The organism is Flavobacterium sp. 28YEA47A, assembly GCF_041262125.1.
Lineage (GTDB): Bacteria > Bacteroidota > Bacteroidia > Flavobacteriales > Flavobacteriaceae > Flavobacterium.
This window is the reverse complement of sequence record NZ_JBGCCI010000003.1, coordinates 230,687-288,357: the sequence shown is the minus strand read 5'-3', so window position 1 is coordinate 288,357 and position 57,671 is coordinate 230,687. Positions and strand designations below refer to the sequence as shown.

General features: G+C 37.9%; 40 protein-coding genes (2 of these 40 running past the window's edge). 24 read left to right on the top strand and 16 right to left on the bottom strand.

Annotation, left to right across the window (positions count from 1 at the left end; translation table 11 throughout):
- The 6 genes from rplA to ABH942_RS05655 all read left to right on the top strand — a co-directional run.
- Positions 1–117, top strand: the end of a protein-coding gene (rplA, locus tag ABH942_RS05680; protein WP_140002268.1) for a 50S ribosomal protein L1. The gene continues 573 nt to the left of window position 1, outside the view; only the last 117 of its 690 coding nucleotides appear in the window; its start codon lies beyond the left edge, outside the window; the stop codon is at positions 115–117.
- A 22-nt stretch (positions 118–139) separates the two neighbouring features.
- The gene (gene rplJ, locus ABH942_RS05675; protein ID WP_140002270.1) at positions 140–640 is read left to right on the top strand and encodes a 50S ribosomal protein L10; all 501 of its coding nucleotides are present in this window, start codon (positions 140–142) and stop codon (positions 638–640) included.
- A gap of 52 nt (positions 641–692) precedes the next feature.
- On the top strand, positions 693–1,064 hold the full coding sequence (gene rplL, locus ABH942_RS05670; protein ID WP_140002273.1) for a 50S ribosomal protein L7/L12: 372 nt from the start codon (positions 693–695) through the stop codon (positions 1,062–1,064).
- Positions 1,065–1,330: 266 nt separating this feature from the next.
- Complete coding sequence (rpoB, locus tag ABH942_RS05665; protein ID WP_370030017.1) at positions 1,331–5,143, top strand: DNA-directed RNA polymerase subunit beta; 3,813 nt, start codon at positions 1,331–1,333, stop codon at positions 5,141–5,143.
- 92 nt (positions 5,144–5,235) lie between these two features.
- The gene (gene rpoC / locus ABH942_RS05660) at positions 5,236–9,537 is read left to right on the top strand and encodes a DNA-directed RNA polymerase subunit beta' (protein WP_370030014.1); all 4,302 of its coding nucleotides are present in this window, start codon (positions 5,236–5,238) and stop codon (positions 9,535–9,537) included.
- Between the two features lie 3 nt (positions 9,538–9,540).
- Positions 9,541–9,852, top strand: coding sequence for a DUF3467 domain-containing protein (locus ABH942_RS05655; protein WP_056069326.1), 312 nt, complete (start codon positions 9,541–9,543; stop codon positions 9,850–9,852).
- A gap of 395 nt (positions 9,853–10,247) precedes the next feature.
- On the opposite strand, the gene ABH942_RS05650 is transcribed toward ABH942_RS05655, so the two are convergent.
- Complete coding sequence (locus ABH942_RS05650; RefSeq protein WP_370030012.1) at positions 10,248–11,063, bottom strand: bacteriocin class II family protein; 816 nt, start codon at positions 11,061–11,063, stop codon at positions 10,248–10,250.
- A gap of 1,016 nt (positions 11,064–12,079) precedes the next feature.
- Between ABH942_RS05650 and ABH942_RS05645 the strand changes: the two genes are divergently transcribed.
- From ABH942_RS05645 to ABH942_RS05635, 3 genes are all read left to right on the top strand, one after another.
- A complete protein-coding gene (locus ABH942_RS05645) occupies positions 12,080–19,186 on the top strand; it encodes a T9SS type A sorting domain-containing protein (protein ID WP_370030010.1) in 7,107 nt (2,368 codons plus the stop codon).
- 243 nt (positions 19,187–19,429) lie between these two features.
- Positions 19,430–21,691 carry a T9SS sorting signal type C domain-containing protein gene (locus tag ABH942_RS05640; protein WP_370030008.1) on the top strand — a complete coding sequence of 754 codons (2,262 nt, stop codon included), beginning with the start codon at positions 19,430–19,432 and terminating at the stop codon, positions 21,689–21,691.
- 14 nt (positions 21,692–21,705) lie between these two features.
- Positions 21,706–21,909: a hypothetical protein gene (locus ABH942_RS05635; RefSeq protein WP_370030006.1), complete on the top strand. Its 204-nt coding sequence runs from the start codon at positions 21,706–21,708 to the stop codon at positions 21,907–21,909.
- 66 nt (positions 21,910–21,975) lie between these two features.
- Here the strand turns inward: ABH942_RS05635 and ABH942_RS05630 are convergent, their stop codons facing one another.
- On the bottom strand, positions 21,976–23,565 hold the full coding sequence (locus tag ABH942_RS05630; RefSeq protein WP_370030004.1) for a peptide chain release factor 3: 1,590 nt from the start codon (positions 23,563–23,565) through the stop codon (positions 21,976–21,978).
- Between the two features lie 247 nt (positions 23,566–23,812).
- Here ABH942_RS05630 and ABH942_RS05625 point away from each other — a divergent pair, with 247 nt between their 5' ends.
- The 6 genes from ABH942_RS05625 (at position 23,813) to ABH942_RS05600 (ending at position 32,814) form a co-directional block, all read left to right on the top strand.
- Positions 23,813–25,783, top strand: coding sequence for a peptidylprolyl isomerase (locus tag ABH942_RS05625; RefSeq protein ID WP_370030002.1), 1,971 nt, complete (start codon positions 23,813–23,815; stop codon positions 25,781–25,783).
- Positions 25,784–26,632, top strand: coding sequence for a hypothetical protein (locus ABH942_RS05620; protein ID WP_370030001.1), 849 nt, complete (start codon positions 25,784–25,786; stop codon positions 26,630–26,632).
- Positions 26,595–28,025: a peptidylprolyl isomerase gene (locus tag ABH942_RS05615; protein ID WP_370030272.1), complete on the top strand. Its 1,431-nt coding sequence runs from the start codon at positions 26,595–26,597 to the stop codon at positions 28,023–28,025. Before ABH942_RS05620 ends, ABH942_RS05615 begins: the two co-directional genes overlap by 38 nt.
- A gap of 50 nt (positions 28,026–28,075) precedes the next feature.
- A complete protein-coding gene (locus tag ABH942_RS05610) occupies positions 28,076–29,029 on the top strand; it encodes an AAA family ATPase (protein ID WP_370030000.1) in 954 nt (317 codons plus the stop codon).
- Between the two features lie 73 nt (positions 29,030–29,102).
- A complete protein-coding gene (locus tag ABH942_RS05605) occupies positions 29,103–30,230 on the top strand; it encodes an acyltransferase family protein (protein ID WP_370029999.1) in 1,128 nt (375 codons plus the stop codon).
- A 316-nt stretch (positions 30,231–30,546) separates the two neighbouring features.
- Positions 30,547–32,814: an aconitate hydratase gene (locus tag ABH942_RS05600; protein ID WP_370029998.1), complete on the top strand. Its 2,268-nt coding sequence runs from the start codon at positions 30,547–30,549 to the stop codon at positions 32,812–32,814.
- 48 nt (positions 32,815–32,862) lie between these two features.
- On the opposite strand, the gene ABH942_RS05595 is transcribed toward ABH942_RS05600, so the two are convergent.
- The 6 genes from ABH942_RS05595 to ABH942_RS05570 all read right to left on the bottom strand — a co-directional run bounded on the left by ABH942_RS05595 (position 32,863) and on the right by ABH942_RS05570 (position 39,008).
- Positions 32,863–33,276: a DUF1801 domain-containing protein gene (locus ABH942_RS05595; protein ID WP_370029997.1), complete on the bottom strand. Its 414-nt coding sequence runs from the start codon at positions 33,274–33,276 to the stop codon at positions 32,863–32,865.
- A 9-nt stretch (positions 33,277–33,285) separates the two neighbouring features.
- Positions 33,286–34,569 carry a DUF6624 domain-containing protein gene (locus ABH942_RS05590; protein WP_370029996.1) on the bottom strand — a complete coding sequence of 428 codons (1,284 nt, stop codon included), beginning with the start codon at positions 34,567–34,569 and terminating at the stop codon, positions 33,286–33,288.
- A 7-nt stretch (positions 34,570–34,576) separates the two neighbouring features.
- Positions 34,577–35,044 (bottom strand): OsmC family protein, encoded by a 468-nt coding sequence (locus ABH942_RS05585; protein WP_370029995.1) that lies wholly within the window; start codon positions 35,042–35,044, stop codon positions 34,577–34,579.
- A gap of 77 nt (positions 35,045–35,121) precedes the next feature.
- Positions 35,122–35,799, bottom strand: a complete 678-nt coding sequence (locus ABH942_RS05580) for a hypothetical protein (protein ID WP_370029994.1) — start codon at positions 35,797–35,799, stop codon at positions 35,122–35,124.
- Positions 35,800–35,963: 164 nt separating this feature from the next.
- The gene (locus ABH942_RS05575; RefSeq protein ID WP_370029993.1) at positions 35,964–37,412 is read right to left on the bottom strand and encodes a glyceraldehyde-3-phosphate dehydrogenase; all 1,449 of its coding nucleotides are present in this window, start codon (positions 37,410–37,412) and stop codon (positions 35,964–35,966) included.
- Between the two features lie 183 nt (positions 37,413–37,595).
- The gene (locus tag ABH942_RS05570) at positions 37,596–39,008 is read right to left on the bottom strand and encodes a S1C family serine protease (protein ID WP_370029992.1); all 1,413 of its coding nucleotides are present in this window, start codon (positions 39,006–39,008) and stop codon (positions 37,596–37,598) included.
- A gap of 182 nt (positions 39,009–39,190) precedes the next feature.
- Between ABH942_RS05570 and dapF the strand changes: the two genes are divergently transcribed.
- From dapF to ABH942_RS05545, 5 genes are all read left to right on the top strand, one after another.
- Positions 39,191–39,973: a diaminopimelate epimerase gene (dapF, locus tag ABH942_RS05565; protein WP_370029991.1), complete on the top strand. Its 783-nt coding sequence runs from the start codon at positions 39,191–39,193 to the stop codon at positions 39,971–39,973.
- Positions 39,974–39,985: 12 nt separating this feature from the next.
- Entirely contained in the window at positions 39,986–40,519 is a 534-nt protein-coding gene (locus ABH942_RS05560) for a GNAT family N-acetyltransferase (protein WP_370029990.1), read from the top strand.
- A gap of 13 nt (positions 40,520–40,532) precedes the next feature.
- Positions 40,533–41,573 (top strand): endolytic transglycosylase MltG, encoded by a 1,041-nt coding sequence (mltG, locus tag ABH942_RS05555; protein WP_370029989.1) that lies wholly within the window; start codon positions 40,533–40,535, stop codon positions 41,571–41,573.
- Between the two features lie 2 nt (positions 41,574–41,575).
- A complete protein-coding gene (locus ABH942_RS05550; RefSeq protein WP_370029988.1) occupies positions 41,576–42,490 on the top strand; it encodes a DUF2279 domain-containing protein in 915 nt (304 codons plus the stop codon).
- A gap of 97 nt (positions 42,491–42,587) precedes the next feature.
- Complete coding sequence (locus ABH942_RS05545) at positions 42,588–43,229, top strand: peptidoglycan-binding protein LysM (RefSeq protein WP_370029986.1); 642 nt, start codon at positions 42,588–42,590, stop codon at positions 43,227–43,229.
- Positions 43,230–43,295: 66 nt separating this feature from the next.
- Here the strand turns inward: ABH942_RS05545 and ABH942_RS05540 are convergent, their stop codons facing one another.
- The 3 genes from ABH942_RS05540 to dnaA are packed head-to-tail and all read right to left on the bottom strand — an operon-like array spanning position 43,296 to position 45,955.
- Complete coding sequence (locus ABH942_RS05540) at positions 43,296–44,012, bottom strand: SAM-dependent methyltransferase (RefSeq protein WP_370029985.1); 717 nt, start codon at positions 44,010–44,012, stop codon at positions 43,296–43,298.
- Positions 44,009–44,476 carry a low molecular weight protein-tyrosine-phosphatase gene (locus tag ABH942_RS05535; RefSeq protein ID WP_370029984.1) on the bottom strand — a complete coding sequence of 156 codons (468 nt, stop codon included), beginning with the start codon at positions 44,474–44,476 and terminating at the stop codon, positions 44,009–44,011. Before ABH942_RS05535 ends, ABH942_RS05540 begins: the two co-directional genes overlap by 4 nt.
- 51 nt (positions 44,477–44,527) lie before the next feature.
- Positions 44,528–45,955: a chromosomal replication initiator protein DnaA gene (gene dnaA / locus ABH942_RS05530; protein ID WP_140002313.1), complete on the bottom strand. Its 1,428-nt coding sequence runs from the start codon at positions 45,953–45,955 to the stop codon at positions 44,528–44,530.
- A gap of 200 nt (positions 45,956–46,155) precedes the next feature.
- Between dnaA and ABH942_RS05525 the strand changes: the two genes are divergently transcribed.
- A complete protein-coding gene (locus ABH942_RS05525) occupies positions 46,156–46,560 on the top strand; it encodes an acyl-CoA thioesterase (RefSeq protein ID WP_370029983.1) in 405 nt (134 codons plus the stop codon).
- Positions 46,561–46,580: 20 nt separating this feature from the next.
- Here the strand turns inward: ABH942_RS05525 and ABH942_RS05520 are convergent, their stop codons facing one another.
- The 3 genes from ABH942_RS05520 to ribD are packed head-to-tail and all read right to left on the bottom strand — an operon-like array spanning position 46,581 to position 48,840.
- Positions 46,581–47,192: a YigZ family protein gene (locus ABH942_RS05520; protein ID WP_370029982.1), complete on the bottom strand. Its 612-nt coding sequence runs from the start codon at positions 47,190–47,192 to the stop codon at positions 46,581–46,583.
- A 3-nt stretch (positions 47,193–47,195) separates the two neighbouring features.
- The gene (locus ABH942_RS05515; protein ID WP_370029981.1) at positions 47,196–47,804 is read right to left on the bottom strand and encodes an HAD family hydrolase; all 609 of its coding nucleotides are present in this window, start codon (positions 47,802–47,804) and stop codon (positions 47,196–47,198) included.
- Positions 47,797–48,840: a bifunctional diaminohydroxyphosphoribosylaminopyrimidine deaminase/5-amino-6-(5-phosphoribosylamino)uracil reductase RibD gene (ribD, locus tag ABH942_RS05510; protein WP_370029980.1), complete on the bottom strand. Its 1,044-nt coding sequence runs from the start codon at positions 48,838–48,840 to the stop codon at positions 47,797–47,799. The genes ABH942_RS05515 and ribD overlap by 8 nt, the downstream gene beginning before the upstream one ends.
- Positions 48,841–48,891: 51 nt before the next feature.
- Between ribD and ABH942_RS05505 the strand changes: the two genes are divergently transcribed.
- Positions 48,892–49,704 carry a hypothetical protein gene (locus tag ABH942_RS05505; RefSeq protein WP_370029979.1) on the top strand — a complete coding sequence of 271 codons (813 nt, stop codon included), beginning with the start codon at positions 48,892–48,894 and terminating at the stop codon, positions 49,702–49,704.
- A 20-nt stretch (positions 49,705–49,724) separates the two neighbouring features.
- A complete protein-coding gene (gene prmC / locus ABH942_RS05500; RefSeq protein WP_370029978.1) occupies positions 49,725–50,570 on the top strand; it encodes a peptide chain release factor N(5)-glutamine methyltransferase in 846 nt (281 codons plus the stop codon).
- A 4-nt stretch (positions 50,571–50,574) separates the two neighbouring features.
- Here the strand turns inward: prmC and ABH942_RS05495 are convergent, their stop codons facing one another.
- Entirely contained in the window at positions 50,575–51,816 is a 1,242-nt protein-coding gene (locus tag ABH942_RS05495) for an ABC transporter permease (RefSeq protein ID WP_370029977.1), read from the bottom strand.
- Between the two features lie 171 nt (positions 51,817–51,987).
- Here ABH942_RS05495 and hisS point away from each other — a divergent pair, with 171 nt between their 5' ends.
- On the top strand, positions 51,988–53,355 hold the full coding sequence (gene hisS / locus ABH942_RS05490; protein WP_370030270.1) for a histidine--tRNA ligase: 1,368 nt from the start codon (positions 51,988–51,990) through the stop codon (positions 53,353–53,355).
- Positions 53,356–53,445: 90 nt separating this feature from the next.
- Here the strand turns inward: hisS and ABH942_RS05485 are convergent, their stop codons facing one another.
- Positions 53,446–57,671, bottom strand: partial view of a LamG-like jellyroll fold domain-containing protein gene (locus tag ABH942_RS05485; RefSeq protein ID WP_370029976.1) — the 3' portion only. Its footprint extends 418 nt past the window's final position; only the last 4,226 of its 4,644 coding nucleotides appear in the window; the start codon falls outside the window, past its right edge; its stop codon occupies positions 53,446–53,448.

Below are 57,671 nucleotides of genomic sequence, written 5' to 3'. Positions count from 1 at the left end.
ATTATTCAAACATTAATCAAAATGAAACCAACTGCAGCGAAAGGTACTTACATTAAGAGTATCCACATCTCAGCAACAATGAGTCCTGCTATTGCTTTAGATCCTAAAGCGGTATAATTGGTAGTTAAAAATTTTTAGTATGACTAGAGAAGAAAAATCAATCGCGATTGGAGATTTAACTGCACAGTTAGCTGGTACAAATATTGTTTATGTAGCAGATATTTCTGGACTAAATGCAGAAACTACTTCAAACTTAAGAAGAGCTTGTTTCAAAGCTGGTATTAAATTGGAAGTTGTTAAGAACACATTGCTTGAAAAAGCTATGGAAGCTTCTGAAAACAACTACGGTGAACTACCTGGAGTTTTGAAAGGAAACACTTCTATATTCATTGCAGACGTAGCTAATGCTCCTGCAAAAATCATCAAAGAATTCCGTAAAAAATCTGATAAGCCAGTTTTTAAAGGGGCATTCATCAACAATGAAATCTACATTGGAGATAACCTTTTAGATTCTCTTGCTTCACTTAAATCTAAGGAAGAAGTTATCGGAGAAATCATCGGATTACTTCAGTCTCCGGCTCAAAGAGTTATTTCTGCTCTTAAGAACCAATTCGCTAACGAAGAAGGAGCTGAATCTTAATCAGTACGCACAAATAAATTATATTAAAAAAATCATTTAAACGATAGAAAAAATGGCAGATTTGAAACAATTCGCAGAACAATTGGTTAACTTAACTGTAAAAGAAGTTAACGATTTAGCAACAATATTAAAAGATGAGTACGGTATCGAACCAGCTGCAGCTGCTGTTGTAGTTTCTGGTGGTGGTGATGCTGGTGCAGCTGCTGAAGAGCAAACAGAATTCACTGTAGTATTGAAAGATGCTGGTGCTTCTAAATTAGCTGTAGTTAAAGCTGTAAAAGAACTTACAGGTTTAGGTCTTAAAGAAGCTAAAGACTTAGTTGACGCTGCTCCTGCAAACGTTAAAGAAGGCGTTTCTAAAGACGAGGCTGAAGGTCTTAAAAAATCTTTAGAAGAAGCTGGAGCTGTAGTTGAGCTTAAGTAAGCTTACTAAGTTGAAATATCTAGGTTTAGGCCTTGGACAGAGACGTCCAAAGGCCTAAACCATTTTTCGTATAATAAAATTATATCAAGTTTTATTATAATAATAGTTTAAAATACGAAAAAGTTTTTGATCAATACGAAGACAAAAAATAGAACTGAATTTTTCTCATTGTATTTTTAAAGATGTATTGATTACAAAAAGAAAGTATAATTAAACTGTGTGTCTACACAAAAACTACTTTTTTTTAATCAAAATTTTGTCCATTGATGATAACAAATCAGACTGAAAGATTGAATTTTGCCTCGACAAAAAATATTCCTCAGTATCCGGATTTCTTGGATATTCAGGTAAAATCTTTTAAGGATTTTTTCCAACTGGAAACTAAATCTGACGAAAGAGGCAACGAAGGGCTTTACAATACCTTCATGGAGAACTTTCCAATTACAGATACAAGAAATCAATTTGTATTGGAATTCCTAGATTACTTTGTTGATCCACCACGTTATACTATTCAAGAATGTATAGAAAGAGGACTTACCTATAGCGTTCCTTTAAAAGCGAGACTTAAGCTATATTGTACAGATCCAGAGCACGAAGATTTTGAAACTATTGTACAAGATGTATATCTTGGAACAATTCCTTATATGACGCCTAGTGGCACATTTGTTATCAATGGTGCTGAACGTGTTGTTGTTTCCCAATTACACAGATCACCAGGTGTTTTCTTTGGACAATCGTTTCACGCAAATGGAACCAAATTATATTCTGCCAGAGTAATTCCTTTCAAAGGTTCTTGGATAGAATTCGCTACCGATATCAACAGCGTTATGTATGCTTATATCGATAGAAAGAAAAAATTACCAGTTACGACTCTGTTCAGAGCGATTGGTTTCGAAAGAGATAAAGATATTCTTGAAATTTTTGACCTTGCAGAAGAAATCAAGGTATCAAAAACAGGACTTAAAAAATACATTGGCCGAAGATTGGCTGCGCGTGTTTTGAATACATGGCATGAAGATTTCGTAGATGAGGATACTGGAGAAGTTGTATCTATCGAACGTAACGAAATTATCCTTGATCGTGATACAATTATCGATAAAGATAATGTTGAAGAAATCATCGATGCTAATGTAAAAACAATCTTATTGCATAAGGAAGATGCGAATCAGGGAGATTATGCTATCATCCACAACACATTGCAAAAAGATCCAACAAACTCTGAAAAAGAAGCTGTTGAGCATATCTACCGTCAGTTGCGTAATGCAGAACCGCCTGATGAAGAAACTGCTCGTGGTATCATTGATAAATTGTTCTTCTCAGACCAACGTTACAACTTAGGTGAAGTAGGTCGTTACAGAATGAACAAGAAATTAGATCTTGATATCCCAATGGACAAACAAGTTTTGACCAAAGAAGATATCATTACTATCGTTAAGTACCTAATCGAATTGATCAACTCTAAAGCAGAGATTGATGATATCGATCACTTGTCAAACCGTCGTGTTAGAACTGTAGGTGAGCAGCTTTCAGCTCAATTCGGTGTTGGTTTGGCTCGTATGGCGAGAACCATTCGCGAGAGAATGAACGTTAGAGATAACGAGGTGTTTACACCAATTGACTTGATTAATGCTAAAACATTGTCGTCAGTTATCAACTCTTTCTTTGGAACAAACCAGTTATCTCAGTTCATGGACCAAACAAACCCATTGGCAGAGATTACGCACAAAAGAAGATTGTCTGCCCTTGGACCTGGTGGTCTTTCGAGAGAAAGAGCAGGTTTCGAGGTACGTGACGTTCACTATACGCACTACGGACGTTTATGTCCGATTGAAACACCGGAAGGACCAAACATCGGTTTGATTTCTTCTCTTGGAGTGTATGCAAAAGTAAACGGAATGGGATTCATCGAAACTCCTTACCGTAAGGTAACTAACGGAAAAGTAGATTTAGTATCGGAACCGGTTTACTTGAGCGCTGAAGAAGAAGAAGGCAAGATGATTGCTCAGGCCAACATCGATATGAATGATGATGGATTGATTACTGCCGATAAGGTAATTGCCCGTGAAGAAGGTGATTTCCCGGTTGTAGAACCAAACGTTGTTCACTATACTGACGTTGCGCCAAACCAGATCGCTTCGATTTCTGCATCTTTGATTCCTTTCTTGGAGCATGATGATGCGAACCGTGCGTTGATGGGATCAAACATGATGCGTCAGGCGGTTCCTCTATTAAGACCAGATGCTCCAATCGTGGGTACAGGTCTTGAAAGACAGGTTGCGTCTGATTCCAGAGTTTTGATTAATGCAGAAGGTGATGGAACTGTTGAATATGTTGATGCTAATATCATCACTATTAAATATGACAGAACTGATGAAGAAAGAATGGTAAGTTTTGACCCAGATGAAAAAACTTATAATTTGATCAAATTCAGAAAAACCAACCAGAGTACTTCAATCAACTTGAAGCCTATCGTTAGAAAAGGAGATAGAGTTGTTAAAGGACAAGTACTTTCAGAAGGTTATGCAACTCAAAACGGAGAGCTTGCTTTAGGTAGAAACCTTAAAGTAGCGTTCATGCCTTGGAAAGGGTACAACTTCGAGGATGCAATCGTAATCTCTGAAAAAGTGGTTCGTGATGACATTTTCACATCTATCCATATCGATGATTATTCATTGGAGGTTAGAGATACTAAACTAGGTAACGAAGAATTGACGAACGATATTCCAAACGTTTCTGAAGAAGCTACCAAAGATTTAGATGAGAATGGTATGATCAGAATTGGAGCCGAAGTAAAACCTGGCGACATCCTGATTGGAAAAATCACTCCAAAAGGAGAATCAGATCCAACACCAGAAGAAAAACTTTTAAGAGCAATCTTTGGTGATAAGGCTGGTGATGTGAAAGATGCTTCATTGAAAGCTTCTCCTTCATTGCACGGTGTGGTTCTTGATAAAAAATTATTCGCTAGAGCGGTAAAAGATAAACGCAAGAGAGGCAAAGACAAAGATGATTTGGCTGCTCTTGAAATGGAATTTGAAACCAAATTTGTTGAATTAAAAGACAAGCTTGTTGACAAACTTTTCAATATCGTAAACGGAAAAACTTCGCAAGGAGTTATGAATGACTTGGGTGAAGAAGTATTGCCAAAAGGTAAGAAATACACTCAAAAAATGCTAAATGCTGTTGAAGATTTCGCACACTTAAGCAAAGGTCAGTGGGTTGCTGATGACGAAACCAATAAAATGGTTAACGACTTGATCCACAACTATAAGATTAAGCTAAACGACCTTCAAGGTGCATTGCGTAGAGAGAAATTCACGATTACTGTTGGAGACGAGTTACCAGCTGGAATCTTGAAATTGGCAAAAGTGTACATTGCTAAAAAACGTAAGCTAAAAGTAGGGGATAAGATGGCAGGACGTCACGGTAACAAAGGTATTGTTGCTAGAATCGTTCGTCACGAAGATATGCCTTTCTTGGAAGACGGAACGCCGGTTGATATCGTGTTGAACCCACTTGGTGTACCTTCACGTATGAACATCGGTCAGATTTATGAAACGGTTCTTGGATGGGCTGGACAGAAATTGGGTAGAAAATTCGCTACTCCAATCTTTGACGGTGCTTCTTTAGATCAAATCAACAAACTGACTGACGAGGCTGAAATCCCAAGATTCGGACATACGTACCTTTATGATGGAGGAACAGGAGAGCGTTTCCACCAACCTGCAACTGTCGGAGTTATCTATATGTTGAAACTTGGACACATGGTTGATGACAAGATGCACGCACGTTCTATCGGTCCATACTCGTTGATCACTCAGCAGCCTCTTGGAGGTAAAGCACAGTTCGGAGGTCAGCGTTTCGGAGAGATGGAGGTTTGGGCTCTTGAAGCTTACGGTGCATCAAGCACGCTTAGAGAAATTTTGACTGTTAAATCAGATGACGTTATTGGTAGAGCTAAAACTTACGAAGCTATCGTTAAGGGTGAAACTATGCCAGAACCAGGATTACCAGAATCGTTCAACGTATTGATGCACGAATTGAAAGGTCTTGGATTAGACATCAGATTAGAGGAATAGTTTTTAGTTCCAGAGTTTAGGATATCCATCCTAAACTCTGGGCTTTAAGCAAATAAAAGGTTTTCAATATCACAATATCAATAGTAAAGACTATGATGAACAGAAATAAAGATAAAAACCAAATTAAAAGGTTTGACAAAATTTCGATAGGATTAGCTTCTCCAGAATCTATCTTGGCTGAGTCAAGAGGTGAGGTTTTGAAGCCGGAAACTATCAACTATAGAACCCACAAACCAGAGCGTGACGGTCTTTTCTGCGAACGAATTTTCGGTCCTGTAAAAGATTTCGAATGTGCTTGTGGTAAATATAAAAGAATTCGCTACAAAGGTATCGTTTGTGACCGTTGTGGTGTGGAAGTTACCGAAAAGAAAGTACGTAGAGATAGAGTAGGTCACATCAATTTAGTTGTGCCAATTGCTCACATCTGGTATTTCCGTTCGCTTCCAAACAAAATTGGTTATATCCTTGGACTTCCGTCTAAAAAACTGGATATGATCATTTACTACGAAAGATATGTAGTTATCCAACCAGGTATCGCAAAAGGTCCTGATGGAGACTCATTACGTAGATTGGACTTTTTGACAGAAGAAGAATATCTGAATATTTTAGATACGCTTCCAATGGAAAACCAATATCTAGATGATAACGATCCAAACAAATTCATCGCCAAAATGGGTGCTGAATGTATCATGGACTTGTTGGCAAGAATTGATTTGGATGAATTGTCATACGAATTAAGACACTCTGCAAACAACGAAACATCTAAACAACGTAAGACTGAAGCCTTGAAAAGACTTCAAGTTGTTGAATCATTCCGTGAATCTAACGAAAATCGTGAGAACCGTCCGGAATGGATGATTATGAAAGTAGTTCCGGTTATCCCGCCAGAATTGCGTCCGTTGGTGCCGCTTGATGGTGGTCGTTTTGCAACGTCAGATTTGAACGATTTGTACAGAAGAGTAATCATCCGTAACAACCGTTTGAAGCGATTGATGGAGATTAAAGCTCCTGAAGTAATCCTTCGTAACGAAAAACGTATGTTGCAGGAATCTGTTGACTCGTTGTTCGATAACACAAGAAAAGCTTCTGCTGTAAAAACAGAATCTAACAGACCATTAAAATCACTTTCTGATTCCTTGAAAGGTAAGCAAGGACGTTTCCGTCAAAACCTTTTAGGTAAACGTGTGGATTATTCTGCTCGTTCGGTAATTGTCGTTGGACCTGAATTGAAATTATTCGAATGTGGTCTTCCAAAAGATATGGCAGCTGAACTTTACAAGCCTTTCGTAATCCGTAAGTTGATTGAAAGAGGAATTGTAAAAACTGTAAAATCGGCTAAGAAGATTATTGATAAAAAAGAACCAGTAGTATGGGATATCCTTGAAAATGTAATCAAAGGACACCCTGTATTGCTGAACCGTGCTCCTACATTGCACAGATTGGGTATCCAGGCGTTCCAGCCAAAGCTAATCGAAGGAAAAGCGATTCAGCTTCACCCATTGGTTTGTACGGCGTTTAACGCGGATTTCGATGGTGACCAGATGGCAGTTCACTTGCCACTTGGACCAGAGGCTATCCTGGAAGCTCAATTGTTGATGTTGGCTTCTCACAATATCTTGAACCCTGCTAACGGTGCTCCAATTACGGTACCTTCTCAGGACATGGTTTTGGGTCTGTACTACATGACCAAAGAGCGTTTGTCAACACCAGAACACAAAATCTTGGGTGAAGGATTGACATTCTATTCTGCTGAAGAAGTGAATATCGCCTTAAATGAAGGAAGATTGGAATTGAATGCTAGAGTGAGAATCAGAGCTAAAGATTTCAATGAAAATGGAGAATTGGTTTATAAAATTATCCAAACTACTGCCGGACGTGTACTTTTCAACGAAGTAGTTCCTGAAGCAGCTGGATATATCAACCAGGTATTGACCAAAAAATCGTTAAGAGATATTATTGGTGGAATTTTAAGTGTAACAGATGTTCCTACAACTGCTGCTTTCCTTGATAATATGAAAGACATGGGTTACAGATTTGCCTTCCGTGGTGGTTTGTCATTCAGTTTGGGAGATATTAAAATTCCTGATCAAAAACAATCATTAATTGATGATGCTAACGAACAAGTAGAAGGCATCTCAATGAACTATAACATGGGTCTTATCACCAATAACGAACGTTACAACCAAGTTATTGACGTATGGACTTCAACCAATGCTTTGCTTACAGAATTAGCAATGAAAAACATTAGAGAAGATCAACAAGGATTCAACTCTGTGTATATGATGCTTGACTCTGGAGCGAGGGGTTCTAAAGAACAGATTCGTCAGCTTACCGGTATGCGTGGATTGATGGCTAAGCCTAAAAAATCGACAGCTGGTGGTGGTGAAATTATCGAGAACCCGATCTTGTCTAACTTTAAAGAAGGACTTTCGATCCTTGAGTACTTTATCTCTACTCACGGTGCTCGTAAAGGTCTTGCGGATACGGCTTTGAAAACGGCCGATGCGGGTTACTTGACAAGAAGATTGCATGACGTATCTCAGGACGTTATCGTAAACACAGAAGATTGTGGTACGTTAAGAGGTGTTGAAGTAGGCGCATTGAAAAAGAACGAAGAAATTGTTGAAACTCTTGGAGAAAGAATCCTAGGACGTGTGGCATTACAAGATGTAATCAACCCGCTTACTAGCGAAGTTTTAGCAACTGCCGGACAACAAATTACAGAAGCTATTGTTAAGTTGATTGACGAATCACCAATTGAAAAAGTGGAAGTTCGTTCGCCGTTAACTTGCGAAGCTGAAAAAGGAATTTGTGCTAAATGTTACGGAAGAAACTTGGCAACTGGAAAAATGACTCAAAAAGGTGAAGCTGTTGGTGTAATTGCTGCACAGTCGATTGGAGAGCCAGGTACACAGTTGACACTTCGTACGTTCCACGTTGGAGGGGTTGCTGGAGGTCTTTCTGAAGAATCAAGCATCACAACAAAATTCAGTGGTCGTCTTGAAATAGAAGATTTGAAAACTGTTAAAGGTGAAGATCTTGAAGGAAACACTACTGATATCGTTATTTCTCGTTCTACAGAATTGAAATTACTTGATGTTAAGACAGGTATTGTCCTTAATACGCATAACATCCCTTACGGTTCTAGTATCTTTGTTAAGGATGGTGATGTAGTAGAAAAAGGAACAACAATCTGTAAGTGGGATCCATATAACGGGGTTATTATCTCTGAATTCACAGGTAAAGTTGCTTACGAAGATCTTGAACAAGGACAATCGTTCCAGGTTGAGATCGATGAGCAGACTGGTTTCCAGGAGAAAGTAATTTCTGAAGGAAGAAACAAGAAATTGATTCCTACCTTATTGATTTACGGAAAAGATGGTGAATTGATCCGTTCGTACAACCTGCCAGTGGGTGCCCACTTGATGGTTGAAAACGGTGAGAAAATTAAAGCTGGTAAAGTTTTAGTAAAAATACCACGTCGTTCTTCAAAAGCAGGAGATATCACCGGAGGTCTTCCAAGAATTACGGAGTTGTTAGAAGCTCGTAATCCTTCGAACCCGGCTGTTGTTTCTGAAATTGACGGTGTTGTTTCATTTGGTAAGATTAAGAGAGGTAACCGTGAAATCGTAATCGAGTCTAAATTTGGTGAAATCAAGAAATATCTTGTGAAACTTTCAAGCCAGATTCTTGTACAAGAAAATGACTTCGTAAAAGCAGGTATGCCATTGTCTGACGGAGCAATTACTCCAGATGATATCTTGAGAATCCAAGGGCCATCAGCAGTACAACAATACCTGGTAAATGAAATTCAAGAAGTTTACCGTCTGCAAGGGGTAAAAATCAACGACAAGCACTTTGAAGTTGTAATCCGCCAGATGATGCGTAAAGTTCAGGTTCAAGATCCAGGAGATACATTGTTCCTTGAAGATCAACTAATCCATACTAAAGACTTTATCTATGAAAACGATAAACTTTACGGTATGAAAGTGATTGAAGATGCTGGTGATTCTGAAAACCTTAAAGCAGGACAGATCGTTTCTCCTCGTCAATTGCGTGATGAAAATTCACTATTGAAGCGTACGGATAAAAATCAAGTTGTGGCAAGAGATGTTATCACGGCTACAGCGACTCCAGTATTACAAGGTATTACAAGAGCTTCGTTGCAGACTAAATCATTCATCTCTGCGGCATCGTTCCAGGAAACAACTAAAGTATTGAACGAAGCTGCTGTTGCTGGAAAAGTAGACATGCTTGAAGGACTTAAAGAAAATGTTATCGTTGGACACAGAATCCCTGCTGGTACAGGTATGAGAGACTACGATAATGTAATTGTAGGTTCTAAAGAAGAGTATAATGAACTAATGGCTGCAAAAGAAGAATATAATTATTAAGATATGAGCGATTCAAAACAACCACAAGGTCAGATTAATATTGAATTGGATGAAAAAACAGCCGAAGGAATCTATTCCAACTTGGCTATCATCAACCATTCAGCTTCAGAATTTGTATTGGATTTCGTAAGCATTATGCCTGGAATTCCAAAGGCAAAAGTGAAATCGAGAATCGTTTTGACACCGCAGCATGCCAAAAGACTGCTAAAGGCTATAGGAGAAAATATCCATCGTTATGAAAGCGCCCATGGCGAAATAAAAGACACGGAACAACCTCCAATTCCTTTGAATTTTGGTCCTGCCGGACAAGCATAAACAAAAAAGCCTCCTGAATTCAGGAGGCTTTTTTTATTTTGTAAATCTTGTGAGGTGTAAAAGTTTGACCGTTTGTTGTAGTTCAAATGCTTTGGCATAGTATTAGTTTTTAGTGTGAAAGCTCAACCTTCTGCGTACAGTATTACTGAATGGGTTTTGTTGAAAGACAATTCCGGGAATTTCTAAATTGCTTTTTGATTACTATCGTTTAAAGATGAACAAACGATAAATTAAAATATAGCCAAATAGTAAACTCAATAAGAGCTTTAAATATAATTTGAAGTTATTTAAGTCTGAATATTGATAATTAACTTTTCCGTTCATTAATAAAAAGAATACTACGGAAATAAAAATAAATAAAGGAAACTTTATTTTGTTTTTCATGATACAAATTATTAAATGCAATCAACAGCTGCCCATATTGCTCCGGTTACGGCGCCAGTTACAGCGCCGGCTGCTCCGCCAAATATGCAGCCACCAACAGCGCCAGTTGCTGTACCGAGCACAGGGACTGTTACTGTGCCAATTGTAGCACCTGCAATTGCGCCTCCTATACAGCCTGTTATCATCCCTGTTACCAATCCCCTTCCAATTGCCTTGCCTCCAGTTTGTCTTAAACAATCCCAAAAACCAAAAGTTATATATTGGTTATCTCTAATAATTGTAGGTAAATTTTCATAACCGTCATTAATTAGTAGACTATTGTTAACTCCTATCATCATTGAGTTTATCATAAATTTTAAATTGTTTCTGTTAACTTCATCTAAATCCAATCTATCAATATTATTTGAGTACTCTGCAAGTATATCTAAAACTTTATTATCACTTGCCTGACTTAAATCTTTTAATAAAGGCGTTAATGCATCACGATATTTATCATCACACTCTTCACAATTCTCATAAAAAGCAATAAGACTGTCAGTATTTGAAACATCAATACCTTTGCTTCTTATAAATTCGATTGCAGGTTTTTGAATTTTAAGAATTGTAATTTCAAGATTTACAAAATCGCGAGATAATTTTTCCGCTAAGTGACTATTTTTTAGAGTGTTAAATTCAATTGAAGGCTTTCTCAAATGTGATGAAGAATTGTCGTTGAGTTCGTTTTTTGAATTCATTTCCGAATTCTCGTTCTCCTCACTACAAGATGTAACAAATAAAAACATGGTTAAAAAAATCATTGTAATGGCTGATAAAAATATTTTTCTCATGGGTTTAAATAAAAAAGTTCTCTACTCTTTCAAGGATTTTCGAGTTGGTCCTGATACATACATCATATGTGTATTTTTTTTCAAATAAAGGATGAAAAAATTTAAAAGCCACTACACAAATGGGTATAATTTAAGTCTGAATGTAAATTCTATTCTTTTGTGTAGTATCCTATGCATATAGGCCAATCTTTTTAGAGTAATTCATTGTTTACTTTTGGGCTAAAGCAACAACGCTTCTTCAACGTTTTTTATTGAACTTCATCGGATTTATTTTTTTGTAGATAACATTTTCTTTAAGTTTATCTGTGAATTAAAATTTCATTGCAAATACTGGTGATACTACCACATACCAACTAATTGTCCCTAAGGATTAGAGTTAATGTATTAAATTATTTGAGATGAAGATTTTGTATAAAGAATCAAATGCAGTTGGCCGTAATGACAATACAATACTATCAAACAATTCTATTATCAGGTTTTTTGTAGCAATGGTTTTGCTTTTATTGAGCTGTGCGGGCCTTTTTGGCTAAAGAGATTAACAGAGACTATTATAAAGATTTTTAGTAAGTAAAAATACTCTTCTTCCTATTTTTTTAAATTAGTGATGGGGAGTTTTTTTATGCCCTAACAGAATGTTTTTGTTTGATTATGATGAATGTTTTTTTTAGTAATAGATTGGAGTTGAAATAAATAAATCACCAAAATTTATCTAAAAGTTATGCATTTGTTGTAATGAATTTAAGTTGATATATATTGCTGAAAGTGTGTAAAAAAGAGCCCTTTTTTTGATTATATCAGATAATTTTACCGTTGTTCATAAATTTTTTCTTGAAATATTAATTTTGTGTTAAATATTATATTAATTTTCCGCGTTGATTGAATCGCATTTTTTTATGCAAATTATAAAAGATATTTTAAAGGATTGGTAAAATCCTTTAAAGGCTTTTTTGTCTGTTATAATATGAGTTTCAATTAACAGATGTTCTTACTTTATTTTTAATCAATTTACTTAAACTATGATGAATTATTACACTCTTTCGAGTTTTAGAAAACCATCTAAACTCAGAAAAGGGATTGAGAATTTGGCTGACCCCCGGCCTGATTCTATTTCTCACGGAGCTAAGCCGACATGGATTAGCTTGTTTTTGATAGTCATGTTAATGGCTATGAATCATTCAGTTTGGGCCCAGAACTCGGCAAATTACACGTTTGCCACTTCCACTACAGGTTCGCTGGCACTTGATATGAATGGCGGAGCCGTTGATATGAGTACAGGAACGACGCAGTTGATAGGTGCTGGTCTTGACGCAACAGCTTCGGCCGTTACCAATATTGGATTTGACTTCCACTTTATGGGAAACAGGTTTACCCAGTTTTCGGTTCAGGAAGATGGAATCTTGCAATTGGGTGCAACCGCTGCGCCAACCAATACTTATTCAATCAATGGTGGTTCAGCGACTTCTCCAAGACTTTCAGCTTTTAATGCTGATTTAAGAACGGGTTTGACCACAGGAAAAGTTCATTACAAAGTATCAGGTACGGCACCCAACAGGGTTTTGGTAGTTGAATTTGCGAACATGCAACTTTTTTATACTTCAACTACAAGTGTGGCAGCAAATTCTACATGGCAGATGAGACTTTATGAAAAAGGTAATGTGGAATATGTTTATGGAAGTATGTCTGCCGTAGATATAGGAACTACAGCTGGTAATAGAGCTCCTTCTATTGGTTTTGCTATAGGAACTGCAACAGGAAGTTTCGCTTCAGTTTTGTATGCTGGAAATACTGTTTCTGTAACGAATCCATATGCGGCCAATCCAACTGTAGCTGCTTTAGGAGCTATTGCTAATTTGAATTCTTCTGCAGATGGAAGCAGAAGAGTTTACCAGTTTATTCCTCCAGGAAATCCTGGTAATGCACTAGCTACACTTATTCCACCTCCTACATTTTTGTCTTTTTCAAGTGTTGGTGGAGGATCAATGATATTGAATTGGGCAGAATCTTCTCCAAACATAGATGTAGTAAAATACATAATTTTAAGATCTTCAGATGGTGGAGCTACTTACACGCAGGCTGGTACTGCAAACGTAGGAACGACTACATACAATGCAACGGGTCTAACACCAAGTACTACTTACTCATGGCGTATTTACGCAATTAGTGAAGGAGGAAAAAGTACAAACTTAGATGCTATTCAGGCAACAACTCCTCCAGGAACATATACTTCTATTGTATCAGGAAACTGGAATTCTGCGGCAACTTGGGATGCAGGCAGTGTTCCTAATTCTTTTGATAATGCAGTAATTTCTGTAGGAACAACTGTTGCAGTTGATGCGACAGGTTTATCTATAAATAATCTTTCAGTTGAAGGAACTTTAGGTTATGGAGCTACACCTACAAACTTTACAGTTAACAATAACCTGACTGTAGCACTTGGTGGAGTCTTGAATGTTTATAATGGAACTACAGGAAAAACACTTACAGTCACTGGAAATATCGTAAACAATGGTATGATTGATGTTTCTGTAGGAACAACTACGGCGGGTACGTTAACATTAAATGGAACAGTTCCACAAACAGTAAGTGGTTTGGGAGGCTTTACCACAGGTGTTATCAGAAACCTTACATTTAGTAATACTGATGCTGTGGCTACACCTAACATCACTTGGCTTATCAATGATGTTAAGGTTGCATATAACTTAAACCTTACAGGGGCCAGAATTAATTTAGGTACCAATAAAATGACTTTCGGTGCTGGTGCTGCAGGTAATACCTTAACGGCTCCGGTTGGTACAGGATTCTTGCCTGGAGCCAAGTTTTCTAGATGGTGGACTGCTGCTGCAACCGGAACGACTATTGCCGTAGCAACTGATCCTACGAATTCAACAAGTAGATACCCATTTATTAATAGTGCTGGTGCAAACAGAGCCATGTATATTACAAAAACCAATGCAACAGGCGCTGTTGCAGGTGAATTAGCCGTAATATATAATGATGCTTCAGGCATTACCACTGGTTTGTCAGTTGCTGACGGTGCTTATACAGTAAACGATAGATATAATGGAAACTGGGTAGTTTCTAATGAAGGAACTCCTATTAGTTCAAGTTCCTATACTGTTGTTTTACTTGCCCAAAATGCATTCCCTGCATTGCTAAACGGAAATGCAAGAGTTATGTTTGCCAATGCGGCTATCGGAGGTGCTCACCAAAATGGTACGACTACTCCTGGAGCGCAAAGAATTACAGTATCTCAGGCAGATCTTCTTTCAGGTCCTTTGTATATAGGTGTTGCATCTTCTGATATTCCATTTATTTCTGTTGCTAACGGGAACTGGACTGCTCCTGCAACATGGAACAAAAATGCGGTGCCAGGTGCTTCTGATACGGTAACGATTGCAAATAATACAAACGTGACTTTAGATGGTGTAAATGCTATCTCAGGTTTGACAGTGGCAACTGGAGGTACATTAACAGCTGCAACTGGAGCTCTTAGCTTTACATCACTTACAAATAATGGTACGGTAAACATTTCTGGAGTTTCTTCTTTGACAGCTTCTACTACAGTTGCAAATAATAACATAATGAGTGTTACTGGTGGTAGCTTGAATGTTACCGGAGCAAGTACTACAGGTATTACGAATGGAGCAACTGCTACACTTACAGTTGGCGGCGGAACAATTAATTTGTCGGCTTCTGGAGCAAATAACCGTACTTTCTCAAACAGTGGAACTATGACAGTTACATCTGGAACCGTAAATGTTTTTGGTAACATGATTCATAATGGTGGTTCTACTTTTAATCAAAGCGGTGGAAATATCAATATTGATGGAAATGATGCTGGAAATGCTGCTAATTCTGTAGCTTCAGGAACAAATTTATTAAACATTACTGCAAACGCTGTTGCTAACTTGTCTTTAACAGGAGGTACAATTACTATTGTCGATCCTCCTCAAAGTTCAAGTACTTCAACATATTCATTGAGAGTTTCTCAAGGTGGAGCATACAATTCGGCTGGAGCTAACCATACTTTCAGATTTGGAGATGGTATATCGAATGATAGCAGTACTACGGGAAGTAACGGATTCTACGTATATCTTTTCCAAGGAGGTTCTAATTATGGTTTAGGAAATGTTACTGTAGATGCTGGAACTATCGGAACAAACAGATTTGTGAGAACAACTTCTACTGTGGCAATTAAAGGTAACTTGAATATTATATCAGGTGAATACCAAATGGGAAGCGCGAACCATTTAGCAGGAAACCTTATTAATAACGGAATCCTAACAGCAGGAAGTGCATTAAATATTAATGACTATAATGGTGCTGCTGTAGCATCTACAAATGCTCAGACTATTTCTGGAGCAGGTGTTTTCAGAAATGCAGCAACTACTCCTACTGCTAATTTGACATCGTTAACAGTTAATAATACAAGCACAACAGGATTAACTTTAGACGTTCCTCTTACTGTTAGTGGTACATTAACGCTTACAAGCGGAAAAGTTAATACTACTAACGTTAACTTGTTAACGTTAGGAACAACCACAGCTGGTGGAACATTAACAGGAGGAAGTGCTACTGCTTATGTAAACGGGCCGTTGGCTAGAACTATAATTAGTGGTAATTCAAATACAGCATACCAGCATTTCCCAGTTGGAAAAGCTGCTTATGCACCAATTTGGTTAGCTCCGGCTACTACAGCAGTTTCTAACATTAAAGCTGAAGCTTTTGATTCTAATGCAGGTACGGCAGATGTAAGTTTGCTTAATTTGTCTGCAACAAGAAGATGGGAAATTCCTTTAATGTCTGGAACGATTAATGACATGAATGTAAGATTAGGAGATGCTTCAATTGTAAGCACAAGTATCCCGGTTCAGGCTCTTACTCCTGCAGGTGTGTATACAAATGCTTTTGGAAGTATTGCTACTTATGTAGCAGGAACTGCTGGAGCTCCTAATACTACACAGTCTAATCTGCCTATTTCGGCTGCAAATTTCACAGGATATATCTCTTTTGCAGATTCTAATTCTTGTAGTGGTACTCCAAATCCAGGAAATACTGTAGCTTCTGCTACTTCAATTTGTGTTGGTGCTTCAGTAGCGCTAAGCTTGCAAAATGCGATTTCAGGTTCAGGAGTTACTTACCAATGGAAGAGCTCTACAGACGGAACTGTTTATACTGATATTGCAGGAGCTAACGGACCTACTTTAACTGTAGCGCCAGCAGTATCTACTTATTATGAGTGTGTAGTGACTTGTTCTGCGGGTCCTGCTATAGGAACTTCAACTCCTGTGCATATTGTTTTCACTCATCAGGTTGCAACAAATACGCCAGCGACACGTTGTGGAACAGGAACTGTTCAGTTAGCAGCTACGCCAAGTACAGGTGCTACTATCAATTGGTATGCTGCAGCAACCGGAGGTGTTGTACTAGCAACTGGAAATACTTTTACAACTCCGTCGATTTCTGCAACAACAACTTATTATGCTTCTGCTGAAGTGTCTACTCCTCCTGCGACTAATATATTAGGTGCTGGAGCAACAACGTCATCTTCTACAGCGCAATCTTTCTTCCCTGGAAGTTGGGGAGGAACTAAGACTCAGTATATCATTAGAGCATCTGAGCTTAATGCTGCAGGTTTTTCAGGGATATCTAATCTGAGTAGTTTAGGATTTGAGCCTACAGTTTCAGGTCAGACTTACCAAGGGTTTACTGTACAAATAGGACATACAACAGCGGTGACAGCTCCAACAGCCACTTTTATTAGTACAGGACTAACGCAGGTATATTTAGGAACTGGAGCAAATGGTGGATTTACACCAGTATCTAATGCAGTGAATACATTAGCTTTTGGAACGGGTGCAGGTTCATCTCCAATGTTCGTTTGGGATGGTAGCTCTAATATTGTTGTTACGATTTCATGGAGTAGCGTTCCAAGCGCTACAACTGCTACGGCTACGGCTATGAAAGTAGACGATGTAGGGTTTGTGGCCTCGGCATACAGACAAAGAGACAGTTTCACTCCGGCAGCGATGTTGGCTGAAACTGATGTGAATGCTACAGGTACTTTCAGACCTAAATTTTTAATCAACGGACAATCTATTTGTTCTTCACCTAGAATTCCTGTTGTTGCTACTGTAACGACTGCGCCAGTTCTTACCTTGAGTGGTAATCCTGCTGCTGTTTGTGGTGGACAACCTACTGCTGCAGTAACGATTACTGCGGGTGCTGCTGATTATGATACATATACATGGTCGCCTTCTACAGGTGTTTCTGGAAATGCTGGTACAGGATGGACATTTAGCCCATCTGCAACTACTGCATATACACTTACTGCTAATAATACTGCAACAGGCTGTTCTGCTGTAGTAATAGTAAATGTTGCTGTAAACCCAACACCTTCTGCAATTACTGTAATGCCTACCACACCTACAGTTTGTGCAGGTAGTCTTCAGCAATTGACAGTGTCAGGAGCAGGGTATTCTGTTCTTTCTGGTGCAGGTACAACTACATCTGGATCTAGTTCTACTTCAGCAACATTAGGACCAAACCCATTACAGGCTTATTATGGAGGTACAAAACAACAGTGGATTTATACTGCTGCTGAATTGACAGCCTTAGGTTTTATTCCAAATACGACTATTAATGGTATAAAACTAGAATTGGTTACAGCTAACACTACTTATGCTCTTAACAACCTTGTTGTAAAAATGAAAAACTCTGCTACGGCAAGTTTTGCTTCAAATACATCATGGGAAACAGGCATGACAACAGTTAAGAATGCTGCTAGTTATACTCCGGTAGTAGGATTGAATAGTTTTGTGTTAGATACTCCTTTTACTTGGAACGGTACTGACAACTTGGTTATTGAAATGAACTATAGTAACAATAATGGTGGTAATACAACTACCTATAATACGGCTAAGCATAGTCCTACAGCTTTTGTAAGTACTATTTTTTACAGATCAGACAATGTATCTGTGGCTTTAATGGATGCTTATGCAATGGCTGCAACCTATACATATAGTGCTAGAACTGATATTACGTTCGACTTATCGCATACAATAACGTGGACATCAACAGGAACGGGTGATTTATTCACTGATGCGGCTGGTACGGTTCCTTATGTGGCAGGAAGCCCTTCTGTAAGAGTTTACGCTAAACCGTTAACAAATACAACGTATACTGCTACAGCTACAGTTGGAACTTGTTCTTCGACTAACAGCACTCTAGTAACAGTTACACCAAGCGTAACTCCAAACTTTGCTCAAATCGGAACAATTTGCCAGACATCTACGGCGCCAACACTTGCTACGACTTCTCCAAACGGAATTACCGGAACATGGTCTCCTGCAACGGTTAATATGACTACAAGCGGAAGTTATGTGTTTACTCCTGCTGTTGGACAATGTGCTACAACTCAAACATTGAATGTTGTTATTACTCCGGCAACTACTCCTAATTTTGCTCCAATTGCGGCTATATGCCAAGGATCAACAGCTCCAACATTGGCGACAACGTCTCCAAATGGAGTTACAGGAACGTGGAGCCCTGCAACAATTAGCAATACAGCTAGTGGAAGCTACGTGTTCACTCCAACTGTTGGACAGTGTGCTGCAACTCAAACGTTGAATGTAACGGTAACAGTTACTCCAGCTCCAACAGGTGCTTCTCCACAAGATTTCCCTGCAGGTTCAACTTTGGCTAGTTTCGCAGTTACTGGTACTGGAATTATCTGGTATGATTCAAGCACATTAGGAAACGTATTGCCAGCTACAACTCCAATAGTTTCTGGAACTACTTATTATGCTTCTCAAACAGTGGGAGGTTGCGAAAGTATTCAGAGATTACCAATAGTAGCAGGTACAGCACTTAATGTAGACGGTTTCGATAATGCAAACTTTAAGTACTATCCAAACCCTGTCAACAATATCTTAACTGTATCTTATAGCGAAGCCATAACAGGTCTTAAGCTTTATAATATGGTAGGTCAGCAGCTGATTACTAGATCAGTAAATGCAAATGAAACACAAATTGATATGTCTCATTTGCCAGCAGGATCTTACTTATTAGAAGTATCTGCAGGCAGCAAGTCTAAGATGGTTAAACTATTGAAAAATCAATAATCAGTTTTATTGATATAAAATGAAAAGCCTCCTTCGGGAGGCTTTTTTTGTTTGGAAAAAGTTATAAGAAAGTAAAATTTCTAATTTTAACGAAGAATTTTATTGTTAAAAATATATTTTATAATCGCTTAAAGTTCAATTAGTTCGATGAATTGCATAAAATGTTAATTCTTAACAAAAAGATAATGCAATTGTTTAATATTTTATTAACGAATCCTTAACTTTGTGAAAAACAAATTCATAATGAAAAAAACTTTACCCTTCACTTTTTTACAGACACTGATGATTTTGGTGTTTGGATTATTTTTTAATGTTGCTTGGGGGCAAACATTAGTTGCAGGATGGACATTTGATAACACTGATGCCGCTCCAAGTACACCTAAGGTGGTAGCTGCAAATATTGGAAGCCAAACCTCTGCTACAATATATGCAGATGGGACAAATGGTTCATCTAATTGGCTGTCTACAGCTTCAAATCCTGAATTAACCAGTTTTGCTGGATCGACAGTAAATGATCCTAGAACGACTCCAAATGCAGGAAGCGCATATTCAATAGCTAATAGTAGTGCAAATTCGAAAAGAATCATATTAAAAGTTTCAATGACCGGATATGAAAACCCTATATTGAGCTTTAGTACAAGAGGTACTTCAACAGGATTTTCTACACATCAGTGGGCTTGGAGTGTTGACGGAGTGGTATTTACAAATTTTGGGACCAATACGGCTGTAACTTCTGGAACATTTCTTATTAGAACACTGGATTTATCTGCCATTAATGCGGTTGATAATGCCGCTAATTTGTATTTAAGATTAACAGTTTCCGGAGCATCGAATACTTCTGGGAATAATAGGCTTGACAATATATTAATTGAGGCAACTCCAACTTCCACAACATGGAACGGAACGGCTTGGTCAAACGGAACACCAACTTCTTCTGTTGATGCTACTATAGCAGGAAACTACTCTACAGGAGCAGCAGCTCCACAAGGTGAGTTTACAGCTAAATCATTAACCATTAACTCAGGTATATTTACAGTAGCATCCGAAACATCATTGACTGTTGAAAATGCAATTGCTAATAATGCAGGTTCAAACAATTTTATTGTTGAGAACAACGCAAATTTGATTCAGACGAATCATGTTTTGAATATAGGATCAATTAAAGTAAAAAGAAATAGCAATCCATTATATCGTTTTGATTACACCTTATGGTCTTCTCCGGTAGTAGGTCAAAATTTAAAAGCTTTCTCTCCGGCAACGCTTTCAAATAGATTTTATACTTACAATACTGGAGCGGGTACAAATGGTGAATACGAAGCTGTTTTTCCTCCACAAATTGAAGCAATTTATAACTTCGTAGAAGGTAGGGGATACCTGATCAGAACTCCTGATTCACATCCGGCCTTTGTTGAGGGTAATCCTGGAACTGTCATCAATGCAGAATTTACTGGAATTCCATTCAATCAAAGCGTAAATGTGCCGCTTTCAAATGCCACAACCGGTTTTAACCTTGTTGGAAACCCATATCCATCTGCAATTTCTATTGCACAATTATTTTCTGCTAATACTAATGCAATTGATGGGACTATCTGGTTCTGGAGAAAAAGAAATGGCGCAGCCGGAAGCGGTTATGCTACTTCAACAGGAATGGGTGTGACAAGTGCACAATCAGAAGCTGCTGCTCTAAATCCAAATGGTGTGATTGGTGCTGGTCAAGGATTTTTTGTAAAAGTAAAATCGGGAGCTACTCAAAATACATTGAATTTTGGCAACGCGCTTCGTTCAACAACAACAGGAGGAGCATTCTTTAGAAATTCTAATGCAAATCAAGTAGAAAGACACAGAATCTGGTTGAACCTTTCTAATAGCACTGATGTTGTCGGACAAACTTTGTTAGGTTATATGACAGGTGCTACTTCAGGAATCGATTATGGTATTGAAGGTAGCTATTTTAACGATAGTGCTATAGCATTCACTTCTTATATTGACAATAAGGAATTTGCAATTCAGGGAAGAAGCCTTCCATTTACAACTGATGACGTTGTTCCAATGAGCTTCAAGACAGATGTTGCAGGAAACTATACTATTGCAATCGATCATGTTGATGGACTTTTTGCAGGCAGTCAGGAAGTTTTTGTAAAAGATAATGTTACGGGACAGCTTCATAATCTTAAGTCAGGTGCTTATTCATTTGTTTCTGAAACAGGTGTGTTTAATAATCGTTTTGAGATTGTTTACAGAGCTGCGCTTGGTGTTAAGGTACCTACAATTTCTTCTAACAATATTGTAGCATACAAACAAAATGGTTCTTTGGTTATTAATTCCGGAAATTATATTATGGAGAATATAGAGCTTTATGATATGAGTGGTCGTCTTATTTATACAAAAAATAATATCGATACTTCTTCTGCTATAATAGCTAATCTTCCAATTGCGAATCAGGTTTTGATTGTGAAAATTACTACCGCTGAAAATGGAACCGCTAACAAAAAAATCGTTTACTAATACTCCCATCAGATATGAAAAACTCAATTACAACAAAAATATCCAGCCTGTTACTTTTATTATTCATAAGCACGGCATCTTTTGCACAAAATCCAACGGAAGCGCCGGACGATGAAGATGTAACGCCAGCACCTATCAACGATTATGTTGTGCCGATGCTTTTGGCAGGTGTGATCTTAGGTTACACTTTTATTAAAGGAAAAGCAAAAAGAGCTTAAATTATAATATCAAAAACAAAAAAGGCTGTACAATCGTACAGCCTTTTTTTATTAATGATTTTGAATCTAATCGAATTCTGAAGTAAAAAACAATTTTACGGTTGGATATTTGTTTTGCGTCATCTGTATCGTAAAATCAGAATCGGCTAAGAATACCAACTGCCCGTATTTGTCATGAGCCAAAAACTTTTGCTTAATACGTTTAAATTCTTTGAATTCTTCATTTCTGGCATCGTCAGGTTTTACCCAGCAGGCTTTATGTACCGGGAAGTTTTCATACGAACATTTAGCTCCGTATTCGTGTTCTAGTCGGTACTGGATAACTTCATATTGAAGGGCTCCCACAGTTCCAATTACTTTTCTGTTATTCAGTTCCAGAGTGAAAAGTTGAGCCACACCTTCATCCATTAGCTGGTCGATTCCTTTTTCAAGCTGCTTTGATTTCAATGGATCAGCATTGTTGATATAGCGAAAGTGTTCCGGCGAAAAGCTAGGGATTCCTTTAAAGCTCATCAATTCGCCTTCTGTTAGCGTATCTCCAATCTTAAAGTTTCCAGTATCATGAAGTCCTACAATATCGCCTGGATAAGAGATATCGACGATTTCTTTCTTCTCTGCAAAAAATGCATTAGGACTTGAGAATTTTAAAGTTTTATTCTGGCGGACATGAAGATAAGGCTTGTTTCTTTCAAATGTACCGGATACGATTTTAACAAAAGCCAATCTGTCTCTGTGTTTAGGGTCCATATTGGCGTGGATTTTAAATACAAATCCAGATAATTTAGTTTCGTACGGATCAACCAGTCTTGTTTCTGATTCTTTTGGTCTTGGAGACGGTGCAATTTCTATAAAACAATCCAAAAGTTCACGAACTCCGAAATTATTCAGGGCAGAACCAAAGAATACAGGTTGCAGCTTTCCTTCAAGATAGGCTTCCCTGTTGAATTTTGGATAAACTTCATCAATCAGTTCCAGTTCTTCACGCAATTTATCGGCCGGTTTTTGACCAATGATTTTTTCCAATTCAGGATTTTGTACGTCAGAAAAAGCAATGGTTTCTTCTATGTTTTTACGGCTGTCACCGCTAAAAAGATTGATGTTTTTCTCCCATAAGTTGTAGATTCCTTGGAAATCATAACCCATTCCAATCGGGAAACTTAATGGTGTAACCGTTAATCCTAATTTCTGTTCCACTTCATCCATCAAATCGAAAGCATCTTTTCCTTCTCGGTCTAATTTATTGATGAAGACAATCATCGGAATATTTCTCATTCGGCAAACAGCAACTAATTTTTCTGTCTGTTCCTCAACTCCTTTTGCTACGTCAATAACAACAATAACACTGTCAACGGCTGTAAGCGTTCTATAAGTATCTTCTGCAAAATCCTTGTGTCCCGGTGTATCAAGAATGTTGATTTTTTTATCCTTATAATTGAATGCCAAAACAGAGGTTGAAACCGAGATTCCTCTCTGGCGCTCGATTTCCATAAAGTCGGAAGTGGCACCTTTCTTGATTTTGTTGTTCTTTACGGCCCCGGCTTCCTGAATTGCGCCTCCAAACAAAAGTAATTTTTCTGTCAGCGTTGTTTTTCCGGCATCGGGATGCGAAATAATCCCAAAAGTTCTTCTTCTTTCTATTTCTTTTTGAAAACTCATATCCTGTATAAAAATGGACTGCAAAAATACTATTTATTCAACAAATAATCAGCGTATAATAATAACAAGAAATTGGAGTTATGCTTTTTATTAAATACGACTCCTTAATACATGAAAATATCGCTAATAATTTGTTAATAAATTTTTGTTAATACTAAGGCCCGTACTTGTTTAATGCGTTTGAATTGTTACTTTTGTTGATTGCTATCCAGGCGTTAAATTAATTCCAACTTATAGAATTTACATAATGAACTTAAAACAATTGTTCTTCGGAGTACTGCTTTCCGCAAGTTTTACGAGTTTCGCTCAAAACAACAATAAGGAAGTTTTATTTACAATTGATGATAAACCTTATTACACAGACGAATTTGCAAGGGTTTATAACAAAAATATTGATCTCGTAAAAGACGAATCCCAGAAAGATCTGAATCAATATCTTGACTTATTTGTCGGTTACAAGTTGAAAATTAATAAAGCCAATAAGCTGGGACTTCAAAATGGCCAGGCCTATCAGGCGGAGTTAAAATCATACAGAAACCAACTTTCAAAAAACTATCTTACCGATTCTAAGGTTACACATGAACTTATCGAAGAGGCTTACCAAAGATCTTTAAAAGAAATCAAGGCAGCCCATATCTTGTTTATGGTAGATGAAAATGCTTCTCCGGAAGATACTTTAAAAGCATATAAGAAAGCCGTTGAGGTTAGAGAAAAAGCTCTAAAAGGAGAAAATTTCGGGGAACTTGCCGTTAAATATTCTGAAGATCCTTCTGCAAAAGAAAATAAAGGAGAATTAGGCTATTTTTCAGTTTTCAGAATGGTATATCCATTTGAATCAGCTGCCTATAAAACTCCAAAAGGACAAGTGTCAAAAATTGTAAGAACCCGTTTCGGTTACCATTTGATAAAAGTAGAAGATATCAGAGACAACCGCGGAGAGCTTACGGTTGCCCATATCATGATCCTAAAGCCAAATAACCAAAATCCTGAAGAAGCTGAAAAAGCAAAGGCTACCATTCAGGATATTTATAAAAAACTACAACAGGGCGAAAACTTCGAAAGCCTTGCTAAACAATTTTCTCAAGACAAATCATCTGCTTCAAAAGGAGGAATGCTAAACCGTTTCGGTTCAGGCCAGCTAAGTTCTGAAGAATTTGAAGATGCTGCATTTGCATTAAAAAAACCAAATGATTATTCAGCTCCGGTAGAAAGCAATTTCGGATGGCACATCATCAAGTTAATTGAAAGACATCCGGTTAAAACATCTCAGGAAATGCAGTCGGAATTGGATAATAAAATCAGAAAAGACGAACGTTCAAGGCTGATTACGAATTCATTGACTGAAAAGCTGAAAAAGAAATACTCAGTCAAAAGAAATGACAAGTTATTTGCGGCGATTACAAAAACCGTAAATGATAAATTCTATACTGGCGAATGGAAACTTCCGGAAAATATGAAGCCTTTTGAAGGTAACCTGGTTACAATCGATAATAAGGCAATCTCAGGAGAAGAGTTTCTTAAATATCTGGCTACACAACAAAGAGGTGAAAATACAATCAGACCAATCAGCAAATTGGTAGACAAAAAATATCAAGAATATGTTGATGTAAAAGTCAATGAATTGTACAATAACAATCTTGAAAACGAATTCCCTGATTTTGCTGCCGTAATGGAAGAATACCGTGACGGTTTGTTGCTTTTTGATCTGATGGAAAAAGAAATCTGGGAAAAAGCAAAAACAGATACAATCGGATTGCAGAATTTTTATGAAGCCAGAAAAAACAATTACCGTTGGGGGAACAGGCTAGATGCTCTGGTTCTTTCTTCAACGAAAAAAGATATGGCAAAACAGGCACAAAAATTATTAAAGCAAGGAAAATCGGCTGAATTCATTAAAGAAAAATTCAACCTGAACGGTAAAGTTGAGATAATGTCGAATGCCGGAATTTTTGATGAAAACAGTGATGCTTTGCCAAAAGGTCTTGAAAAGAAAGACGGAGTTTCCGGAATCATAAAAGAAGGTGAGTACTATTTTGTTGTGAAAATAAACAAACACCTTCCGGAAGGTCCAAAAACGCTTGAAGAAGCTAAAGGTAAAGTTGTGAACGATTACCAGCAATATCTTGAAGAAAAATGGGTTGGCGATTTGAAGCAGGAATTTAAAGTGGATGTACATCAGCCTGCTTTTGAGAAAGTGAAAAAGCAGATCAAGTCATAAATGAAGAAGTATGCGGTCATAGGATTGCTATCGCTTCTTGCTTCATGCAGTTATTTTAAGCCGGAAGCAAAACCGCAAGCAATTGCAAGAGTAAATGATTCGTATTTGTTTAAGGATGAAATCAAGGATCTGGTGCCACCCGGAACGTCAAAAGAAGACAGTATTGTTATTGTCAGGAATTTTATCGACCGCTGGGCATCACAAAAATTGATGATGGATGCGGCAGAAATTAATTTGAGTACTGATAAACAGGCAGAATATAATGAACTGATCAGGCAATATAAAATTGATCTTTACACGAAAGGCTATTTAGAAGAATTGGTGAAAACTACTGTAGATACAGTAATCACAGAAGCGGAACTAAAAGAATATTATAAGCAGAATAAAGAAAATTTCAAGACGGACGGAACTCTGGTAAAATTGCGATATATCAATTTGCCAAAAGACCATCCGAAATTTCAGACCATAAAAAGCAAGTTTTTTGACTATAGAAAATCAGACAAGAAATTTTGGGACACGTATGGAATGCAGTTCAAAAGTTTTGTGTTGAACGATTCCGTTTGGGTTGAAATGAATCAGGTATACAGAAAGCTGCCTTTCATTACTCCGGACAACAGGTCGCAGTATATTTCAGCTGGAAAAACAATAGAAAAACAAGACTCTTTGGAGGTTTATCTTGTAAAAGTCACAAATGTTCTGGACAAAAATCAAATAAGTCCGTATGAGTATATAAAACCGACGTTAGAACAGGTGATTTTAAACAAAAGAAAATTAGAATTAATAAAAAAAATTGAAAAAGACATTACTGATGATGCCATTAAAAATGAGAAGTATGAAATCTATAATTAAGAATGCCTGCCTGATTTTTGGCTTTGCAGTATTTTTTAATGCTGCGAATGCACAGGAAATCATTCAGAACGATACCGTAAAGAAAGTCGTTCCGAAACCTGTGAGCCAGAAACAGAAAATAGACGGAGTAATTGCCGTTGTAGGAGATTATGTGATTTTAGACTCTGATATTGATATTGCATATATTGAAATTGCAAACCAGGGCAACCCAACAAAAGACATTACAAGATGTCAGCTGCTAGGTAAATTACTGGAAGATAAATTATATGCGCATCAGGCTGTTCAGGATAGTATTGTTGTGACCGATGCTGAAATCAACAATATGATGCAGGAAAGAATCGATGCTTTTGTAGAGCGTGCAGGTTCGATGGAAAAATTGCTGAAAATTTATAATAGACCAAATGAAGAAGAGTTCAGAACCTATTTTTTCGATATCTTGAAAATGGGCAAGCTGACTACTGAAATGAGAAATAAAATTATTGAAAATGTCGAAATTACACCGGAAGAAGTAAGGACATTCTTTAAGAAATTCCCAAAAGAAGAATTGCCACAGATAGGAGCTGAAATTGAAGTGTCACAAATCGTGATCAATCCGGTAGTTACTAAAGAAGAAAGACAAAAAGTAATCGACAGGCTGAACGAATTTAGAAACGATGTAATGGCCGGAAATGGAAGTTTCTTCAGTAAGGCCGTTCTATACAGCAAAGATGAAGGAACAAAGTCTAACGGCGGTTTCATGCGTGTTAACAGAAAGACGAATCTGGTCAAGGAATTTAAGGAAAGAGCTTTTAGTCTTGAAGAAGGGCAAATCTCAGAACCTTTTGAAACGGAATACGGCTGGCATATTATTTTGGTAGAAAAAATACGCGGACAGGATGTTGATTTAAGACACATACTGTTGATTCCAAAAATATCGGAAGAAGCCATGCAAGAAGCAAAAGACAAGATCATCGGAATCAGAAATAAAATTGTTAATGGCGAAATTTCATTTGCAGAAGCGGCCAGAAATTCTTCAGATGAGAAAGAAACTAGAGCCAATGGGGGAGTGTTAATCAATCCTCAAACACTTGATCCTCGTTTTGACTTGACTAAAATGGATCCATCACTTTATGTGCAGGTTTCTGACCTTCGTGAAGGACAGGTGTCACAGCCAATTGTTGACGAAGACAGATTAGGGCGCAAAACCTATAAACTGATTACGGTTACAAAACGTTATGATGCTCACATCGCTGACTATGCACAGGATTATATAAAAATCAAAGATTTGGCTTTAAAAGAAAAGCAAATCCAGGCAATCAGCAAATGGACAGAAGAAAAAATCAAGGAAACATACATCAAGATTAATGGGGAATACAGAAATTGTACTTTTGTAAACAACTGGCTTAAGAAGTAATTTGTGCCTTTAAATCAAATCGAAATTTTTAATAACCAAACAATTATAGAATGTCAGACGTTGCTGCAATACAGAATCTGGTTCAGAAAAGAATAGAGCTAAAAAAGGAAATCTCAAAAATAATTGTAGGGCAGGAAGTAGTGGTAGACCAAATCTTGCTAAGTATTTTTTCCGGAGGACACGCCCTTTTGGTTGGAGTTCCGGGATTAGCAAAGACTTTAATGGTCAATACGATTTCTCAGGCTCTTGGATTGGATTTCAAACGTATTCAGTTTACGCCGGATTTGATGCCTTCTGATATTCTTGGAAGTGAAATTCTCGATGAAAACCGTCAGTTCAAATTTATAAAAGGGCCTATTTTCTCCAATATTATTTTGGCTGATGAGATTAACAGAACACCGCCTAAAACGCAGGCAGCCCTTCTGGAAGCTATGCAGGAAAGAGCGGTAACAATAGCCGGACAGCATTATAAATTGTCTTTGCCGTATTTTGTACTCGCAACCCAAAACCCAATTGAACAGGAAGGAACCTATCCGCTTCCGGAAGCACAGCTTGACCGTTTTATGTTTGCTATAAAATTAGACTATCCGTCATTTTCTGAAGAAGTACAAGTTGTAAAAAGTACTACAACAGATCAGACAGAAAAAATAAATCCACTTTTCACAGCGCAGGAAATTATCGATTTTCAACACCTGATTCGTCGTATTCCTGTAGCAGACAATGTTATTGAGTATGCAGTAACGCTGGTAAGTAAAACACGTCCGGATAATTCACTGTCAAATGATTATGTGAAAAACTATTTAGACTGGGGAGCAGGACCGAGAGCTTCTCAAAACTTAATACTGGCTGCCAAAGCTCATGCTGCCTTTAACGGAAAGTTTTCTCCGGATATTGAAGATGTAAAAGCAGTAGCAACCGGTATTCTTCGTCACAGGATTATCAAGAACTACAAAGCGGATGCTGAAGGAATTTCGGAAGAAATGATTATCCAAAAATTAATGTAAGCACTGCAAAATTTATATTCTGTAGAAGCTATTCATGATTTGTATTTCTATATTTGAAAGAAATACAAACACCTTGCTGAAACAACAATTACACAATCCACAACGCATTTTCGGTTTGGATCTTATGAGAGCCGTAGCCATACTCATGGTGTTAAGCTCGCATTGTCTTTGGATTTATCCCGAAAGTAATAGTTTTATTGCGCAGCTTTTAAAATTGTTTGGTTTTTTAGGCGTTGAAATTTTCTTTGTTCTCAGTGGTTTCCTTATCGGAAGAATTCTGCTACAATCATACCTCAAAGAAGACTTTTCCTTTTCACATGCCAGGAATTTTTTAAAAAGAAGATGGTTCAGGACATTTCCAAATTATTTTCTGATTCTACTGATTAATATACTCATAGCGGCTATTATAGGTTATAAAATAGAGTCGTTGTGGAAATATTTCTTTTTTATTCAGAATTTTAATAAGGCCATGCCTGCTTTTTTTCCTGAATCCTGGAGCCTTTCAGTAGAAGAATGGGCTTATATCGTCTTGCCGCTGTTCTTAGTGTTGGCAGGACTTTTTATAAAGCCTAAAAATAAATCAAAATTCTTTGCGATTCTTTTGGTTTTTTTGGCGGTGTTTTCCCTCTGGGCAAAATTTTCGTGTTACAAAAACACACTCAATATCAATATGGACGTTTGGAACACGTCTTTAAAAGCAGTAGTGATTTACCGTCTTGATGCTATTTTTTATGGTGTATTGGCAAGCTGGTTCTATTGTCGGCGTCATAACTTTTGGAAAAAAAATAAGTCAGTTTTTTTGGTAATGGGGATTTTATGTTTCCTCTTTATAACTTTCGGAATAGGTAAAATAGGTTTCACGCCTGAAGGACAAAATAGGTTTCTCTATATTGCCTATCTTCCCATCGTTTCTATCTCCATTTCGTTCTTTCTGCCGTTTTTATCAGGCTGGAAATCAGAGAAATCTAAGCTGAAAAACCCTATTGTCTTTATAAGCCTCATTTCCTATTCGATATACCTGTTGCATTACAGCGTAATTCTGCAACTCATGAAGTATTTTATACCAATTGAGGACTATCCAATGTTGCAAAAACATGTCTTTACTTTTGCTTATCTGCTGCTGACAATAATCCTCAGTTATGGTCTTTATATTGGGTACGAAAAGCCGATGATGGACTTGAGGGAAAAATCAAAAAAATAGCAATTTTGCGAAGCCATTTTTTCCTCTTTCGGCCGTCAGCCCGTAATTTAGAAGCATTCTTAATTCATGAGCCACTCTTTTGGACAGTATAAATTTCGAATTTGACAAAAAAAAGATTTTAAATTAACAAAAACGGAAAAAATTAATTAGTTTTTAATTATAATTTAATAATAATCATTAAAAATCAGATTTTAGGAATAATAATGTTTTGAAACGCCGCTTTTTTTAAAAATCTTTCAAATATGGAGGGAAATGAGTAAATTTGCATTGCAAAGAAACAAACTAAAATATAAATAAAATAGACTAATTACTGATTATGGCTTTTGATATTGAAATGATTAAAAAAGCGTATGGGACAATGGCAGAGCGTGTTGATAAGGCACGTCAATTGGTTGGTCGCCCATTAACGCTTTCAGAAAAGATTTTATACTCACACCTTTGGGAAGGAACTCCTACACAGGCTTTCACAAGAGGTAAAGATTATGTTGATTTTGCTCCGGATAGAGTAGCTTGCCAGGATGCTACAGCGCAGATGGCTTTGTTGCAGTTTATGCATGCGGGGAAAAATAAAGTAGCTGTTCCTACAACAGTTCACTGCGATCACTTGATCCAGGCAAAAGTAGATGCTGCAACTGATTTGGCTAGAGCAAAAACACAAAGTAATGAAGTTTTTGATTTCCTTTCTTCAGTTTCTGATAAATACGGAATTGGTTTCTGGAAACCGGGAGCTGGTATTATTCACCAGGTAGTTCTTGAAAATTATGCTTTTCCAGGAGGTATGATGATTGGTACGGATTCTCACACAGTTAATGCAGGTGGTTTAGGAATGCTGGCCATTGGTGTTGGTGGAGCTGATGCTGTAGACGTAATGTCCGGTATGGCTTGGGAATTAAAGTTTCCAAAACTGATTGGTGTTAAATTGACAGGGAAATTGTCTGGATGGACTGCTCCAAAAGACGTAATACTAAAAGTAGCTGGAATTCTTACCGTAAAAGGAGGAACCGGAGCTATTGTTGAATATTTCGGAGAAGGTGCTACTGCTATGTCTTGTACTGGAAAAGGTACAATCTGTAACATGGGAGCTGAAATCGGAGCTACAACTTCAACTTTTGGTTATGACGATTCTATGCGTCGCTACCTGATTTCTACAGGAAGACCTGATGTAGCTGAAGCTGCTGATAAAGTAGCGCCATATCTTACAGGTGATGCTGAAGTATATGCTAACCCGGAACAATATTTTGATCAGGTAATCGAAATCAACCTTTCTGAATTGGAGCCACATTTGAATGGTCCTTTTACTCCGGATTTGGCTACGCCAATTTCTAAGATGAAAGAAGAGGCTATTAAAAACAACTGGCCTTTAGAAATTCAGGTAGGTCTGATTGGTTCTTGTACGAACTCTTCTTACGAAGATATTTCACGTGCTGCTTCTTTGGCAAAACAAGTAGCTGATAAAAATTTAAAAACCAAAGCACAATTTACCATTACTCCGGGTTCTGAAGTGGTGCGCTACACAATCGAAAGAGATGGTTTTATCGATACATTTGATAAAATCGGTGCGACTGTTTTTGCTAATGCTTGCGGACCATGTATTGGAATGTGGGATAGAGAAGGAGCTGAAAAAGAAGAAAGAAACACTATCGTTCACTCTTTCAACCGTAACTTCTCAAAACGTGCTGACGGTAACCCAAATACTTTGGCTTTCGTTGGTTCTCCTGAATTGGTAACGGCTTTGGCTATTGCCGGTGATTTAGGATTCAACCCTATAACAGATAAATTAATCAACGAAGACGGTCAGGAAGTAATGCTTGATGAACCTACAGGAAACGAACTGCCTCCAAAAGGTTTTGATGCAGAAGATCCAGGTTTCCAGGCGCCATCTGAAGATGGATCGGGAGTTCAGGTTATCGTAAGCCCAACATCAGAAAGATTGCAATTATTAGCTCCGTTTGAACCATGGAATGGTGAAAACATCATGGGTGCTAAATTGCTAATCAAAGCTTTTGGAAAATGTACGACAGACCATATTTCTATGGCTGGTCCATGGTTGCGTTTCCGTGGACACTTAGATAATATTTCAAACAATATGCTTATTGGTGCGGTGAATGCCTTCAACCAAAAAACAAATTCTGTGAAGAACCAAATGAATGGGAAATACGATTCAGTTCCTGCGGTTCAAAGAGAATACAAAGCGGCAGGTGTTCCTACTATTGTTGTGGGTGACCATAACTATGGTGAAGGTTCTTCCCGTGAGCATGCTGCAATGGAACCACGTTTCCTTGGAGTAAGAGCTGTATTGGTAAAATCATTTGCACGTATCCACGAAACTAACTTGAAAAAACAAGGTATGTTAGCGCTTACTTTTGCTAATGAAGCGGATTATGATAAAATTCAGGAAAATGATACTTTCAACTTTGTTGACTTGAAAGAATTTGCTCCAGGAAAACCGCTTACTATTGAGATTTTCCACGATAATGGAACAACTGAAACAATCTTGGTTAACCATACTTATAATGCAGGTCAGATTGGATGGTTTGTTGCAGGATCTGCACTAAACCTGATCGCTGCCGCAGGAAAGGCTTAATTTTAAGATTCTCTTTTATAAAAAAACTCCCGATTTATCGGGAGTTTTTTATTTTTCTATCTGATCCATCCAGTTTCTGATTGCATTTTCCAAATCTTTTTGTCTGTTTTTCGCCTCGTCCAAATCCTTTATTTTGGCAATTTTTCTGCCATCGGGATAATTCCCTTCCAACAGGCCTGAAGTATCAGTAATCTTTGCTCCTGTGGGGAAAACAAGCAAAATATGATTGCCACGATGAATGTTCATTACCAAAATATCTCTTTTGTATTCTTTTGGGTCAAATGGTTTCATTTCTCCAGAATAATAAAAACTCGGAGAATTCCATTTGATATGCTCCTTTATCTCACCGTCAATTGCAAGTATAGCCTCTCTTAAGAATGTTATAGTTTCTGCAAGAGAAGGGTCAAGTTTTTGGATGTATTCTGTAACCTGTTCTTCTTCGTTATGTTTTGATTTTGCCATAGTAAATGATTAATATTTTTTCATAATAGCAATCCATCGATTTTCCTGATGAAATTTTGCAAATGTCGGGTCTTGTTTTAATTTTTTAAAAGGTAGTGTCCCTCTTAGATGAAGTAAGGAAAGGAAATCTAAAGAGATACTTCGGTATTGTTCTTCACCGGTAGTATTATAAATAGTTGCAAATAGCACAGCCGCTTCATAGTTTTCGGCTTCGTTCATACCACCCATAACAGTCGAGGCCGTATTGTAGTAGTCATACACTTTTTGGAATTGCTTTTTATTGTAGGCAGTTTTTGCACTGTCGATAAGTTTTTTGGTATAATCTAAATCGGCTTTGTCATTCTGTTGTGCTTCTTTTTTAGTTTTGCCTGTATAGCTAAAGCCATACGTTTTGGAGTAGACAGACAAAGGCTGCAGCCCAATTTTTTTTCTTCGTTCATCTACAGTGTTTTCTTTTAGGATAGGGCGAAATGCCGACGCCTGTCCGTTTTGAGTCCATACTACCTGCGTTCCATACAGTTGCTTATAGTTTAAGTTGCATTGTATCCTGTCATAAAGAAAGGCATAATGTTCTAAGCTGATTTCATTTGTTTTAAAAAGTTTTTCCATTGCTGCTAATGCCTGCCTTTGAAAAGCTACATCCTGATCAGCATGCTGTATGGCCAGCCAGAAATTGTTTTGGCCATCTTTGCCTATCTCGGATATTTTAGGCCAGCCATATTTTGCAACAATAGTCTTCGAATCTTCTATGTTTTTGGAATCAGAACTATTAATTGCCTGGTCCAGTTCTCTTATTTCGTCTGCATTTTTTGCTTGTGCCCTTTTATAACGAAGTTTTTGGTCGTTTAAGGTCATCAGGTTTATTTGCTTTCGCAGTTTCGGAAGTTTTAAGTTTTTTTGATATTCGAGTTCTTTGTTATAAGCCTTGTTTTCTGTTTTCTGCCATTCTTCTGGAAATGATTGTTTCAGATAATCGAAATAAGGATCAAATGCCAGCCAATCAGCTTCCGTCCAGCCATTATCTATGGCAAGATTCAGGTATTCGAATGCTTTTGTCTTATTATTGTCTAAAGAATAGGCTCCGGCAGCTTTATATAAATTTAGAGCATCAGGTGTTTTTATTTTAAAAGCCTTTTCGAAAGAAGCAATCGCGTTTTTATAATCTTTTTGAAGATGAAACAACCCGGCTTCGGCAATTAGCGAATCGTAATTGTCATTTTGTGCAGTGGCTTGCGCAATAAAAAAAAATACGAACGTAATTGTTTGGACACATTGTTTCAGAAGTCTATCCATATAGTGTCTAGATTTTACTTTGAGGAATGTGTTTTACAGGAAAGTTGACTGAATTGGCAATAAAGCAAAGCTGATTGGCTTTTTTGTGCAGCTCATTTGCCTTTTCCAACATGGAAGAATCGCTTACTGTCACGATTGGATTTAAAGTAACTTCAGTAAAATGCCCGGAACCATCATCATTGACAATCATTTTTCCTGTAGCATGATCTTCATAATCAGTCACAACTATTCCAGCCATAACGCATACATGAAGGTAGGACATCATATGGCAGGCAGATAGTGACGCCAACAAAAGATCTTCTGGATTGTGAACGGTTTTGTCTCCGTGAAAAACGGGATCAGACGAACCTTTTATCTCGATTTTGTTATCGATAAGAATTACGTGGCTTCTTTCGTAAGCTCTGTAGCTTGAAGTTCCGGTACCTTTATTTCCGGTCCAGCGGACTGTTAGTTTGTAGTTATGTTCTGGATGCATTTGTGAAGTTTAAAAATGATTGCTTCACAAATTTAACTATTTTTGATTGAGTTGCTTAGCTTTTTCTGAATGCTTATTTATCTCACCTGGTGGATGGTAAAATAGGATTCTTCACCTCCGCTTAGTATTCCTACAGTAAGAACTCCGCCGCTATAACCTCTGAAAGTAATCGTATCGCCAGTATTTAATTGCATAAGGGTTTGTATCGAACGGTTTGGAGGATTGATGTTTATACCCAACAGCTGTACATTCACGTAGCTTTCCCTTACATTGATGACTCCATTTTTGAATATGGCTAGACCAAAATCTCCAGCTGATACTAGACTTGGACTTGCTTTGATGGCAGCATATACGGAATAGATTCCGGGTTGTTTTGCAGTGAAGGTATTTGTTGTTGTATTGTATTCGCTATTGGTGTCAAATTCTATTGTGTTGAAAGGTATTGTTGTATAGGCATTTGCTAAAATGCTTATGTTGATTAATGCCGGACTGCCGGTGGCAAATCCTCCTTTGATAAAAGTTTTCAAGTGGCTTTCGATAACGCTTTTTGAGGATATCCTTTGCGCATTTCCCAGAGCATCGACTACTAGGATTGAATCTTTTGCGGCAGTAGCACGAGTATTGCTGGTGGTACTTCGTAATCTGAAATTACCGTTGACGTCCAACATCGCAGTTGGATCAGTTGTGCCTATTCCGACTTGGGCAAATCCAAGCACAGGCAACAGCATCATTAGATGGAGTAGGATTGATTTCATAACATTTTTGATTTGGGTACTATCAAAGTTATGAAACTATATACTAAATCGCAAAATGAGAATGTTAATATTTTGAAAGTTTCATTTTGTGAATTTGATAGATAAAAAAAATCCGCCTTATTGCTATGACGGATTTTTTACCAAAATTAAAATTCAAAAAACTACTAATAGTAAGAATACCTTCTTACTTTAGAGATGTATTTCGCTAAGCGAATTACCTGATGGCTATAGCCATATTCGTTATCATACCAGATGTATAATACGATATTTTTACCATCGGCAGAAACTATGGTTGCGTTACTGTCATAAATTGACGGAGCAGAAGTTCCTACGATATCTGATGATACAAGTTCGTTGTTAAGTGAATATTTAATCTGCTCAACAAGTTCACCTTCCAAAGCATAATGCTTCATAATGTTGTTGATTTCCTCAACAGATGTTTCTTTGTTAACTTCAAGATTCAATACTACAAGTGAACCGTTTGGTACAGGAACACGGATAGCATTTGAAGTCAGTTTTCCAGCCAGGCTAGGCAATGCTTTAGCAACAGCACTTCCGGCACCGGTTTCAGTGATAACCATGTTTAAGGCAGCAGCTCTTCCGCGACGGTATTTTTTGTGCATGTTATCGACCAGGTTTTGGTCGTTAGTATAAGCGTGGATAGTTTCCAAATGTCCTTTTACGACACCCAAAGTATCTTCAACCGCTTTTAGGATAGGAGTAATAGCATTTGTAGTACAAGATGCTGCAGAGAAGATATTTACTTCGTCCGGGCTGTATTCGTTGTGGTTAACACCATGAACGATATTTGGAACGCCTTTGCCGGGAGCAGTAAGTAAAACTTTATCAACTCCTTTTGATGTCAGGTGTCTTGCCAAAGCTTCTTGTGTTGTGAAAGCTCCGGTATTGTCTATTACCAAGGCATCAGAAATTCCGTAAGCTGTATAGTCGATTTCTTCCGGGCTTCCAGCTGTAATAACGTGAACGGTTGTTCCGTTAATGATTAGGGAATTGTTTTCCGGATCTGCAGAAACAGAACCCTGAAAGTCGCCATGTATAGAATCGTATCTCAAAAGAGAAGCTCTTTTCTCTAAGCTGGTCGCGTCATTTTTTTCACGGACAACAATCGCTCTCAATCGCAACTGTGTTCCTTTTCCTGTTTTAGACATCAATTCACGGGCTAACAATCTTCCAATACGTCCAAAACCGTACAATACAACATCTTTGGGTTTGTTATTTGGAAAATCTTTTGCGTTTTTCAATTTGTCAATAACAAAAGCTTTTGCATCATTGTATTTATCATCCTCCAAGTGGTATTCGTAAGTTAGCTTTCCGATATCCAATTTTGCAGGAGGAAGGTCTAAAGATAAGATAGCACGAGCAATTTCGACAGAATCAAAAACATTAATCGGCTTTCCAACAAACTCTCCCGCATATTCGTGAAGATTGATGATGTCACTTACATTGGTATTGATCAGCTGATTTTTGAAAAGAACCAATTCGATAGATTTGTCATACCATAAATCACTGATGATCTTAATGAATTCTACGCCGGCTCTTCTTCTGTCTGCCTGAAAAGAAAGCTCTTTTTCGTATAGTGCGGTCTTTGTCATAATGTAAAAAAATGTAGTTTAGTGTGTTGTGCATATTTTGATGGCGCAAAAGTATAGATTTCAAACGTTTTCGTAAAGCATTTTATTAAAAAATTTACATAAAAAAAGCCAGTTGTAAAAACTGGCTTTTGTACTAAATAGTTTCAAGCGGACTTGGATGTTGAGGGTGCTGGCTCGCCTCAATTATTTTATCTCAACAAAAAATTTAACCAACTCGCCTCGTTTATTAATCATGGTAAGTTCAACCATAGATTCGCTTGATAATTTTTCATTGAAAATGTTTGCAACTGTTTCGGTATCTACAGCTTTGGCATCGTTAATAGCTATGAGGATATTTCCTTTCAGTGCATTATAGTAACGCATAAAACTTTGGTTTGTGATGTCTTTGACTTTTACTCCATAGTCGATATGGAAGCGTTTTTTATCGGATGCATCAAGGTTTTCAAAGATAATCCCGTTTAGTTCGGCATTGACAAATTCGTTTTTAGTTATCGTTACCGGAACTTCCATTGCTTTGCCATTTCGGATAAATGTTGCTTTTACAATATCATTCGGACGTTTGGTGTTTACATAACTTGATATGTCAACAAAACTTGAAATGTTAGTGTTGTCTAATTTTATAATGACGTCACCTTGTTGGATTCCCGCATTGGCTGCACCTGAGTTTTTGTCAACTTTCTTCACATAGAACCCTTGTGAAGTTGAAAGTTTCATGTCTTTTGTGATAGTGCTGTTTAATTCATAACCTTCCACTCCAAAGACTCCTCTTTGGACATTTCCGTATTCCATAATGTCTTCGATGATTTTTCGGGTAATATTGGATGGAACTGCAAAAGAGTACCCTACATAGGAACCGGTCATGGAAGAAATCATAGTATTGATTCCAATCAATTGGCCTTTGGTATTTACTAATGCACCACCACTATTTCCAGGGTTTACAGCAGCATCGGTCTGAATAAAAGACTGAATTCCTTTTTGATCCAGGTTTCTGGCTTTAGCCGAGATGATTCCTGCTGTTACAGTAGATGTAAGGTTATACGGATTTCCTACAGCTAAAACCCATTCGCCTACTTTTACATTATCTGAATCTCCAAAAACCGCATAAGGAAGTTTTTTATCAGTATCGATTTTCAATAAAGCAATATCCATTTTAGAATCCGTTCCAACCAGTTTCGCTTTATAGGTTTCTTTGTTATTTAAGGTTACTTCCAATTCAGAAGCATCCTGGATTACGTGATTGTTAGTAACAATATATCCATCTTCGGAAATAATCACTCCGGAACCGGTACCTACTTGTGCTTGTTGCTGGCCGCCTTTGTAGCCGTAAAAATATTCAAGCATCGGATTGCTGATGGTTCTGTAGGAAAGATTCTTGACGTGGACTACCGTATGTACCGCATTGTCAGCGGCGGCTGTAAAATCAACTGCTTCTGCTCCCAATCCCACGTTTTTCGTATAATTTGCGGGGGCAGTTGTCACAATTGATTTTGTATTGTCAGAAAATAAGCCGTCATTTTCAAAGAACAGCTTGTAAGCGCCCAAAGTGGTTGCGCCACTTAATAAGGACACTAAGAATAAACCGGAAAATCGTTTCATAGTCGTTGTAATTAAGTTATTTAATCGTAAATATATATTGAAAATTGTGCCATGATTTTAAGTTTAACTACTGGTTAACAATGATTAACATTTCATTAAATATTCCTACTTTTGTTCTGATTAATTTCGTACTCTGGCAGGGTGTGCAACACCCTGCCAGGGTTAAAATAAACAAACGGAAAATGCAACTTAACTTCTATAAATATCAAGGAACCGGAAACGATTTCATAATGATTGACAATCGCGAGGGCCTATTTTCAAAAACCAATACCAAACTGGTGGAAAGTCTTTGTGACAGGCGTTTTGGAATTGGTGCTGATGGGCTGATTTTGCTCGAAAATGACAATTCGACAGATTTCCGAATGGTCTATTATAATTCAGATGGGAATGAAAGCTCTATGTGCGGGAATGGCGGACGCTGTCTGGTTGCTTTTGCAAAGAGTCTGGGAATTATTAATGATAAAACAATCTTCATTGCTACTGATGGTCTGCACCATGCTGCCATTTCAGAAAACGGAATAGTCTCTTTACAGATGAAAGATGTAGATGAGGTACAACTAAAAGAAGGTTATGTGTTTTTAGATACCGGTTCACCACACCATGTTGAACTGGTAGACGATTTGGAACATTTTGATGTAAGAGGAAAAGGCGCTGCCATCCGATATGGAGAATTGTATGGACAGGCGGGAAGCAACGTTAATTTTGTAAACCAGGAATCGGCTGACACTTTTTCACTGCGCACTTATGAAAGAGGCGTTGAAGATGAAACGCTTTCTTGCGGAACCGGTGCAACGGCAGTAGCTATTGCCATGCACGCTTTAGGCAAGACAAATTCAGACAAAATCCAATTGAATGTCGAGGGCGGAAAACTGGAAGTTTCTTTTGTGCCTAAAGATGGAAAATATACGGATGTGTTCTTGAAAGGACCTGCCACTTTTGTCTTTGCCGGAAACGTTACTATTTAACAAGAACATCAGATGATAACCCTGAAAGGAAAAACTATTTATCTCAGAGCTCTCGAACCCGAAGATCTTGAGTTTGTTTTTGCCGTTGAAAATGATGAGTCGATATGGGAGTTCAGCAATACGCAAACTCCTTATAGCAGATTTCTTATCCGTCAGTATCTTGAAAATGCCCATCAGGATATTTATGAAGCCAAGCAATTGCGCCTGGCCATCTGCAAAAATGATACATTTGAGGCTATCGGGCTGATTGATCTGTTTGAATACGATCCGAGAAACAATCGGGCGGGAATAGGGATTGTTATCAGGAATGAAGGAAACCGAAACCAGGGCATAGGCTCGCAGGCATTGGAACTGCTAATCCAATATTCTTTCCGTCAATTGAATTTAAAACAGCTGTTTGCAAATATCAATCCCGAGAATGAAGCAAGTATAGCACTTTTTACTAATTTTGGCTTTGAAAAAATCGGAATAAAAAAACAATGGAACTTGATCGATGGCGTTTATAAAGACGAAGCGATGTTTCAACTAATCAATCAACAATCTTAAAAAAAAGTATTACGTGAAAATTAAAAAAATCGTTGCAATATTTTCAGTGCTTTTAGTGCTGGCGCTGTCCATCTATGGTTATATGCTGTACAGAAAAATCTTTTCTGCCAATACAAAATTTTCTGAAAGTGAAATGTATGTCTATATTCCTACGGATTCAAATTATGAAACTGTAGAAAAAATTGTAGCACCCTATATCGAAAATATGGATAACTTCAGAATGGTTGCTGAAAAGAAATCGTATGTTGCCAACGTGAAGCCAGGTAAATTTCTTTTGAAAAAAGCAATGAATAACAACGATATCATTAATTCGTTGCGCATAAGCCTACCGGTGAAGTTGGCGTTCAATAATCAGGAAAGGCTTGAAGATTTTGCAGGAAGAATTGGCTCTCAGATTGAGGCAGACAGTACTTCTCTGATGAAGGCTTTTACAGATAAGACCTTTTTGGAAGAAAACGGATTTACGGAAGAAAATGTATTGAGCATGTTTATTCCGAATTCGTATGAGTTTTTCTGGAACACTTCTGCGGAAAAATTCCGTGACAGGATGGCAAAAGAATACCGTGGTTTTTGGAACGACGAAAGAAAAGCAAAAGCTGAGGCTTTAAATCTTACACCTTTGGAAGTTTCTGCCTTGGCATCAATCGTGCATAAAGAGACAGTAAAAACAGACGAAAGACCAAGAGTAGCGGGAGTATACCTAAACCGATTAAAATCAGGTATCAAACTTCAAGCGGATCCTACGGTTATTTATGCTGTTAAAAAAGAAGCGAATGATTTTGAGCGTGTTATAAAAAGAGTTTTAAATAAAGACCTTGAAACGGTATCGCCATACAATACGTACCAAAATTTTGGATTGCCTCCGGGACCGATTGCGATGCCTGACGTATCAGCAATTGATGCCGTATTGAATCCGGAAAAGCACAATTACATCTACTTCTGTGCAAGTGTGACTAATTTTGGTTACCATGAATTTGCCGTGACTCCTGCTCAGCATGAGGTGAATCGCCAGAAATATATAGCCTGGGTGAACAAACAAGGAATCAAAAGATAGTTTTGAAATATCATAGCGCATTATATTTTTTATTCTTGCTGCTATTTACGGATGGCCTGGCGCAAAATCAATTCCAAGATTTTCTCAGGCCATCTGATAGTTTAAATATACAGCGAAGAAATGCCGTTGTCATTTCAGAAGGTGTAGCCATAACGGGTGCTCTTGTCGGACTGAGCCAACTTTGGTATAATGATTATGAAAAATCCGGTTTTCACTTCAAAAATGATAACGCCTCCTGGCTCCAAATGGACAAAGCCGGACATGTGTATTCTTCCTACCACATTGGGCGTTTTGGTGCGGAACTTCTGAATTGGAGCGGCGTCTCAAAAAAAGATCAGCTAATATATGGAGCCACCACAGGTTTTGTATTCCTGACGGCAGTAGAGGTTCTTGACGGATATTCTTCCGAATGGGGTTTTTCCTGGGGTGATGCTGCGGCGAATGCTTCAGGAACCTTGTTGTATGTTTCTCAGGAGCTGTTATGGGAAGAACAGCGTATTGTCCCGAAATTTTCTTTTCATAGAACTCCCTATGCCGGAGCACGGCCAGAAGTGCTAGGTGCGACTTTTTCAGAAGAAATTTTAAAAGATTATAACGGACAAACTTACTGGCTTTCAGCTAATATCCATTCTTTTTTTAAGGAATCAAAAGTTCCAAAATGGCTCAATTTTGCTGTTGGTTATGGAGCTGAAGGAATGATTACGGCAAATGATGAGCTCGTAAACACGATTTTCCTGCCTGAAAAGCAAAGAACACGTCAATTTTATCTGAGTCTCGATGTCGATCTGACAAAAATTAATACCAATTCACATTTTTTAAAGACGCTTTTTTCTGTTTTTAATTCTATAAAGGTTCCTGCACCTACTATAGAATTCAGGGAGTTAGGCGGCATAAAGTGGCACTTTATCTATTTTTAGAAAACATTAACAGGCTGATTTTCAGTTTAATATTATTTGTTGTATATTTGCCGCGTAGAAATTTCAAGAAGGTGACAGCGCTTGAGAAATCAAATTTATGTTAAGAAAGTATTATTTTTTTGCAGGACTTATAGTGTCCGTAGCGTTCATTACATTAGGGTTTACCTCTAAAGAATCAGAAAAAGACTCTTGGTTTTATGTAGGAGATGATGAAGAAATCATTAGCACAGTTCCTACACAAGATGAAAGCCAATATGTCAACCTAGAACTCCCTTACACCGGGAAATCGTACACAGGCTTTAAACAAGCCATTGCCATCAGAGAATCTCAAGGCCAATACCAATTAGTCAATCCTTTTGGATACATGGGTAAATACCAATTTGGTATGTCGGCTCTTCGTTCCATCGGAATTAAAAGCCGAAGCGAGTTCTTAAATAATCCAAGACTTCAGGAAAAGGCTTTCAAAGCACTATTGTCAATCAATAAGGCGCAATTGTCTGCTGAAATTGAAAAATTTGAAGGAAAGATTATCAATGGAGTCAAAATTACCGAATCCGGAATTCTGGCAGCGGCACATTTAGGTGGAGCCGGTTCCGTAAAGAATTATTTGCATAGCAATGGCAGACGCAAATTTAAAGATGGCTTTGGTACATCAATGAAAAGTTACTTTAAGCTATTTGCTGGTTATGATACTTCACATATCATTCCTAATATGAATGCAAAAGTGAAGCTGAATTAAAAAAGAGCTTATCGAAGAATAAAAAAAGGAAGACGAAAGTCTTCCTTTTTTTATTTTATGTTTCTGCTAGTTGGTCTTGTGAATGATAAAAATACAAGGTCGGTTATGCAGATCTATTTTTGTTTTTTTCCAGTCTGCTACTCTTAGTGTTTTGATATACTCGCTAGGTAGTGTAATATCACAGGCAATGCATAATAAGGTATTGCCTTGCAATGTTTGAAGTAGATCTTCCAGCAACTTGTTATTTCTGTAAGGCGTTTCAATAAAAAGCTGGGATTGATTTTTGTCGTAAGACAATTTTTCCAGGTTTTTTAAAGCCGACTTTTTTTCTGACTTGTCAATAGGAAGATAACCATTAAAGGCAAAACTCTGTCCATTCATTCCGGATCCCATAAGTGCCAATAGGATGGAGGAAGGGCCAACCAGTGGAACTACCTGTATTCCTCTTTCGTGCGCAATCTTAACGATGACCGCGCCAGGATCGGCAACTCCGGGACAACCGGCTTCAGACATCAATCCTACATTAATTCCTTCCAGGCAAGGTTTGATCATCTGTTCATATTCCTTGCTGTCAGTATGCTTGTTCAGCAGGCTTATTTTTAAATCGGGTTGTTTTTTTTCAGGGTGCACGGCTTTTATTGACTTTCGTGCCGTTTTCTCGTTCTCGACGATATAATAATCAATGAAATCGATAGCTCTCTTGACAGTTTGCGGCAATACGTCCATCGGGTCGCTTTCGCCAAGCGTTGTCGGAATCAGGTATAGTTTTCCTAAGGCTTTCATTGGTGTTTTGCTATAAGTTTTTCAGCTATGATTTCGCAGACTTCGTCTAACATTCCATATACATTCGAAAATCCGTCTTCCAATCCGAAATAAGGATCCGGAACGTCTACATTTTCGTCAGGGAAAAGCTCGTTAAGAATCAGGCTGACTTTTGATTTTGCTTCTGCATTTGGAGCCAAACGTAGGACATCTTTATAATTGGAATTGTCCATCACAAAAATATAATCGTTGGTCTCAAAATCCTTAGCGGTAAACAATCTTCCTCTTTGTCTCGAAATATCCAAACCGTTTGATTTGGCAATAGCTATCGATCGGGAATCGGGCTGTCTGCCAACATGCCAGTCACCTGTGCCAGCCGAATCTACTATAAACTGATCCCTAGGAAGTTTGGACTGCAAAATTCCTTCTGCCAATGGTGAACGGCAGATGTTTCCGAGGCAGACCATCAATATTTTTATGGGCATAATCTTAAGTGTCAGTTATCAGAATTCAGGCTTCGGAAAGTTTCTGAGTTCTTATAAAGATAATTTCTTATTGATATCGTCAACAAATTTCTTGAACTGCTTGTCTGTCGAAACCAGGTTGTCAACAGTTTTGCAGGCGTGAAGTACGGTTGCGTGGTCACGATCTCCAATTTGTGATCCGATATTAGCCAAAGATGCTTTGGTGTATTTTTTTGCAAAGAACATTGCCAGCTGTCTTGCCTGAACAACATGTCGCTTTCTTGTTTTAGACTGAAGCATATCCAGGTCAAGTTGGAAATAATCGGATACGACTTTTTGAATATAGTCGATAGAAATTTCGCGCTTAACATTCTTTACGAATTTTTCAACAATCTGCTTGGCAAGATCAAGCGTTACTTCCTTTTTGTTAAAAGAAGACTGTGCAATTAAGGAGATAATAGCTCCTTCTAATTCACGGACATTTGACTTGATGTTTCTGGCAACATATTCAATGATTTCTTCAGGAACTTCAACACCATCACGATATAAGATGTTCTTTAAGATAGAAATCCTGGTTTCATAATCCGGTTGGTGCAATTCTGCGGAAAGCCCCCATTTGAAACGGGAAAGCAATCGCTGTTCAATATCCTGCATATCAACAGGAGCCTTGTCTGAAGTAAGGATTACCTGTTTTCCGTTTTGGTGCAGGTAGTTGAAAATATGGAAAAATACATCCTGAGTTCCGGTTTTTCCAGATAAGAATTGTACGTCGTCAATAATAAGAACATCGATTAATTGATAAAAATGGATGAAATCATTACGCGTATTTTTCTTTACGGAATCAATATATTGCTGCGTAAATATTTCGGCAGAAATATAAAGTACCGTTTTTTCAGGGTATTTGTCTTTTATCTCAACACCTATAGCGTGTGCCAAGTGGGTTTTACCCAAACCAACGCCGCCAAAAATCAACAAAGGATTAAATGAAGTACCGCCTGGTTTGTTGGCAACAGCCATACCAGCTGAACGTGCCAATCTGTTTGAATCACCTTCAAGAAAGTTGTCAAAGCTGTAATTGGCATTCAATTGGGATTCGATTTTGACATTCCTGATTCCAGGAATAACAAAAGGATTCTTTAGTTCAGGATTTTTATTTTGTAATGGAACATCAACATCCTGTGCTTTTACAGGTTGGCGGTGTGCACTAGGCAATTGTTCCGTAAACGGTTGTTTATTGCCATAAGTGTTTTCCATTTTAATTTTATAGAGTAACTTTGCGTTTTTTCCAAGTTCTTTTGTCAACGCAACTTTTAATAATTTCACGTAGTGTTCCTCCAGCCATTCATAAAAGAATTTGCTGGGAACCTGGATGTATAAAGCATTGTCTGTTAGCTCAACCGACTTAATAGGTTCAAACCAAGTTTTGTATGCCTGATCTTGAATGTTGTCCTTTATAAAAGAGAGACAATTTTCCCATACCGATTGCGCAGTTTTGTTCATATATCCTGATAAATTATTATGTTTTTAAAGTAATTCCTACAAAAGAAAAAGTACATCTTTCGTAACTTCTTTGGGAGAACAAATATGTGACAAAAATCTGTAAAAAAAAATTAATTACATGTTGATTTTGTAAAAATATTGTTGTAAGTACACAATAAAAATACATTGTCTTAACCTTAATTTTAAAATACAAAAAAAGGATGCGAGAATATGAGTTTAAAGTAAGAGTTCGTTATGCCGAAACGGACCAAATGGGGGTTGTTTATCATGGAAATTATGCCCAGTATTTTGAGATGGGACGCGTGGAATGGCTCAGAAATCTAGGGGTTTCATATAAATGGATGGAAGAAAACGGAATTATGCTTCCGGTTGTTTCACTTTCTATGAACTACAAAAAGCCGGCTCGCTATGACGACCTGATCCGTGTAAAAACCATCTTTAAAAGCCAGACGTCTGTGAAGATAGAATTCGACTATGAGATTTATAACGAAAAGGATGAGTTATTAACAATTGGCAATTCTGTGTTAGTATTTGTTGATATGAAAACGGGTCGTCCAACACTCCCTCCTGACTATATTGTTGAGAAGCTTTTAACGCTCGCATAGGAATACTATTGAATCGGCATTTATTCTTTCAATTTGATGCCGATTTCATATAAATTAGAAAAAATGTCGAATACCATTTCGGCATTTTTTTTTCTGGTTTTGATCTCAATTTCGCAGCTCATTTCCATCTTTTGCGAAACGATATCGAGATTTTTTTCCTTAATGACGCGCATTACCTTGTTCATGTTTTTGTAGTCAAAACTAACCAGATAGTGAATGTCGATTGTCTTTTCTACAATTTCTGAAGCTTCCAAGGCCATCTGTGCGGCGGTCCTGTAGGCAGAAATTAGTCCTCCAACACCTAATTTTACGCCGCCAAAATAGCGCACAACCACAACCAATACGTTTGTAATTTCAAAAGATTGTATCTGGCCGTAGATAGGCATTCCGGCACTATTGCTTGGCTCGCCATCATCATTGGCACTGAAATATATTTTTTCTGTCCCAATCTGGAAAGCATAACACCAATGTCTGGCGGAATGATGCTGTTTGCGTAGGTCTTCAAGAATTTCTTTAGCTTCCTCTTCAGACGAAATCGGGAATGCGTAACCGAAAAATTTACTGTTTTTTTCTTTGTATAAAACTTCTTCCGATGGAAAATCGAGCGTTCTGTAAGTATCTTTTACTTCCAAAATTTATAGAGAGATAATTTTTTTGTCGAACATATCTACAACATCTTCTTCGCCAACTTTTAGGTTCCATACCTGAAACCCGAGACTTTCGGCAACATCTGTATTGTCTTTTCTGTCGTCTACAAATAAAGTGCGTTTGGGTGATAATTCGTGCTTGTTGATAATATAATTAAAAGCTTCCGGCTCCGGTTTCCGCTGTCCGATTTCAAATGAGAAATACACTTTTTCAAAACATTGGTAGAAATCCCTGCTGAAAGATTCGCCCACAATATGCTCAAACTGCTCTACATGTATGGAATCTGTATTGCTAAGCAGAAACAACCGGTAGCTATGTGAGAGTTTATGAAGGAATTCCAATCGATAAAGGGGAAAGTCCAAAAGCACTTTGCTCCATGCATTTTTGATTTCTTCCAGCGAAGCATTTGGGATATGGTTTTGGATTCCTTTCAGAAAATCATGTTCTTTGATATTTCCCTTTTCAAATTTATAATTCAACTTGTCCAGCTCTTCTGTCCATTCTTTCAATCCTAACGATTTCATGGCTTTTTGCATGGCTTCGAAATCCAGGTTGATGAAAATATCTCCAAAATCGAAAATTATTGTATTAATCATGGTTTTTGAAAATTAAGAGTTCGTCATTCAGGATGTTTTTCCTGTCTATCAATTCTCCTTTAATTTTTGGAGCTGCCGTTCCTGAAACCAATGAAATTGCTCCTTTGAAGACTCTGGCTTCATCCCAAAGTCCTGCATCGATAAAAGTTTGCAATGTCATTTTACCACCTTCGATAATCACGGATTGAATATCGTTTTTGTGCAAAATTTTCAAAATAGAATCGGGGAGGCTCCTATCAAAGATAGTATTTTCAAAAATAATATTTTCAGAATTTGTCGTTTTTTCCTCTTCCGTAATAATAATTGTTTTGGATGAATTGTCTTTTACGGCATAGTGATTTGGGATTTTTCCGGTTCTGTCCAGTACGATACGGATCGGGTTATTGCCTTTCCAATCGCGGGAATTTAATTTCGGGTTATCGTCAAGTACTGTTTGCGTTCCTACTAAAATGGCCTGTTCTTCGGTTCTCCATTTGTGGACTAATTGTCGGGAATACGCATTGGTAATCCAAACCGGTTTTTGCTCATCTCTGGTATTAGGACTTAAAAAACCGTCAGCACTTTCAGCCCATTTTAAAATAATATAAGGTCTTTTCTTTTGGTGAAACGTAAAGAAACGTTTGTTCAGCTCGTTGCATTCTTTTTCCAAAATGCCAACCGTTACGTTCCTTCCGGCTTCGTTCAATTTTCTTATTCCGTTTCCGGAAACTTTTGCAAAAGGATCAATGGTTCCTATGACAATATTGGGTATTTTCTGCTGTATAATCAGGTCGCAGCAAGGAGGCGTTTTTCCGAAATGGCTGCAAGGTTCCAGGCTTACATATATTGTCGATTTTTCGAGCAGGGATTTGTCTTTTACAGAATTGACCGCATTGACTTCAGCATGAGGCTCTCCGGCTTTTTGGTGCCAGCCTTCGCCTATGATTTTGCCTTCATATACGATAACGCTTCCCACCAAAGGATTCGGATAAGTTGTTCCAAGTCCATTTTTGGCAAGTTCGATGCATCGTAATATGTATTTTTCGTGTATCTTCACGGAACAAAAGTAAGCTAAAATTTTTTAGAGCTTGAAATCCTGAATCCGAAAATGAAAAGAATAGTATTGCCTTTTTTCTTATTTTTTATACTGTTTTCCTGTAAGGACAATAAAGATGTCCAAGAGGTGAAAACGACTGATACAATTGAAAAAGCAGTTGTTGAAAAAGTACTTCCAGCAGATGAGGCCGTCTCTGAAGATGCTGATTTTAATAACGACTTTAATATATTGCTTGCCACAAGTTATCGTACTTGGGAGAATAAGAATCCAGCTACTTCATTGACTAAAAACTGGGCGGATTTATATGAAAAGAATGGTAGGTTTTATCTTGGTAAAGCCGATTTTAAACTGGAAAACGGCTATGATGAATGTGCCGGAGATTCTACAAAAATTATCAATTCCAACACAAAAACACTTCTTTTTATGGATTTACCGGAATTAAAGTCGGGTGAAATCAAATCATTGAAGATCGACAAAAATAAGATTTGGCCTAAGGAAAAAATAACGCTTGTTTTTAATGGCATTGAATATTTTTTAAGGGCAGAAGGTGAAGTGCTTTCTTCTGAAAAGGTTATTAATGATGGAGGAAATGAGGAAATTTTTCAAAACGTAAAAAACTACAAACTCTATATTTCCACAAAGAATACTCCTGAAAAATTGCTTTTACAGGAAGCCTCTTTCAATGATACTTTTGTCGAATTGCTTTTTGTGGGTGATATTGATGGTGATGGCAAATTGGATTTTATTTTTGGAGCAAATAGGGATTATGAAGAGGAAAGAGTAATTTTGTTCCTGTCTTCTAAAGCCAGTCCGGAGAATAGCGTCAAAAAGGTAGCTGAAATTGCTGTCCAATTCGATTGCTAGAACTGCAAAAAAAATCAAAAATGTTAGCTAAAGACTATCGGAACCAATTTATAGAAAAACTGACGCCCTTGTATGATGTGTTGGAAGCGGAGAGCTTTTTTTATATCATACTGGAAAGTTTCCACAAGATGAAACGCATTGATTTGGCATTGCATCCGGATTTTGCTTTTACAGATCAGGAAACCTACAAATGGAATCAGGTTTTGGAAAGACTTGAAAAAGAAATCCCGATACAATATATTTTAGGCGAAACCCATTTCTATGGATTGGAGTTTGAAGTAAATGAAAACACTCTTATTCCCAGACCTGAAACCGAAGAATTGGTAGAATGGATTATCAAAAAAAACGAATTTAAAGGCAAAGTAAAGATTCTCGATATAGGAACGGGCAGTGGCTGTATTGCAATTTCTCTGGCAAAAAATCTTCCTGATGCTGAGGTTTTTGCTATTGATGTTTCTGAAAAAGCATTGGAAACTGCAAAAAGAAATGCTCTTGCAAACGAAGTAGCTGTTGTTTTTATGCTGAAAGATATCTTGAAGGCTGAGAATCTGGAACATGATTTTGATATTATTGTTTCCAATCCGCCGTATGTCAGGAATCTTGAAAAAGAAGAAATAAAAAAGAATGTCCTGGACTATGAGCCACACCTGGCTTTGTTTGTTGAAGATGATGATGCCTTGCTTTTTTATCGTAAAATCTCTGAATTGGCACAGAACAATCTGAATGAAAAAGGCGAGCTCTTTTTTGAAATCAATCAATATCTTGGATCAGAAATGATTAATCTGTTAGAAGTAAAAAACTTCAAAGAAATCGAATTGAGAAAAGACATCTATGGTAATGACAGGATGATTTTCGGAAGAAAATAGGTCGCTATTCGTATCGTAACGCTTCTATAGGATCAAGATAAGCTGCTTTTATTGCAGGATACAGCCCGGAAAATAAAGCAACGATAAAGCTGATGATTACTGCGGCAACGATTGCCATCCACGGAGCAACGAATTCAAAATTCAGGCCGAGAGAAATTAAGTAGCCAATCAATACTCCTAGAAAAATACCCACAAAACCACCAATCTGCCCAATAACAAGACTTTCTGTAAAAAACTGAAAAGCTATGGTGGAACGTTTTGCGCCAAGTGCCTTACGTACGCCAATTTCACGTGTTCTTTCGGTTACAGAAACAATCATGATATTCATTAAGGCAATAGAGGAGCCAAAAATGGTAATAATACCTATAACCCAAGCAGCAATACCCATAAATTCTGTTTGAGAACGAAGCATTTGCAAAAGCTCGTCGCTTCGGGTGATTCCGAAATTATTTTCTTCAACAGGGTTTAATTTTCGGACTTTTCGCATCGTGATTATAGCGTCATCAACGGCCGCATTCAATAATTCTTCTTTTCCTACGAGCACTTTCAGATCGTAATTGATATTAGGTGCTGTAAATAAAGAACGGGCAATCTGGGTTGGGATCAATACGCGCAAATCCTGACTGTTTCCAAAAGTGGAACCTTTTTCTTTAAGTACTCCAATTACCCTGAATTTGGCACCTCGAATGGAAAGTACCTTATCTATTGGATTGACATCTTTTAATAGTCCTTTTAAAAAATCAGAACCTACAACACATACATAATTGTTGTTTTGGATATCAAATCCCGTGAAATTTCTTCCTACCTGAGTTTCAAGTCCAGAATTGATAAGGAAGTTTTCATCGACACCTAAAACAGAAATATCCGGATCGGTCTTTTTATTTTCAAATTTGATTTCTGCGGTAGACGTTGCCGTAAATGACAAAGAAGTTGTTGTAAAAGGATAGGTATATTTTTCCTGGAATGCTTTGGCTTGCGGATAGCTGATAATCGGATTGATTTTTTCAACATTATTATTTCTGTTGATTTGTGCCGATGCATCGTATTGGCTCATTGAAAATGTATTGGAACCCATAGAGGAAAAATTACTGCCAACCGTGTTCTCCAAAGCGGATACTAGGGTGAGGATTCCGACCAATGCCGTGATTCCGATAGCGATAATAAGTACCGTTAAGATGGTACGCAATAACTGGGTTCGGATGGAACCCATGGCGATATGCACGTTTTCTTTCAGCAGTTTGAACATGTCTCCGTTTTATGGCTCTAAAGTATGAATTTTAAGTCATAAGTCGCAAGTTGGATGTCAAAAGTTACAAGTTTAAAGTCAAAAGTTGAAACCCGATTCTATTTTCCCAAATCCCAAATAAAAATAAGATATTTGCATAAGTTTAAAGTACAACAAAGAAGTCTAAAAAAAATGGCCAAACCGGGAATTCCAAAAGGGACCAGAGATTTTTCACCAATCGAGGTTTCAAAGCGACAGTATATCATCCAGATTATAAAAACCAATTTTGAACGATATGGCTATCAGCCTATTGAGACGCCATCTTTTGAAAACTCCGAAACCCTTATGGGGAAATATGGGGAAGAAGGCGACCGTTTGATTTTTAAGATTTTGAATTCTGGTGATAAAGTCAAAAAAGCTGATTTGGCAGCTTTAGAAGCGAATAACCTAGCTAAATTTTCCAATTCGTTATCAGAAAAAGCATTACGTTACGATTTGACTGTGCCTTTTGCGAGATATGTTGTTCAACACCAGGCGGAAATTGAATTTCCATTCAAAAGATATCAGATTCAGCCGGTTTGGAGAGCAGATAATCCGCAAAAAGGACGTTTCAGAGAATTTTATCAATGCGATGCCGATGTTGTAGGTTCAACGTCTTTGTGGCAGGAAGTAGAATTGGTACAGCTGTATGATGCCGTGTTTACCGAATTAGGGTTGGAAGGCGTTACCATAAAAATCAATAACAGAAAAATATTGTCCGGCATTGCAGAAGTTATTGGAGCAAGCGATAGGCTTATCGATTTTACCGTGGCTTTGGACAAGTTGGATAAAATTGGCGAAGATGGCGTTAAGAAAGAAATGCTTGGAAAAGGGATTTCTGCTGAAGCAATAGAAAAAGTACAGCCTTTATTCCAGTTTACCGGGACAATTTCTGAAAAGATAAATAAACTCTCAGAACTTTTGCAATCATCAGAAGAAGGAACAAAAGGAGTAGAGGAACTGCAATTTATCTGTAATACGGTTGCTAAGTTAGGTTTGAAAAAATCAAACCTTGATTTAGATGTTACGCTAGCCCGTGGATTGAATTATTATACCGGAGCTATTTTTGAAGTAGCTGCACCAAAAACCGTAGCAATGGGTTCTATTGGTGGCGGCGGTAGGTATGATGACCTGACAGGTATTTTCGGATTGAAAAATGTGAGCGGCGTCGGGATTTCTTTTGGACTTGACAGAATCTATCTTGTTTTAGAAGAATTAGGCCTTTTCCCGCAAACGGTTACCGCAACTTCCAAAGCTATCTTTTTTAACTATGGAGAAGCCGAAGGTTTTTATGCTATGCAAGCGGTTACCCAATTAAGAAATGAAGGAATAAAAGTAGAGTTGTATCCTGACAAGGCAAAACTGGACAAACAATTCAAATATGCTGAAAAACGCCAGATTACTTTTGCTGTCATGGCAGGATCAAATGAAATAGCAACAGGAAGCTATAGCGTAAAAGATTTGGTGACAGGCGAAAAGCATACCGTAGATTTTGAAGGCCTGAAAAAAATGTTACAATAATTATAATCCCATATATAAACAAAAAGTCCCGGAAACCCGGGACTTTTTTTATAAAATCAACCTAAATAAATATAATCCCCATAATTATAATTATTTTACGATGATTTTTTTGCTTAGCTCACCATTGGTGGTTGTTATTTTAACGATATACGCTCCGGTGCTTAAACCTGAAATTGGGATCTGGATGTTTTCCTGTGTCTGGTTTTCTACATTCCAGGACAACAGATTTTGTCCAAGTAGGGTATAAGCAGCAACAGAAGTTACCGTAGTATTCATTAATTTGTTTTTAATATGCAACATATTATTATTGCTTGTAAAGGCAATATCGATTCCATCTACTAGGCTTGGATTATCAGTTCCCAGGCTTTCGCTTGGAGAAAATCGCAATGAAAATCTTCGGTCGTGCAATCCCGCATCAAGGTTTATCTCAAAAGTATTGTTTCTGATGTTGTGATAGATTCCGGTCATGTTATCGAAAATGTAAACTCCCTGATTTTCATCCAGGTTTTCTACTTTGTCCAACATGAATTTTACATTTCCGGCAGCGTCTGCTTTAACAGCCAATGGATATATATTGCTGGTGTTGAAATAACCATCACCCTGGATAACCAATTTGGTGCCGTTATGGATAAAATACATATCGTTAACCTGAGTATCAATATGAATAGCATCGTATCCTGGTTCTATTTCACTACTGGCAAGTTCGTTCATGAAACCTAAGAGAATCTGCCTGTGGTACTTGTCTTTGGAATCGTATCCCAAACGTATTTTGATAAAATCATCCTGTTCTTCTTCCAAATCATCTGAGTTTTTTTCGAAATGATTCGCATTTGGAATAGCACTGGCCTGGTTTCTGAACATCATGTTTGAATTGACATTGTCTTCTTTGACGAATTGTCTTTGGTTGTTGTTAAAAACCATATCGCCGCCAATATTGCTTGCGGTTACAAAAAATCCTTGTCCTACTGGTACATATCTGTTTGGGATTTTTGTACCAGGACCTACATTTCTGAGTTCCGGTTGTGACATTGCTACAACTCCTCCTACAAGATTTCTCGCGGCATAACCTCCAAGATAGGATAATAATATATGCGTTTCGCCTCCAAAATGATCCCAAAAATAGAGTGTTCCTGTTGTAGTAGCCAGGTTGTCATTGATAAAAGCAGTGGCGTCAAGTGCTGAAGGATATGGATTTCCTGTCAGATTTAACAAGTTTGGCCCTATATTGTATTGAATTCTTCCATTGTTAGGCTTGCCTACAAAAGTATAGTTCTGTTTTGGAGTAGCGGCACCGCTTCCTTTCATTGTAAAACCTTGTGCGGCAAATAATGATCCGGTGTGGCCTACATAAATCCAGTTGGCATAGTTGTTTGAAGCACTTTGGAATTTATAAAGCCATTTGCTGCTCAATGTTATTGGTGAACCAGGTGCACCATCTGTACCCGATGTCCATTGGATAGTTTGTGGTATAGCTGTTGTGCCGTCTCTCAATACACCGTTTATAGTATATCCGACATTATTTGTCGTCCCGTTTTGTGTGCTTACAGGAGAACACCAGTAGTTGTAATTGTATTTGTTGCTTGTGCCTTGCTGGTCTCTTTCTAAAGATCCTGTACTGGTAGGGTCAAGGTCACTGTTTAATGTTTGTATCAGTTGTGATTTTCCAACAAGGTCAATTTTCCCGTTTATTTTTAAATAATGAGACACTTCAATTTTGGTGTCGTTTTGGACGCTTAAGGTGTTGTTGCTAACGTTAAGCCCCAGCACTGTCTTGTTTCCTACAGAACTAACATTATGTGATGTTTGTACAATATTCCAATCTACCGGAATACTGGCATTCACGATGGAAACATTGTTTGGAAGTTCCTGTAAGTTTCCGTTTGTCCATGTTGTTGTGGTAGCCCATGCTCCGTCTATTGTAGACAGATAAGGAAGCGGAGCGGTTTGCGCACCTACAATATTCTTGTCTACGGTAAGGTATTTGATTCTGGCCCAGCGATTATTGTCAGACTTATCTTTTATAGATGTCCCATAAAAAGTATTGAAATCATAATACGCCTGAAGATTATTCCACGGAATGCTGGCAATATCATTTTTAGTAATCGTATTAGGAATGGATTTTCCATAGGTATTCGTTCCGTTCTTTTCGATTTCCTGATTCATAACATAGCGAATCTGAGCGGCATTTAAATTGCTGTTCCAAATTCTGATTTCGTCAATATCGCCTGAAAATACGCTAGAAATTGATGATTTGTTTGACCATAATGCACCAATAGAAAAATTAGAGGTGTTTGAAGTCGGAACCGGTTGACTTGTTGCTGTAGCATCTAACACGCCATCAATATAAAGGCTGGCAGTACCGCTGTTGAAGGTAACTGCTACATAATGCCATTTTCCGTTATTGATGGAAGTTGTGCTTGTGATTCTGTCACCGCCATTCCAATTCCCTATGAATTTATTTGAGCCGTTGATATAGAACTGATAAGCGTCGTTTTTAGCTACAACCGTACCGCCGCCGCTTGTGTGCCTAACCCATCCTGATACTGTAAAACTGGAATTAAGGTTGATGTTTTTTTCACCCAATACGAAATCTCCGGTTTGGTTGTCAAGTCTATATTTGTTATCAAATTGGTTGGAAATTCCAAAGCTGAAAAATTTAGTGCCATCAAAGTCATACCATGTCTCATAATTGCTGCCGGTGTCTGTTAATGGAATAATGTCAACGATGTCGTTGCTGCCAAAAGCGCTTGTTGAAGAAACAATCAGTACATATTCCTGAGTAGCTGTTTTTGTGAAATTAGAAGTTAGCGAAGATTTTGGAAGCGATACTACAACCTGACCAACATCTGTTCCGGTTTCTACAATTTTCCATTTTCTGTTTCCGGCAGTAAAAGAAGTAGTAAGCCCGCCAAGATTGATGTTTGTAGTTATTCCCGAAGAAGCAAAAGAGCCGTTGTTGCATCCCCACACTAAATAATCTTTATTTGTGGTGAAAGTTGTAGCATTTTGCGTGTTTGTTGTCGCTATTTCTCCAAGACCAATAACAACGTCTGTTGCTAAATTGACACTTCTCGATTGCTTTTGATTTAATTTAGAGAGGTCGTCACGCCCAATTCCCGCAATGTTCCAGTTATAGCCTGCATTTGAAGCCGTATTCCAGATTATTGTCCCGTCAGAATTAGTATAGTTTTGGGATGTCCCGTTTACACCCATCGTGATTCCGTATTTGATAGCCAGATAACTTTCAATTCGGATTCTTTCGCTGGCGTCGTTTTTACGTGAGTTAAAGGTGATGATTTCGGCAATTCTTCCGTCAAGTGTGGCTTTCCATCCTTCACTTCGCCCGATCCAGTATTTTCCGTTAGATAGATTGGTAAATGTTCCGGTAGAAGTTGTGTTTACAATATTTACACCATTATAAAAAAGTTCCTGGGCTGTCGATCCTGTATTGTTTCTGGTGTTGATTATCCCGACGTTTGTGTAAGTTTTTGTCGTACTTGTTTCGGCAATACCATATCCGTTTCCTAAACCTGATGAAGTGCCATAAGCATAGGAAAGGACCTCGTTGTTAAAACGCTGCGAATACGCTCCAAAACCGATTCCTGTTCCGTCATTTTCCTGCGTTGTTATGTCAGCATCAGAACAAAGTATATCCATACTTCCGAAAGAGCTGTTCACAGTAACATTTGGAATGACAACAATAAACTGGTCTTGCGTATAATATCCTGTATTTCCTACCAGATATTGCTGACCCGCCAAACCATAATTATAGCTTCCGGCGGCTTCGGTAGAGACATTCTTAAAGTCGACAACAGCGTTGAAATTGACGTTATCTGTCTGGTTGTTTTTGAATTTTGGTTCTTGTCCTGACGTATATACTGAAGCGTTGCTTCCCATGGCTTGTGTTTGCCAGGAAGAAACATTAGTATTGTCTGCTACAGAGTTTGTTCCGTTTACTAAGTCGGCACGAAGCCATAATTGCAAGCCGGCTGTAATTCCACCCGGCCCGTTTGGTAAAGTGTAGCTAACGACTACTTGTCCAGTAGCTCCGTTACCTCCATTTCGAGTGGCAGAACCGCTGGTTCTTTTTCCACCTCCGCCTCCGCCTCCAGGTGTAGCACCGGCAGCACCATTTCCGTTAGCTGTACTGGAGTTGACTCCGTTACCACCATTTCCTCCGCCGGCTGGTGCTGTTCCTCCGTTAAAAGTAGCGCCGTTGACTCCGGCAAGAGCAGTTCCTGCAGAAGAACCACCACCTCCACCATATATGGTTATTATAGTAGTTCCATCGGCACCATTACCGCCAGAACGCTTAA

What these genes read in the sequence shown, in the direction of transcription:
- rplJ (WP_140002270.1), top strand. Translation starts at nt 140, where the DNA reads ATGACTAGAGAAGAAAAATCAATCGCGATTGGAGATTTAACTGCACAG.
- rplL (WP_140002273.1), top strand. Translation starts at nt 693, where the DNA reads ATGGCAGATTTGAAACAATTCGCAGAACAATTGGTTAACTTAACTGTA.
- rpoB (WP_370030017.1), top strand. Translation starts at nt 1,331, where the DNA reads ATGATAACAAATCAGACTGAAAGATTGAATTTTGCCTCGACAAAAAAT.
- rpoC (WP_370030014.1), top strand. Translation starts at nt 5,236, where the DNA reads ATGATGAACAGAAATAAAGATAAAAACCAAATTAAAAGGTTTGACAAA.
- ABH942_RS05655 (WP_056069326.1), top strand. Translation starts at nt 9,541, where the DNA reads ATGAGCGATTCAAAACAACCACAAGGTCAGATTAATATTGAATTGGAT.
- ABH942_RS05650 (WP_370030012.1), bottom strand. Translation starts at nt 11,063, where the DNA reads ATGAGAAAAATATTTTTATCAGCCATTACAATGATTTTTTTAACCATG.
- ABH942_RS05645 (WP_370030010.1), top strand. Translation starts at nt 12,080, where the DNA reads ATGATGAATTATTACACTCTTTCGAGTTTTAGAAAACCATCTAAACTC.
- ABH942_RS05640 (WP_370030008.1), top strand. Translation starts at nt 19,430, where the DNA reads ATGAAAAAAACTTTACCCTTCACTTTTTTACAGACACTGATGATTTTG.
- ABH942_RS05635 (WP_370030006.1), top strand. Translation starts at nt 21,706, where the DNA reads ATGAAAAACTCAATTACAACAAAAATATCCAGCCTGTTACTTTTATTA.
- ABH942_RS05630 (WP_370030004.1), bottom strand. Translation starts at nt 23,565, where the DNA reads ATGAGTTTTCAAAAAGAAATAGAAAGAAGAAGAACTTTTGGGATTATT.
- ABH942_RS05625 (WP_370030002.1), top strand. Translation starts at nt 23,813, where the DNA reads ATGAACTTAAAACAATTGTTCTTCGGAGTACTGCTTTCCGCAAGTTTT.
- ABH942_RS05620 (WP_370030001.1), top strand. Translation starts at nt 25,784, where the DNA reads ATGAAGAAGTATGCGGTCATAGGATTGCTATCGCTTCTTGCTTCATGC.
- ABH942_RS05615 (WP_370030272.1), top strand. Translation starts at nt 26,595, where the DNA reads ATGCCATTAAAAATGAGAAGTATGAAATCTATAATTAAGAATGCCTGC.
- ABH942_RS05610 (WP_370030000.1), top strand. Translation starts at nt 28,076, where the DNA reads ATGTCAGACGTTGCTGCAATACAGAATCTGGTTCAGAAAAGAATAGAG.
- ABH942_RS05600 (WP_370029998.1), top strand. Translation starts at nt 30,547, where the DNA reads ATGGCTTTTGATATTGAAATGATTAAAAAAGCGTATGGGACAATGGCA.
- ABH942_RS05595 (WP_370029997.1), bottom strand. Translation starts at nt 33,276, where the DNA reads ATGGCAAAATCAAAACATAACGAAGAAGAACAGGTTACAGAATACATC.
- ABH942_RS05590 (WP_370029996.1), bottom strand. Translation starts at nt 34,569, where the DNA reads ATGGATAGACTTCTGAAACAATGTGTCCAAACAATTACGTTCGTATTT.
- ABH942_RS05585 (WP_370029995.1), bottom strand. Translation starts at nt 35,044, where the DNA reads ATGCATCCAGAACATAACTACAAACTAACAGTCCGCTGGACCGGAAAT.
- ABH942_RS05580 (WP_370029994.1), bottom strand. Translation starts at nt 35,799, where the DNA reads ATGAAATCAATCCTACTCCATCTAATGATGCTGTTGCCTGTGCTTGGA.
- ABH942_RS05575 (WP_370029993.1), bottom strand. Translation starts at nt 37,412, where the DNA reads ATGACAAAGACCGCACTATACGAAAAAGAGCTTTCTTTTCAGGCAGAC.
- ABH942_RS05570 (WP_370029992.1), bottom strand. Translation starts at nt 39,008, where the DNA reads ATGAAACGATTTTCCGGTTTATTCTTAGTGTCCTTATTAAGTGGCGCA.
- dapF (WP_370029991.1), top strand. Translation starts at nt 39,191, where the DNA reads ATGCAACTTAACTTCTATAAATATCAAGGAACCGGAAACGATTTCATA.
- ABH942_RS05560 (WP_370029990.1), top strand. Translation starts at nt 39,986, where the DNA reads ATGATAACCCTGAAAGGAAAAACTATTTATCTCAGAGCTCTCGAACCC.
- ABH942_RS05545 (WP_370029986.1), top strand. Translation starts at nt 42,588, where the DNA reads ATGTTAAGAAAGTATTATTTTTTTGCAGGACTTATAGTGTCCGTAGCG.
- ABH942_RS05540 (WP_370029985.1), bottom strand. Translation starts at nt 44,012, where the DNA reads ATGAAAGCCTTAGGAAAACTATACCTGATTCCGACAACGCTTGGCGAA.
- ABH942_RS05535 (WP_370029984.1), bottom strand. Translation starts at nt 44,476, where the DNA reads ATGCCCATAAAAATATTGATGGTCTGCCTCGGAAACATCTGCCGTTCA.
- dnaA (WP_140002313.1), bottom strand. Translation starts at nt 45,955, where the DNA reads ATGAACAAAACTGCGCAATCGGTATGGGAAAATTGTCTCTCTTTTATA.
- ABH942_RS05525 (WP_370029983.1), top strand. Translation starts at nt 46,156, where the DNA reads ATGCGAGAATATGAGTTTAAAGTAAGAGTTCGTTATGCCGAAACGGAC.
- ABH942_RS05515 (WP_370029981.1), bottom strand. Translation starts at nt 47,804, where the DNA reads ATGATTAATACAATAATTTTCGATTTTGGAGATATTTTCATCAACCTG.
- ABH942_RS05505 (WP_370029979.1), top strand. Translation starts at nt 48,892, where the DNA reads ATGAAAAGAATAGTATTGCCTTTTTTCTTATTTTTTATACTGTTTTCC.
- prmC (WP_370029978.1), top strand. Translation starts at nt 49,725, where the DNA reads ATGTTAGCTAAAGACTATCGGAACCAATTTATAGAAAAACTGACGCCC.
- ABH942_RS05495 (WP_370029977.1), bottom strand. Translation starts at nt 51,816, where the DNA reads ATGTTCAAACTGCTGAAAGAAAACGTGCATATCGCCATGGGTTCCATC.
- hisS (WP_370030270.1), top strand. Translation starts at nt 51,988, where the DNA reads ATGGCCAAACCGGGAATTCCAAAAGGGACCAGAGATTTTTCACCAATC.